The following is a 57,199-nucleotide window of genomic DNA, read 5'->3' as shown; positions in this document are numbered from 1 at the left end:
GGCCATCTCCGGCGAGGAGGCGCGGCGGATGGTCGAGACGGCGCAGCGCACCGGGAAGACCCTCACGATCGGCTACCAGAACCGGTTCCGCCAGGACACCCAGTTCCTCCGTGGCGCGGTGGACGCGGGCGAGCTCGGCGAGATCTACGTGGCCAAGGCGCACGCCGTGCGGCGCCGCGGCGTCCCCACCTGGGGCGTGTTCACCGACAAGGAGAAGCAGGGCGGCGGCCCGCTGATCGACATCGGCACCCACGCGCTCGACCTCGCGCTGTGGTACCTGGGCAACTACGAGGTGGAGTCGGTGACGGGCTCCGTGTACAGCAAGCTGCGGGACAAGCCCGAGGGCAACCCCGGCGGCGGCTGGGACCCGGCGACCTTCAGCGTCGAGGACTCCGCGTTCGGCTACGTGAAGATGCGCAACGGGGCGACGGTGTTCCTCGAGGCGGCCTGGGCACTGAACGTGAAGAACCCGCGGGAGGCGGCGGTCACACTGATCGGCACCGAGGGTGGCGCCGAGATCGACCGGGCGGACGGCGGCGGCTACGACGTCAGCCTGAACAAGGTGCTGGCCAACCGGATGATCGTCGAGACCCCGGACGCGAGCGCGCCCGGCTCCGGTGATTTCACCACCCTCGGCACGATCGAGACCCGCCAGTTCCTCGAGGCCGTCCGCGACGGCCACGCCCCGCTGGTCCTGCCCGAGCAGGCCTGCGTGGTGACCGAGGTGCTGGAGGCGATCTACGCCTCCGCCGCTTCCGGCGAGACGATCCGCTTCTGAGGTTCTGCCCCTCCGGACGCAGAGTCGCCCGTCGTCGCTCTCCGCGACGGCGGGCGATTCTGCGCGGGCCGGCGCCCGCCCCATCGGGTCGGCCGCCGCGACGGAGGCTTGCCGCCCGGGGGATGATGGACCCATGAGCACGCAACGTGTCGCGCAGGGACGCCGCTGGAGCGTGATGTTGGCTGCCGGAGTCCTCGCCGTGGCGGGGGCCGCCGGCCTGTCCGTCCGGGCGGCCAGCGCCGATCCGGTCCTGCCGCCGCTCACGCCCGCAGAACTGCTGACCAGGGTTGCGCAGGCGCAGCCCGCCGGCCTGTCCGCGACCTTCGAGCAGCGCAGCGACCTCGGTCTGCCGAGCCTGACGAGCTCGGGCCAGGACTCCGACGACCTCTCCTCCGCGCTCGCCCTGTTGACCGGCGACCACACCTTCCGGGTCTGGACCGCGGGCGCCGACAAGTCCCGGGTGGCACTGGTGGACGGGTCGGCCGAGACGGCGGCGATCCGCAACGGAAATGACGTCTGGCTGTGGTCCTCGGAGAAGCAGCAGGCCCGCCACGGCACCGTGACGGCCGAGGCGAAGTCGTCCGCGACGCCGGTCTCGCCCGCAGAGGCCGTTCAGAAGCTGCTGGCTGCGGTCGAACCCGACACGAACATCGCGGTCTCCGGCACCGGGACGGTCGCCGGCCGCGCGGTCTACCAGCTCGTCCTCACCCCGAAGGACGACGCCAGCCTCGTCGGGCAGGTGCGGGTGTCGGTCGACGCCACCGATTTCGTCCCGCTGGGCGCGCAGGTGATCGCCGACGACGGGTCCCAGGCGCTCAGCGTCGCAGCCACCTCGGTCGACTTCTCCGTCCCGGACGCCTCGGTCTTCACCTTCACGCCGCCGCCGGGTGCGGAGGTCAAGGAGATCACCGAGCCGGAACCGTCCACCCGTCCGACCACCCCGGACAAGGCTGACAAGCCGAAGACCGTCGGCTCGGGCTGGACGACGGTCGCCGTCGCGAAGGTCGACGACACCTCGCTCGACCAGACCACCACCGCGTTGCTGAACTCCCTGCCCGAGGTCTCGGGCAGCTGGGGACGCGGCCGGCTGCTCAGCACCACGCTCGTCAACGCGGTGATCACCGACGACGGCCGGGTCGCGGTCGGGTCGGTCACCCCGGAGAGGCTCTACGCGGCGCTGGCCAAGTGAGCGCCGACTCCGCGGCCATCTCCTCGGCGGGGCTGAGCAAGCGGTTCGGCCGCCAGCAGGTCGTCGACGGGCTGGACCTGGAGGTGCCGCTGGGCGCCTGCTACGGCTTCATCGGGCCGAACGGGTCGGGCAAGACGACCACGATCCGGATGCTGCTCGGACTGATCGGTCCGGACGCCGGCAGCTGTGCGCTGCTGGGTGAGGAGATGCCGGGGGCGTCCGCCGCCGTCCTGCCGCGGGTGGGCGCGCTGGTCGAGGGACCCGCGTTCCACCCCTACCTCTCCGGACGGGCGAACCTCGAGCGCCTGGACGCGGCCGACGCGACGAGCGACCCGGCCACGGCGAGGGCGCGGATCGGCACGGCGCTGGACCGGGTCGGTCTCTCCGCAGCGGCAGGCAAGCGGTACCGGGCCTACTCGCTGGGCATGCGACAGCGGCTCGGCATCGCCGCGGCCCTGCTGCAGCCCCGCGAACTGCTGGTGCTCGACGAGCCGACCAACGGCCTCGACCCGCAGGGGACGCGCGAGGTGCGGCACCTCGTCGCCGAGCTCGCCGCGGACGGTACGAGCGTCTTCGTGTCCAGCCACCTGCTGGCCGAGGTCGAGCAGCTGTGCGACCACGTCGGCGTGATGCAGGCCGGACGGCTCGTCGCCCAGGGGCCGCTGGCCGACCTGGAGGGCCTGCGCGCCCGGCGGTTCCGGCTGGAGACTCCTGACACCGCCGCCGCGCTCGAGACGCTGGCCGGGCTCGGCGTGGCCGACGCGGCGCGGACGGCGGACGGGGTGGTCGGCAGCCTGGCCGGTCTGGAGCCAGACCGGATCGTGCGGGTGCTGGTCGGGGCCGGAGTGGCCGTGCGCGGGTTCTCCGCCGTGCGCCCCACGCTGGAGGAGGCGTTCGTCGAACTCACCGGGGAGGGCTTCGATGTCAGCGGCTGAGCCCGCGGTCCGCCGCCGCGGCGCGACGTGGCGGCTGTTCGCGTCCGAGGTGCACCTGGTGTTCGGGCGCCGGCGCAACCAGGTGGGCATGGCTGTGCTCGTGGGCCTGGTCGTGATGCTGGGCGTGGCGCTGAAGGTGTCCCAGGTGCGCCATCCCGGCGCGCGCGGCGGCGACCTGCTCACGATGGTGGCCGGCAACGGGGTCTTCCTCGGCTTCGCCGGGCTGACGATCGAGATCGCGCTGTTCCTGCCGCTGGCCGTCTCCGTCCTGGCCGGGGACGCGGTGGCGGGCGAGGCGAACCTCGGCACCCTGCGCTACCTGCTCGTGGCGCCGGTGGGTCGGGCGCGGCTGCTGGGGGTGAAGGCGTGCGCGCTCGGTGTGGGCGCGCTCACGGGCGCCCTGCTGGTGGCGCTGGCCGGGGTGCTGGTGGGGACGGCGCTGTTCGGCGCGGGGCCGCTGACCACGCTGTCGGGCAGCCAGCTGGACATCGGCCGCGGCCTGCTGCGGCTCCTGCTGGCTGCGGCGTACGTCGCCGCGGGGCTGGCTGCCCTCGGCATGATCGGGCTGTTCATCTCCACCCTGACCGAGCAGCCGATGGCTGCCACCGTGGCCACGGCGATGGTGAGCACGCTGCTGTGGGTGCTGGACGCCGTCCCGCAGCTGGACTGGCTGCACCCGTGGCTGCTGGTCGACCGGTGGTCGGCCTTCGTCGACCTGCTCCGCGACCCGGTCTTCTCCGACCGGATGCTGGCCGGGCTGTGGTTGGACGCCGGCTACGCCGCGGTGTTCCTCCTGCTGGCCTGGCTCCGGTTCCGCGGCAAGGACATCACCAGCTGAGCGCTCGCGTCGGGACAGGCGTGTGGCCCGCGCCCTGACGGGCGCGGGCCACACGGTCGAGCGGGAGGTGCTACTTGCACACCGAGGCAGCGGCCTCGCCGGCAGCGGTGTCAGCCGCGTACGCCGTGCAGACGTTGTCCTTGGTGACGATGACCGGGGTCAGCAGGTAGGCGGGGACGACCTTGACGCCGTTGTTGTAGCTCTCGGTGTCGTTGACCTCGACCGGCTGGCCGGCCTGGATCTTGCCGATGTACTCGACGACCTTGGTGACGAAGTCCTTGGTGTCCTTGTTGATCGTGGAGTACTGCACGCCCTGGAAGACCAGCTTGACCGACTCGACCTCGGAGTCCTGGCCGGTGATGACCGGGTTGTCCTTGCCGGCCGACTTGACCGAGGTCAGCGCCGCGCGGGCCAGCGTGTCGTTCGGGGACAGGACGCCGTCGAGGGTCGCGGACTGGTAGTTGGCCGAGAGGATCGCGTCCATACGGTTCTGGGCGTTCTTGGCGGTCCAGCCCTGGGTGGCGGTCTGCTGCTGCGTGACCTGGCCCGACGGGACCTTCAGCGTGCCGTCGTCGATCTTCGGCTGCAGGACGCTCATCGCGCCCTCGAAGAACGGCTTGGAGTTCGCGTCGTCCGGCGAACCGGAGATCAGCTCGATGTTCCACGGGGACGGCTTGCCGGTCTTGGCGAGGCCCTCGAGGAGCGCGGTGCCCTGCAGGACGCCGACCTTGTAGTTGTCGTAGGCCATGTACAGGTCCACGTTCTCGGTGTTCATCAGGAGCCGGTCGTAGGCGATGACGACGATGCCGGCATCGTGGGCGGCCTTGAGCTGGCTGCCGAGCTGGGAACCGTCGATGGCGCCGATGACCAGGACCTTGACGCCCTGCTCGATCATGGCCGAGATCTGGTTCTGCTGCTCGTTCACGCCGCCGTTGGCGAACTGGACGATGGGGTCGTAGCCCGCGGCCTTGAGCTGGTCGGTGAACAGGCTCTCGGCGAGCACCCAGTTCTCGGAGGTCTTCTGCGGGAGGGCCACGCCGATCTTGGAACCGGCGGGGAAGCCGGTGCCGAGCTGGATGGTGTTGCCGGCGGCCGACGAGGACGCCGCGGGGGTGGTGGCGGCCGCGGAGCTGGCCGCCGTGGTGGCCCGGTCGCTCGAGGCACAGCCTGCGAGCATGGCGACCGAGGCACCCAGTGCGAGGATCGCGGTTGCGAATCTCTTCATGTGTCTACCTTCTTTGGTGGATGGTTGGATGGGTTTCGAACGATTCGGAGAGCTGCCCTGGCTGGCTCAGCTGTTGAGTCCTGTGGTCTGGGCGAGGGCGATGAACAGCCCGACCACGCCGACGAAGAGGCCGACGACCAACGCGGCGACCACACCGTTGCGGGCCTGCCGGGCGCTGTTCGGACGGTCCTTGCGCCACAGAGCCCACAGGACGAGGCCGACGGGGAAGACCAGGAAGCTCAGCACGGCCCACAGCGGGTTGCCCGCGTCTCTGCTCGGCAGGGCGCCGGTGAGCTCGGCCTCGACGGCCTTCGGGTTGAGCCCGCGCATGAGTGCGCCGATGATGGACGGCTTGCCCTGCGCCTTGCTGTAGAGGTCGAACGCGACCGCGATCAGCAGGACGAGGCCCTTGATGATCTGGGTCATGTCCGAGCCGACACCCAGCAGGTACAGGCCGTTGTTGAGCACGGCCATGACCAGGCCACCGATCAGGGACCCGGTCACCGTGCCGATGCCGCCGGAGACCGCCGCGCCACCGATGAACACGGCGGCGATCGCGTCCAGCTCCCAGCCGACACCGTCGGACGGCCCGGTGGACGTCGACCGGCCGAGGAACATGATCGCGGCCACGGCGGCGAGGAACGACATGTTCGTCATCGTGAGGAAGTAGATCTTCTTCACGCTGATGCCGGTCAGGGCCGCGGCGGCCTTGTTGCCGCCGACCGCGTACACGCCGCGTCCCAGCGTCGTGCGGGTGGCGATGAAGTTGTAGATCAGGACCAGGCTGACCAGGATCACGCCGGTCACAGGGAAGGAGGTGCCCGGACGCCCCGAGCCGAACAGCCAGGTGAGGTACCCCAGCGCCACCGCCATGACGGCCAGGCGGACGATCGCCGCCCACAGCGGCACCGGGGTGCCGCCGGCCTTGGTCACGCGGGCGCGCCGGCGGAACTCCATCACCACGATCAGGACGATCGCGAGCATGCCCAGCAGCAGGGTGGAGTTGTTCATGTAGGTGTTGGGGCCCCACTCGGGCAGGTAGCCGCCACCGATGTACTCGATCTCGTCCGGCGCCGGCTGGGCGGACGCCTTGCCGATGTACTGGTCGAGGCCGCGGAACAGCATCTGGCCGGCCAGGGTCGTGATGAAGCCCGGCACGCCGACGAAGGCCAGCCACGCGCCCTGCCACGCACCGATCAGGATGCCGATCAGCAGGCCGAACAGGATGCCGGCCCACCACGGGAAGCCCCAGTAGTTGATCGACAGCGCCGTGCAGATACCGACCACCGCTGCGACCGAGCCGGGAGCGAGGTCGATCTGGCCGGTGATGATCACGAACAGCATGCCGATCGCGAGGATCAGCACGTAGGAGTTGCCGTTGAGGATGTTCTGGGCGTTCGACGGGGTGAGCATCTTGCCGCCGGAGACGATCTGGAAGAACAGCGCCAGGACGATCAGGGCGCCCAGCATGCCGTACTGCCGCAGGTTGCCACCGAAGATCTGCATCAGGCCGCTGCCGCTCGCGGACCGGACGGGCTGCCCCGTCGGAGCGGCCGGAACCGGGTCCGTCTTCGTCGTGTTCGTTGAGGTCATGTCTCTTCCTGGATCGGACTGCGGGTCAGGGGGGGGCGGCTCAGGCCGCCGCGGTATCGGTCATCGAGCGCATCAGCGACTCCTGGGTCGCCTCGGCCGCGAGCTGTTCGCCGGTGATCCGGCCCTCGAAGACGGTGTAGATGCGGTCACACACGCCGAGCAGCTCGGGCAGCTCGGAGGAGATCATGATCACGCCCTTGCCCTCGTCGGCGAGGCGGTTGATCAGCCCGTAGATCTCGTACTTCGCGCCCACGTCGATGCCGCGGGTGGGCTCGTCGAGGATCGCCAGGGTCGGCTGGGTGAACATCCACTTGGCCAGAACGACCTTCTGCTGGTTCCCGCCCGAGAGCGTGGCGACCCCGACGTTGATCGACGCGGCCTTGATGTTCATCGCCCTGCGGTACTCCTCTGCGGCGGCGATCTCGGCCTCGATGTCGATCACCGACCTCGTGCTGATCCGCTTGATGCCGGCGGACACGATCGTGTCCTTCACGCTGTCGAGCAGGTTCAGGCCGAGCACCTTGCGGTCCTCGGGGACGTAGGAGATGCCGTGCAGGATGGCCGACTGCACCGAAGGGATCTGCACCTCCTCGCCGTTGATCAGGATCTGGCCGCCCTGGTAGTTGCCGTAGGTGCGGCCGAAGATCGAGCGTGCGAGCTCCGTCCGCCCCGCCCCCATCAGGCCGGCGAAGCCGACGATCTCGCCGCGGCGGACGAAGAAGTTGGAGTGGTTGCAGACGAGCCGGCCGGGGATCTGCGGGTGCTCCACGGTCCAGTCGCGGACCTCGAAGAACGTCTCCCCGACCGTCGAGGTGTGGGCCGGGAACCGGGACTCCAGCGCGCGTCCGACCATGCCGCGGATGATCCGGTCCTCGTCCACGTCGCCCGCGCCGACGTCGAGCGACTCGATCGTGTGGCCGTCGCGGATGATCGTGATCGAGTCGGCGATGGCCGCGATCTCGTTCAGTTTGTGGGAGATCATGATCGAGGTCAGGCCCTGGTCGCGCAGCTGGCGGAGGATGTTCAGGAGGTTCTCCGAGTCCTCCTCGTTCAGGGCGGACGTGGGCTCGTCCAGGATCAGCAGCTTCACGTCCTTGCTCAGCGCCTTGGCGATCTCGACGAGCTGCTGCTGGCCCACCCCGAGGTTCTTGATCGCGGTGTCGGGGTTGACGGCCAGGCCGACCCGGCGCAGGAGCCGCACGGCACGCTCGCGCGCCTCGACCCAGTCGATGACGCCGCGGTGGGCGACCTCGTTGCCGAGGAAGATGTTCTCCGTCACCGACAGCTCGGGGATGAGCGCGAGCTCCTGGTGGATGATCACGATGCCGACGTGCTCCGAGGACTTGATGCCGTTGAAGTGCATGTCCTCGCCGTTGAAGACGATCCGTCCCTCGTAGGTGCCGGCGGGGTGGACGCCGGAGAGTACCTTCATCAGGGTCGACTTGCCCGCGCCGTTCTCGCCGCAGATCGCATGGATTCTCGCCGCGCCGCACGGTCATCGTCACGTCGTCGAGCGCGCGGACGCCCGGGAAGTCCTTCGTGATCCCCACCATCTGGAGGATCGCCTCGTGCTGCCCGCCGGGGGTGCCGTCCCCGGGAAGTTCCGTTCCGCCGACCGCGCTCATGGATGGGCACCCTCCCCCGCCGGTGCGACGGCACCGGATCGACAACTCTGTGCGAACGAGGAGGTTCGACCAGCCAACGGCGGACCGCCCCCTGCTCTTGCAGCCTATGAAGGCGAGTTTTCCACTGTCAACGGTCGTTTCCGCGTCGTTATCGAATCGTTTTCATTCTCTCATTGGTCGTATTATCGGCCCACGACGATTGGAAACCACCGATTACCGGGCCTATGCTCGGGGCATGTCGACGCCGACCGGACGCCCCACCCTGCGGGATCGCACCCGCGACGAGGTGTTCGCGTTGATCTGCGGCTCGCAGAATGTCACCCGTTCCGCGCTGGTGGAACTGACCGGACTGCCCAGCAGCACGATCGGGCACGCGGTCGCCCGCCTGCTGGCCGAGGGACGAATCACCGAGTCGGCGCCGCCGGCGAAGGGGCCCGGGTCCGGCAGCGGCCGTCCGGGAGCCATCCTCAGCCCGGTCGCCTCGACCACCAGGATCGGGGCGATCGACTTCGGCCACCGGCACTTCCGGGTCGCGCTCGGCGACGACAGGGGCAACGTCCTCGACGAGGCCACCGTTCCGCTGAACGTGGACGGCTCGCCGACCCGGGGGCTGGACGGCGCCGCACGGCGGTTGCGGGAGCTGTGCGACCGCCACGGCGTGGCGGAGCTCGCGCGGGTGGTGGCGGGCGTCCCCGGCCCGGTCGAGGAGAGCACCGGCAGGGTGTGCACGAACACGATCCTGTCGAACTGGGCGGGCATGAACCCGGCCCGGGAGCTCGAACGCCGGCTCGGCGTCCCCGCCGTGGCGGGCAACGACGCGAGCCTGGGCGCGTTCGGTGAACTCCACCAGGGCGCGGGCTACGGGCACCGCGACTTCCTCTACATCAAGGCGTCTCACGGGATCGGGGCGGGACTGGTGGTGAACGGGCAGTTGTACCAGGGCGGCACCGGCTTCGCCGGCGAGATCGGGCACATCACGATCGCGGGAAGACCCGAGCTGTGCCGGTGCGGCAACCGCGGCTGCCTGGAGGCGGTGGTGTCGGTGCCGTCGGTGAAGGAGCAACTCAGCCACACCCACCCGCACCTGGACGCGGAGACCGTCGACCTCGCCCTGCTCGACGACCCGATCTCGGCGCGCCTGCTGAACGAGACCGGGCGGACGCTGGGCGCCGTTCTGGCCGGCCTCTGCGACCTGATCAACCCCACCGTCCTGATCATCGGGGGCGAGCTCGGCTCGTCCGGGCGCTCGCTCATCGACGGCGTCCGCGCGTCGGTGAACCGGTTCGCGCAGCCGTCCACGTCCAGCGCCGTGCAGGTCGTCCCGGCCGCGCTGGGCCGCAGGGCCGAACTCGTCGGCGCGCTCCAGCTCGCCGGCGCCCTCGCCCGCGCCTGACCCCGCGGAATCGCGCCCCAGTTCCGCCAAAGGGTTCCGAATCGGCCCGATCTGGGCATCCATCGCGCATTTCCGCTGCCCGGGCTCGCGTTCGGCCCGCTCCGAGGACAGGCCGGGCAGGAGGCGATACCCCCACGTGGAGCCGCCTTGGGGAATCGAACCCCAGACCTACGCTTTACGAGAGCGTCGCTCTACCGACTGAGCTAAGGCGGCCTGACCGGCGAACCGGCCGAGGAACAACTATAGGGGGTCGAGCCCGCCAACACGGAAACGGGCCCCGGCGTCAGCCCGCGCCGAAGCCCCCGTTGGAGTGCAGGAGCTGACCGTTGATCCAGCCGCCGGCGTCGGAGAACAGGAAGCGGACGAGGTGGGCCGTGTCGGTCTGCGTGCCGAGGCGGCCGGCCGGGGTCTGCGCCAGGCACGTCTGGCGGATCTCGTCGTCCATCCAGCCGGTGTCGACCGGGCCCGGGTCGATCACGTTCGCGCGGATGCCCCGGTGCCCCAGTTCGACGCCCGCCGCGATCACCACCCGGTCGAGGGCGCCCTTGCTCGCGCCGTAGGGGAGGTTGTGCACGACGTGGTCGCTGGTCAGGGCGACGATCCGTCCGGTGACAGCCGTCGACGGCGCGTCCGGCAGCGCCTCCGCGAACGCCTTCACCAGCAGCCAGGTCGCTCGCGCGTTGACGGCGAAGTGCCGGTCCCAGCTCACCACCGAGGTGTCGAGGATCGAGCTGTCCACGCTCTCGCAGTGGGAGAGCACCAGCCCGCCGAGGTCGCCGAGCTCCACCGCGGCCGCGACCAGTCTCGCGGGGGCCTCGACGTCGGCCAGGTCGGCCGGCACCACCTCCACGGTGCGGCCCAGTGCCCGGCACTCGGACGCCACGTCCGACGGGTCGTCGGCGCCCCTCTGGAGGCCCAGCCGCTCGTCGTAGGGCGCCCACTGGTTGAGCACCAGGTCCCAGCCGTCGGACGCGAGCCCGATCGCGAGCTCCGCCCCGATCCCGCGGCGTCGACCCACGCCGGTCACGATCGCCGTGCCGCGCCGTTGCGTCATCTCGTTCCCTTCAGCTGCACCGGACGCCGTCCTCGGGCACCACGTCGTCCACCAGATAGTTCACCACCAGCGTGTCGATGCACGCCGACTTGCCGCCGAAACTGCCGTGGCCCTCCCCCTGATGGGTCACCAGGACGCCCGAGTCGAGCTGCTTCGCCATGGCGACGGCCTGCTGGTAGGGCGTGGCGTTGTCCCCGGTACCCCCGATCACCACGATCGGACGCGCCCCCACCCCGCGGATGTCGAGCTGCCGGGACGGCCGCACCGGCCACAGCGCGCACCCGTACGCCGGGCCGAAGTACTTGCCGAAGATGGGGGCCTTCTGCTGGTCCTCCTGCCACTGCCTGTCCGCGTCCAGGACGCCCTTGTCGTCGTCGCTGTCCAGGCAGCTGATCGCGGGGAACGCGTAGAACAGGGTGCCGAAGGTGCCGTTGTTGTTGCGCGCGTTCTGCGAGTCGGCGGCGAGCAGGAGACCGCGGCCGTTGCCGTTCCGCGCGGCGACCACGATCGTGGCGAGAGTCGGCCACGCCGCCGTACCGCCGTAGAGCATCGCCGCGACCCCCGTCACGGCCAGGCTCTGGGTGAGGACGCGGTTCTTCACCGCCAGCGGCGCAGCGTCGAGGGCGTCGAACAGCCCGGTGATCGCGTCGAGCACCTCCTGCTTCGTCCCGCCCAGCCCACACGCCTGGCCCGCACACCAGCTCGCGAAGTTCCCCAGCGCGAGGTCGAACCCCATCGCCTGGATCACGGCGTCGTCGTCGGTGATGTCCACGGCCGCGTCGAGCACGAGCCGCCCGGTGTTCTGGGGGAACAGCTCGGCGTAGGTCGCACCGATCTGCGTCCCGTAGGAGTAGCCGAGGTAGGTCAGGGTCGCGTCGCCGAGCAACTGGCGGAGCAGGTCGAGGTCGCGCGCGGTCTCGATCGTGGAGATGTGCGTGAGCAGGACGCCGCTGTGCTCCTCGCAGGACTGCCCGAACGCGTAGGTCGCCTCGATCAGCTTCGTCCGCTCCTCCTCGGTGTCCGGCGAGCTGTCGAGGTTGAGGAAGGCGTCGGTCTCCGCACCGCCGTAGCAGCGCACCGGGGTCGACTCCCCCGTGCCACGGGGGTCCCAGCCGACGATGTCGTACTGCTCGAGGCCCGTGGTGTCGAAGCTGCTCACGAAGCCCTTGCCGGACGCACCTGGCCCGCCGGGGTTGATGAACAGTGTGCCCAGCCGCGGACTCTTCGTCGCGGGCTTGCGCGCCATCGCGAGGGTGAGCGCACGCGCCGAAGGGTCGGCGTAGTCGAGCGGGGCAAGCACGCTCGCGCACTCGAGCTTTCCGCACGCGCTCCACCTCACGTGTTGCGCGAGGTACGCGGTCAGGTCACCGCCGCCCAGCCCGGCCACCAGGCCGTTCGCCTGCACGTCGACCTCCTCGGTGGGCGGCCGGTCGATCGCGACACCGGCCACCGCGGAGATCCGGACCTGCTCCGCCGACGCGGCCTGCGGCGCAGCGTCGCAGCCGGCCAGCGCGACGACGACGGCGAGCAGCGGGACGCACACGCGGAGGGAGGGACGCACGGGTTCAGGGTAGACGGCGTGTCCTCGGACCGCCGGGGCGGCTCGGCGACCACGGGTCTGGACGCGCCGACACCGCCGATCCCGCCGCCTCAGTCGGCGCTGGTCGCCGTGAGCGGGCACACCCGTCCGAGCGGACAGGTGAACCGGCCGGTCTCCGTCTGGACGACGACCGCGTCGAGCGGGACGTTGTGGCCGACGACGACGCCGGTGCCCTCGTCGGTGGAGACCACGGCCCCCCTGCGCGGGGCGCGGTCACGGAAGTCGGCGTAGAGCCGCGACTCGTACGCCAGGCAGCACATCGTCCGGCCGCACGTGCCCTGCAGCTGCGACTGGCTGTGCAGCGGCGTCTGGTCCCTGGCGAGGCCGCCGGACAGCGTGGCGTGGCGCGGACCCATCGTCGCGCAGCAGACCTCACGGCCGCACGGCCCGAGGCCGCCGAGGAGGGCGGCCGCGTCCCTCGCGCCGACCTGGCGAAGGTCGATCCGCGACTGGAGGGTGCGGGCGAGGTCCGTGAGCAACTCGCGGAAGTCGACGCGTCCGGGGGCTTCGTAGTAAACGACGGCCTGCTGGTCGAACGCCTCGCTCTGGTCGACGAAGTCGACTCCGACGACCCGCATCGGGAGGCCACGGCGGCTGATCAGCCGCCGTGCGACCGCGGCGATCTCCGCCCGCCGCCGCCGGTTCGCGCCGTCCCGCTCCAGTTCCGTGGGGGTCGCGGCACCCAGGCACAGGGGCAGCGTCCCCGACCAGTCGACGTCGGCGGGTCCCCACACGCAACGCGCCACCTCCACGCCCTCGGGCGTGGACACCAGCACGGGCTGGCCGAAGGTGTAGTCGGCCGCCCCTGGGTCGAGGTAGTGCAGCCGACCCAGGGGTTCGAAGGCAACGGCCATCACCCGCGGCATGACCGCAGACTATGCCCCCGCGGCCGCCCGCTCCCGCTTGTTCTTCTCACGGCCCGCACGGAAACTGCGGTCGAGGCTCCAGCCGCCGCCGCCGACGAAGAGCAGCAGCAGGCCGACGGCCGCCAGCACGAGCTGGAACTCGCCCAGGAACCCCGGCTGCCCGGCGACGAACGGGCTCCACGGACCCCAGTAGACGAGCGCGAGCGCGCCGCCGGCGATCAGCGCCACACCGAGCCCGGCGAGGCGGGTGAGCAGGCCGAGCAACAACGCCAACGCGATCAGCAGGGACGCGACGCCGGTGATGATGGCCCACACCTGCGGACCCGGCGGAATGTCCGCGAGTACCGTCTTGGCGAACTCGGCCTGGGCGGACGGGATGTCGGTGAGGATGTTCACGCCGCGGATCGCGAAGATCGCCGCGATCACGATCCGGAGCAGGAACAGCCCCAGGGACCCCCAGAACTTGTCGTTGGTCCGCTTGTGGATGACCACCGGTTCGGGCGCGGCGACGGGCTGCGGCGCGGGAGCGGCGAAGGCGGCCACCCTGGCGTCCCTACGGGCCGCCCGTTCGGCGGCGAGCTTCTGCTCTTCCTCGGAGACCGGCTCCATCCGGGTCGGCTCGGGGCTGCTGGCCGACGTCGGGGTGGGCACCCGGAAGATCGCCTCCGCGGGCGGGCCGGACGGGCTCACCGGCTCGTCCGGCGCGGGCGAGGCCGGGGACGGCACGACCTCGGTCGGCTCGGTGTCGGTGTCGACGGCGGCGCCGCTCCGGAACGGCAACTGCCTCGTGTCCTCCTCCACCGCCACCGGGGAGGGCTGCACGGCGGGCTCGGGCTCGGGCTCCACGGCCTGGGACAGCTCAGGCCCCGAATCGGCCACCACGGGCTCAGGGTCTGACTCGACCGCGGACTCCGCGGTCTCCGACGGTTCGGCCTCCGGTTCCGGCTGGGCTTCGACCTCCGCTGCAGGCTCCGTGGGCGGCTCCGGATCCGGTACCGGTCCGGGATCGGCGGGGACGGGAGGGTCCTCGTCCGCGGGAGCCCACTCCTGGTGGCTCGCCTCCTCGACCGGAGCCTCCTCGACCGGAGCGGACGCCGCGTCCTGCGGCGGCTCGTCGACGGCCGGGGCGTCGGGCTGGTCGGGGTGCTCGGCGAAGACCGCGTGCGCAGGTTCGTCGACCGGCTCCGCTGCTGCCTCGGGGGCTCCCCCGCTCTCGGCCGGGGCGTCGGGCTCGCCCGCGTCCACCTCGGCTGCGGCGTCAGCCGGCCGGTCCTCGACGGGCTCTTCCGCGGGAGCGGAGGAGACCGGGTACCAGTTGCCGGTGTCGGGCTGGTTGCCCTGCGCGGGCGGCGCGTCCTCGCGCACGGTCTCGGGTTCGCGTGGCTCGGTCACGGGGAAGTCCTTTCCTGACAGCGCACTCCTGCGTCCATGCTGGCATCGAGGACCCCCTTACCCGCTCAGCGACACGGTCCACGGGCCGGTGCGCGCGCAGTCAGGCGGGACGGCCCAGGCTCAGCATCAGCGCCTCCATCGCCAGCAGCGGCGCCACATTCGTCTCCAGGGCGGTGCGGCACGCCAGGATCGCGTCCAGCCGGGCGACCGTCGCGTCCGGCGTCGTGCCACCGGCGATGGCGGTGATCGAGTCGCCCAGTTCGGCGTTGATCAACTCCGCACCGGCGGCGGTCTGGACGACCAGCACGTCTCGGTAGAACGACGTCAGTTCGGTCAGGACGCGGTCGAGCGCGTCCCGCTGCAGCCGCTTCGCCCGCGCCTTCTGCTGGTCCTCCAGGTCGCGGAGGGCCGCCTGGGCGTTGCGGGGGCGCGCGCCCTTGGTGGTGAACCCGAGCGCCTCGGAGAGCTCCGCCCTCTCGCGGGCATCCAGGTCCGCCGTCACCTGTGCGGCCTCGGCGGACGCCGCGTCGACCAGCGTGGACGCGGCGTCGAGGCACGCGCCGAGCGACGTCAGCCGACCCGGGAGGTCGAGCACCTGCTGGCGGCGCTGCCGCGCGTCCTCGTTGCGGGCCAGGGCGCGGGCACGTCCGATGTGGCCCTGGGCGACGCGGGCGGCGAACCGCGCCAGCGCTGGTTCGACCCCGTCCCTGCGCTGGAGGAGTTCGGCGATCGCAGACGTGCGGGGAGTGCTCAGCTCGACCTGCCGGCAGCGCGAGCGGATCGTGGCGACCACGTCGTCGGACGTCGGGGCGCACAGCACCCACACCGTCCTCGGCGCCGGCTCCTCGATGCTCTTCAGCAGGGCGTCGGCGCCGCGTTCGGTGATGCGGTCCGCGTCCTCCACGACCAGCACCTGGTGGCGGGACAGCGTCGGCGACATCGCCGCCCGCCGCACGAGGTCGCGGACCTCGTCGACCCCGATGCTGAGTTGCTCGGTGCGCACCAGGGTGACGTCGGGGTGGGCGCCACTGAGCGCCGTCGTGCACGTGTTGCACTCGCCGCAGCCGCCCAACGGGCACTGCAGTGCGGCGGCGAAGGCGCGGGCGGCGTTGGAGCGTCCGGACCCCGGCGGGCCGGTGAACAGCCAGGCGTGCGTCATGGCGTGCCGGTTACCGTCCGCCGCCGAGCCGCGCACCGCTCGCTGCAAGGTCTCGACGACGCGCTCCTGGCCGATCAGGTCGGCCCAGACGCCGGTCGTCGCGGTGCTCGTGGTCACTCTGCGAGTGTCCCATCCGGGTCGGACAGCAGCGGCTCCACCCGCTGGCGGATCAGGTCGGCCAGGTGCCGGACGCCCGTGCGCGCGGGCAGTACGAGGTAGTGCTCGGGGTCGCGTCCGGCGAGTTCGAGGAAGAAGTCCCTGGCGCGCACGTGGAGGTCCTCGCCGGCGCCCTCGAGCCGGTCCTTCTGCTCGATGGAGGCCAGGCCCCGGTCCGGGTCGAGATCGAGCAGGATCGTCAGGTCGGGAAGCAGGTCACCGGTCGCCCAGCGGGCGATCTGCTCGATCCGGTCGACCTCGAGCGTGCGTCCGGCGCCCTGGTAGGCCAGCAGCGAATCGACGTACCGGTCGCTGATCACGACGGCGCCGCGGCGTAGCGCGGGTAGGACGACCTCGTGGACGTGTTGTGCCTTGTCAGCGGCGTACATCAGGGTCTCGGCGCGAGGCGCCACGTCGCCCCAGGCAGGGTTGAGGACGAGGTCGCGCAGCTTCGCACCGACCGGCGTCCCGCCCGGTTCGAGGGTGAGCACGGCCTCCCGGCCCTGCGTCGTCACCCAGTCGGCGAGCCTGCGCGCCTGGGTGGACTTGCCCACGCCGTCGCCGCCCTCGAAGACGATGAAGACACCCTCCGCCACTGCTGCTCCTTCCGGCTGCGCCCACGGTAGCGGACGGGCCCACCCGGCCGCGCCGCCGCGATCCGACGTGGGTGGGGAGCTCGCCACCCGCGTCCCCGAGATCCCCGCCTTCGCGGGGATGACAGGAAACACCCACCCCGTCATCCCGGGCTCGACCCGGGATCTCCGGATCGCCAGGACGGCGTGTCGGTCCTGGGGCGTCCGCCGAGGGCCACCGTTCCTGCTCGAGGGCCATCGTTCGCGTCGAAGGCTCCTGTCCGGACGCTGGCCTTCGACGGGAAGGGTGGCCCTCGGTGATGAGGGGTGGCGGGTCGGGACGGAACCGTAACGCGGGTCCTGAGGAGCCGGCGAGGACCGAGCCGGCGTCACGACACCCACCCCCCGTCATCCCGGGCTTGACCCGGGATCTCCGCGTCAGCGTGCCGGACGCTACTTCTTCGCGGTCCTCCGGGTCGTCGTGCGGCGGGTGGTCGTGCGCTTGGGGGCGGGGCCCTTGGCGCGCTTCTCTGCGAGGAGTTCGGCGGCGCGTTCGAGCGTGATCTCCTCGACCGAGTCGGTGCGGCGCAGTGTCGCGTTGGTCTCGCCGTCGGTGACATAGGCGCCGAAGCGACCGTCCTTCACCACGACGGGCTTGCCGGACGCGGGGTCGGCGCCGAGTTCCTTGAGCGGGCCGGCCGCGGCCCGCGCCGCACCCCGACCGCGGGTCTTCGGCTGGGCGTAGATCGCCTCGGCCTCCTCCAGCGTGATGTCGAAGATCTGGTCCTCGCTGGCCAGCGAGCGCGAGTCCGTCCCCTTCTTCAGGTACGGGCCGTAGCGACCGTTCTGGGCCGTGATCTCCTCGCCGTCCGTGCCGGCCCCCACCACGCGCGGCAGGCTGAGCAGCTTCAGCGCGTCCTCGAGCGTCACCGTCTCGGTCGTCATGGACGCGAACAGCGACCCCGTCCGCGGCTTCGCCGACTTCGGTGCGTCCTCCGGAAGTACTTCAGTGACGTACGGGCCGTAGCGTCCGTCCTTCGCCACGATGGTCAGGCCGGTGGCCGGGTCGGTGCCCACCTCCCGCTCCGCAGCCTGCGGCTTGTCGAGCAGCTCGTGGGCGAGTTCCAGGGTCAACGCGTCGGGCGGCAGCTCGGCGTCGACGTTCGCGCGGCGCCCGTCCCCGTCCTCGATGTAGGTGCCGTAGCGGCCGACCCGGACGTCGATGCCGTCGCCGAGTGCGAAGGTCGACAGCGCCCTGGCGTCGATGTCGCCGAGTTCGGTGACCAGCTTCTGCAGGCCCTCGTGCGGCGATCCCTGCGGCCCGAAGTAGAAGTCCTTCAACACGGCGACACGGGCGGCGTTGCCGTTGGCGATCTCGTCGAGGGTGTCCTCCATGTCGGCGGTGAACTTGTAGTCCACCAGCCTCGGGAAGTGCTCCTCCAGCAGCCTGGTCACGGCGAACGCCAGCCAGGTCGGCACGAGCGCCGAGCCCTTCTTGAACACGTAGTCGCGGGAGGTGATCGTGCGGATGATCGCCGCGTAGGTCGACGGCCGGCCGATCTCCAGCTCCTCCAGCTTCGCCACCAGCGACGGCTCGGTGTAGCGGGACGGCGGACGGGTCTCGTGCGCGGCTGCGGTCACCTTCTCCGCGTCCAGCCGCTGCCCGGAGGCGAGCTGCGGCAGCCGGGCCTGCGCATCGTCGCTGGACTCGTCGTCGTCCACGCTCTCGACGTAGGCCTTCAGGAAGCCCAGGAAGGTGATCGTGCGGCCGGACGCGCTGAACGCTGCCCGTCCCGACTCGACGACCTCGCCGGTCGCAGCGTCCGTGACGGCGACCCGCTCGGGGAGGGTCGCCCCGATCCGGACGCTGACGGTCTCGCCCTCGGCGTCTTTCATCTGGGAGGCGATCGTGCGCTTCCAGACCAGCTCGTAGAGCCGCTGGTGGTCACCGTGGAGGCCGGTCTGCTGCGGGGTGCGGAAGCTCTCGCCCGCCGGACGGATGGCCTCGTGCGCCTCCTGCGCGTTCTTCACCTTCGAGGTGTAGACGCGCGGCTGCGCAGGCAGGTACTGGCCGCCGTACAGGTGCTTGACCTGGTCGCGGGCCGCCGTGATCGCCGTGCTCGACAGCGTCACCGAATCGGTACGCATGTAGGTGATGAAGCCGCGCTCGTAGAGGTCCTGCGCGACGCTCATCGTGCGCTGCGCGGAGAAGCCGAGCTTGCGGCCGGCCTCCTGTTGCAGCGTGGTGGTGCGGAACGGCGGGTAGGGACGCCGGGTGTAGCCCTTGGCCTCGACGCCGGCGACCGCGTAGGACGCCTTCTCCAGCTGCGCGGCCAGCCCCTCGGCGGAGTCCAGGCTGAGCTGGAGCAGGTCCTTGCCGACGAGCGTTCCGACCGAGTCGAAGTCGCGTCCGGATGCGATCCGCTTGCTGTCGAAGCTGGTCAGGCGGGCGGTGAACGTGCGGGGTTCTGCGGCCTCGCCGGCGTCCAGCACGGCCTCGATGTCGGCGTAGGCGGCGGCCCGGAAGGCGATCCGCTCGCGCTCGCGGTCGACGACGAGCCGGGTGGCGACCGACTGGACGCGGCCAGCCGACAGCCGCGGCATGACCTTCTTCCACAGCACCGGCGAGACCTCGTAGCCGTACAGGCGATCGAGGATGCGCCGGGTCTCCTGCGCGTCCACCAGGTCGGTGTCGAGCTCGCGGGTGTTGTCCACCGCGGCGTGGATGGCCTCGGGCGTGATCTCGTGGAAGACCATCCGCTTGACGGGGATCTTCGGCTTCAGCTCGTCGAGCAGGTGCCAGGCGATGGCCTCGCCCTCGCGGTCCTCATCGGTGGCCAGCAGGAGTTCGTCCGCGTCCTTCAGCTTGGCCTTGAGTTCGCGGATCGTGCCCTTCTTGTCGGCGGCGACCACGTACAGCGGCTCGAAGTCGGCGTCGACGTTCACCCCGTTGCGGGCCCACTTCTCACCCTTGTACTTCGCCGGCACCTCGGCAGCGCTGGTCGGCAGGTCTCGGACGTGGCCGCGGCTGGACTCGACCATGTACCCCGAGCCGAGGAACTTGGCCAGGCTCACGGCCTTGGTCGGCGACTCGACGATGACGAGTCGGCGCTTGCTCGGTCCTGCCACGGGGCTTCTTCCTGGTTGGAGGCGATCTTTTCAAAGAGGCGATCGGTCGCTCACTTTAGACGACGAGCGCTGACAACGCGCCAGCGTTGTCAGCGCGAGGAGTCTCGACGAGCAGCGAGGAACGAGCAGCGAGGAGCAGACGACCGCCACCAACTTCACCCAGCCAGGTCAGTCAACCGGTGACCCGAGAGCGTCTCCCCACCACGCCCACAGGACCCTCGCGGGAAGCGATCCGCGGGAGCGCTGGGCGACCGGCAAGCCGTCGCGGCACGATAGGAACCGTCCCCATCGTGCCGTCGTCCGCTCCGTTCGGCACCACGCCCACAGCACCCCCGCGGGACGCGCCCAATAAGCAGCGGTGGCGGGAAACCGGGGACGGTTCGCGTTTCGCGCCAGCGACCCGGACGCGACGTCGTGGCGCGTAAGTAGAACCGTCCCCGGTTTCCCGCCACCCCCACCCGCCACAGTGCCCCGCACCCTGAGAGGTGGCACGGGGCACTGTTGCCGGGCGGGACGCGCTTCCCACCCGCGCCTGCGTCAGGCAGGACACGGGCCACGTCCCATGGCGGACCCGGCGGCTCTACACCGCCGAGCTGTCGGAGCCGTGGAGCACGGCCCCGAGGTTCCGACAGGTCGGGCGGACGGACTCAGTTGACGGGGCTGCTGCCCAGGGTGACGGTGGCCGACTTGTGGGAGCCGTTGGGGGCCGTCCACTCGATGGTCACCTTCTGGCCGGGCTCCAGGGCCCGGATCACGGTGGCGAGGTTCGTGCTGGACCTGATCGTCGTGTCGCCCACCTTGGTGAGCCGGCTGCCGGCGGTGACGCCCGCCTTGTCGGCCGGGCTGTCGGCGACGACGTCGGTGATGGTCTTGCCGGTGCCGCCCTGGCTGGAGTCGGACACCTTGATGCCGAGGTAGCCCGCGGGCCCGACCCGGACGGTGCCGGCGTCCTGGCCGGTCTCGATCTGCTGGACCACGGCGAGCGCGGTCGCGATCGGGACGGCGTAGCTGGTCCCCTCCTTCGTCGACCCGGCGGTGGTCATGCCGACCACCTCGTTGTCCGAGTCGAACATGGGGCCACCGGAGTCGCCGGGGACGGCGCCCGCGCTGGTCTCGATCATGCCGGACAGGTCCTCGGTGCTGCCCCAGGGGGAGTCGGAGGAGACGGTCAGGCTCTGGTCGGTGCCGGTCACCTTGCCCGCGGCCTTGACGAGTTCTCCGCCGCCCTCGGCGTTGCCGACCGCGGCGATGGCCGTCCCGACGGACGGGACATCGGTGTCGGTGGTGACGGTGGTGAGGTCGGACGCGTCCTTCAGCTGGAGCAACGCCACGTCCCTGGTCTGGTCGAAGCCGAGCACGGTCGCGGAGTAGGTGTCACCGGAGTCGGCGATGGTCACCGACAGCTTCTCGGAGCCCGCGACCACGTGGTAGTTAGTCAGCACCTTGCCGTCCGCGCTGAGGACCATGCCGGTGCCGGCGGCGAGGCCGGAGGTGGTCTCGGCCTCGATCAGCACGACGCCGGCGGACTGCGCGGCGGTCACGCTGTTGCTGGTGGTGGTGCCGCCGCTCTGGCTGCTGCTGCCGCTGCCGCCCTGCTGCCAGGGGTCGGTCTGCCCGCTGCCCTGCCCGTTGCCCGACTGGGGCTCGGTGGTGATCGTGGGGCTGGACGTGGCGCCGCCGAGCTGGTTCGCAGCCCAGACAAAGCCGCTGCCGCCGAGGACGAGGGCGACCAGGAGTGCCACGACGGCGAGCGGCCACCGCTTCTTCGTCGTGGTCTGGGTGGTCTGGGGCTGGTAGTAGTACTGGTTCGGCGGGTAGTAGCCCTGCTGCGGCGAGTAGCCCTGCGGATACGTGTAGCCCTGCTGGCTCCACGCCTGCGGGTTGTACCCCTGCTGGCCGGTGGCCTGCGGGTTGTACCCCTGCTGCTGGCCGTACCCCTGCTGCTGCCCGTACGCCTGCTGCCCGTACCCCTGCCCATAGTTGCCGTACTGCCCATAGCCGTACTGGCCGTAGGCCTGCTGACCGTAGCCACCCTGCTGGCTGTAGCCCTGCTGCTGGCCGTAGCCGTAGGTCGACGGGTAGCCCGCCTGGCCGCCGGTCGCGTCCGTGGCTGGCGTGGTGGGGATCTGCGCGGTGGGCTGGGTGGGGATCTGCGCGGTCGGCTCCGTGCCGGTGGACCACCCTCCGTCCGCCGGGCGGGACCACGCCGAGGCCGGCAGTTGCTGCGTGGGCTCCGGCGTGCCTGCGGCCGGGAGCACCTGGGTGGGCTCGGACGGGCCGGGCGCCGCGAAGGCCTGGGTGGGTTCGTTCGCCGAACGGTCGTCCCGCGTCCCCAGTGGCTGGGTGTTGTCTTCTGCATTCGTCATGCCCGGCTCCTTGTCTGCTGCAGACCAGTTAAGGCAGGCAGTCCATGAGGAGGCTGTTCGGTTCCTGTGAGAACCTGTGAACCTCGCCCTGTCGTCGTACTGGCCGGGCCGCCGCCCCCGTCCTGCGTCACACGCGGGACGTGGTTGGTGGGCCAGACATCAAGTACCCGTCCGCCACCAGAGTACGGAGCGGCGAAAAGACGTCGGCGAGCAACGCCTCCGGGTCGACGTCGAGCAGGGACGCCACGGCGCCGACCAGCACACCGAGCGGAAGCTCCCCGTCACAGGCGCCGACGATCGCCGCCACGGCCGTGCCCGCCTCGACCGCACGTCCCAGCCCGTACTGCTGCCGCAGGACCAGGTGCTGGGGGTCGGCGGCGCCGGGCTCGCCGATCGTCTCCTGGACGAGCCCCGGCGGGGTGTGCCAGCGCGTGGCCAGGAACCGGTCGTCGGGGAACCGGGACGGCTCGATCGCGTCGAAGAAGTCTCCCATCGCCGCGCCGACCGGCTGGTGGACGGCATGGGGCCAGCTCTCGAACCGCCGCTCGGGACGCTCGCGTCCGGACCGGGACAACGCGAGCCAGCCCAGCCCAACCGACCGGATGTCGTGCGCGGCGAAGTAGTCCAGCCATTCGGCGTAGCGGGTGAGGTACGCGTCGGCGCCGGCGAGGCCCGCGTCCGCGAGCCACAGCTCGATGTACTCGTACGGGTCGAGCCGTTCCCGCTCCAGGACGAGGGCGTCACAGTCGGCGGGGATCCAGTCGGCCAGCCGGTCATCCCAGGGACGTTCGGTGACCGCCCAGTTGCCGAGCACGACCAGCCGGCCACCCTCGGTGAGGTGCGCGGACGCCCCGCTGACCACCTCCTGCATGAGCCCGTCCCCGGCGAAGCCGCCCTCGCGGTAGACGAGGCGCTCGTCCGTCGGAGGGCTAATCACGTAGGGCGGGTTGGTCACGATCAGGTCGAACCGCTCGCCCGCCACGGGCTCATACAGCGAGCCGAGCCGGAGGTCGGCCGCCACGCCGGAGAGCCCGAGGCTGATCCTGGCGAGGTCGAGGGCCCGGGGGTTGAGGTCGGTGGCGACCACCTCGTCTGCGTCGAGGTGGAGGGCCTGGATGCCGCATCCGGTGCCGAGGTCGAGGACGCGGCCGTGGTGGCCGGGCGACACCAGCTGGGTCAGCGTGGTGGACGCGGGCGAGGCTCCGAGCACGAAATCGGTGCGGGGCGCCCCGGGATGCCCGTCGAGGGGGGTCTGGTCGGAGCAGATCCAGCCGTGTCGGACGTCCGAGCCGTGCGGCTTGAACTCGACCGTCGCGCGCAATTCTTCTGTGCCTGTGACGAGGGCGGCGGCGCGGAGCGCGGGCAGGCTCTTCAGGGTTTGGAGCCGGGCCGCCGGGACGGGACGCTGCAGCAGCCAGAGCCGGATCAGGTCGGCCTGCGGGTCGTCGGCGTCCCCGAGCGCGCGGGTCGCGGCCATGGTCGAGTTGCGGCCGAGACCGGCCAGGGCCGCGTCCCCGAGGCGGGCGGAGACGCCGTCGAGGGTGTAGTCGGCGGCGAGCAGGTCGTCACGGAGGGCAGCGATGGCGGAGTCGTCGAGCACGCGTCCAGCCTGTCACGCCGCAGCGTGGGCGTCGGTCGCGTCCCGGCGGCTGCCAGACTGGGGGCCATGCCGTTCGACGCCGTGGACGCCCAGCACAGGGTGGGGCGGTTCGTGGTGCGCCGGGCGCGTCCGGACGACGCTGAGCAGTACAGCAGGGTGGACGCCGAGCTGGTCACGACGACGTACGCGGACGTTATGCCGCCCGAGTTCGGGGAGCGGCAGCGGGCGGACGTCCCGGCGTCGGCGGTCGCTGCGCGAGAGGCGTTCGGACGGGACCTGGCCGACGAACGGTCCGGCCGCGAGCCGGCGCGCCGCACGTGGGTCGCGCTGGAGGGCGAGCGGATGGTCGGCATCGCGGTGAGCAGCGGAACTCCCCAGTCGTGGGAGGAGGCGATCGGCGCGTCGCCGGTAACGGGGATCAGCCGCCAGCTCGACCACCTGTATCTGGACGCGTCCACCTGGGGCAGTGGCCTGGCCGACGCCATGCTGGACCTCGCGCTGCCCGATCGATCGGTGGCGTACCTGTGGATCGTCGGAGGCAACGACCGCGCCTGGCGCTTCTACGCCCGCCACGGCTTCGTGGGCGACGGCCGCGACTACGAGTGCGGCCCCCTCTGGTACCACCGCACCCTCCACCGCATGGTGCGTCGGGACCTCGCGGCACCCTGAGCTCGCGAGTCGTGGACGCCCCCCGCTGTGGTTGGACACCCGACCCTCGTCCTCCCGACGAAAGCCGGGATCTCCCCGACGCAGCCGACACCACCCACACGGAGATCCCGGGTCAAGCCCGGGATGACAACAGCCGCAGACACAGCTCCCGTCCACCCTGAAGTGGACCGTCGTGCGGCGTAGTCACGACAATCCGTCCACCTTGAAGTGGACGGCCGAGTCTGTCATCCCGGCGAAAGCCCGGATCTCCCCGACGCAGCCGACACCACCCACACGGAGATCCCGGGTCAAGCCCGGGATGACAACAGCCGCCTGCTCAGCCCCGTCCACCTTGAAGTGGACCGTCGTGCGGTGTCGTCACGACAATCCGTCCACTTTGCCGTGGACGCGACCGCCGCCCACCTCGTAGTGGACGGTTCTGCGGCGTAGTCACGACAATCCGTCCACCTTGAAGTGGACGGCCGAGTCTGTCATCCCGGCGAAAGCCGGGATCTCCCCGACGCAGCCGACACCACCCACACGGAGATCCCGGGTCAAGCCCGGGATGACAACAGCCGCGGACACAGCTCCCGTCCACCCTGAAGTGGACCGTCGTGCGGTGTCGTCACGACAATCCGTCCACTTTGTCGTGGACGCGACCGCCGCCCACCTCGTAGTGGACGGTTCTGCGGCGCAGTCACGACAAACGGTCCACCCTGAAGTGGACGGCCGAGTCTGTCATCCTGGCGAAAGGCCGGGATCTCCCCGACGCAGCCGACACCACCCACACGGAGATCCCGGGTCAAGCCCGGGATGACAACAGCCGCGGACACAGCTCCCGTCCACCCTGAAGTGGACCGTCGTGCGGCGTAGTCACGACAATCCGTCCACCTTGGCTGGGCGGCGGGTGTCGGTGGGGGGTGGCAGGCTGGGGGCGTGGCGGTTCCGGAGTGGTTGGCGAGCGACGAGCGGGTCCGCCACCACTTCCACCGACCGGCGGCGGCGGGGGTGACCGCAGAGTTTCCGGAATGGGTGAGCGGGACGGTGCGGGACGCGTTCGGTCGGCTCGGGGTACAACGACTGTGGGCACACCAGGCGATCGCCGCCGACACCGCCTTCCAGGGACGCCACGTCGCGCTCGCGACCGGCACGGCGTCGGGGAAGACCGTCGGCTACCTGCTGCCCGTGTTGGCCGCGACCGTCGACAACCGCATCGGCTTCGCCGTGCCCGAAAGGGTGCCGCTCGACCTGGGTCGGGGCCACAGCGCGCTCTACCTCGCCCCGACGAAGGCCCTCGCCCACGACCAGCTGCGCGTCCTCACGTCGCTCGACGTCACCGCCAAGGTGAGCGCGCTCGACGGCGACTCCGACCTCGTCGAGCGGCGGTTCGCCCGTGACTTCGCGCAGGTCGTGCTGACCAACCCCGACATGCTGCACCGGTCCGTGCTCCCCCGCCACCCACAGTGGGTTCGCCTGCTGTCCACGCTGCGGTACGTCGTGGTCGACGAGGCGCACCGCTATCGCGGAGTGTTCGGCGCCCACGTCGCCGCCGTCCTCCGGCGGCTCCGACGACTGGCCCACCACTACGGCGCCGATCCTGTCTTCATCAGCGCGTCCGCAACGGTCTGCGGTGCGGGGGAACTTCTCGAACGGCTGGCCGGCGTCGACGCGGTGGTGGAGGTCGCCACCGACACCTCGACCCGACCCGCGCTCGACTACCTGCTCTGGCGTCCGGAGGGCGACCCGCACCACGAGGCGGCCGACCTCCTGGCCCGCCTCGTCGACGACGGTCGCCAGACCCTGGCGTTCACCACATCACGGGTCCAGGCGGAGCTGGTCGCCCTGCGCGCGCAACGAAGGGTCGAGTCCCCCGCCGCTGTGGCGTCCTACCGCGGCGGCTACCTCGCCGAGGACCGGCGCGAGCTGGAGGCGGGCCTGCAGAGCGGCCAACTGACCGGTGTGGCCTGCACGAACGCCCTCGAACTGGGCGTGGACATCTCCGGGGTCGACGCGGTGATCAGCTGTGGCTTCCCCGGCACGGTCGCGGCGCTGTGGCAGCAGGTCGGACGCGCGGGACGGGCCGGACGCGACGCCCTCGGCATCCTGATCGCCAGGCCGGATCCGCTCGACGCGTACCTGTGCGAGCACCCGGAGCTGATCTTCGACCGGCCGGTCGAACGCACCGTGCTCCACCCCGAGAACCCGCACGTCCTCGCCCCGCACGTCGCTGCCGCCGCACAGGAGTTGCCCGTGACCGCCGCGGACACCCGCTGGTTCGGCGCCACACTGCCGGGGCTGCTCGACGGACTCACCGCCGCCGGCCACCTCCGGCGGCGGGCGTCGGGCTGGTACTGGACGCGCGCTGACCGCGCGGCCGACCAGATCGACCTGCGCTCCGTCGGCGGACGTTCCGTGGAAGTCGTCGAGGAGGCGACCGGACGGGTGATCGGTCAGGTCGACCCGGCCGCCGCCGACCGCACCGTCCACGAGGGCGCTGTCTACCTCCACCAGGGGGGCCAATGGCGCGTGGTCGGCTATGACCCTGATTCGCACGCCGCGCTCGCCGTACCGGATCGGCCCGGCTACTTCACCCAGCCCCAGAGCACCGCGGAGGTCCGGGTGGTCGAAGAGCTGCGAGGCCGACCGCTCGGCCCCGCCCGGCTCAGCTTCGGGGCCGTCGAACTCACCAGCCAGGTGACCGGCTTCCTGCGCAGGGACGAGGCCAGCGGCAAGGTCTGGGACAGTGCACCGCTGGACCTGCCCCGCCGGGTGCTGCGCACCCGTTCGGTCTGGTTCACGGTCCCCGACGACCTGCTCGCCGCCATCCCGCCCCGTGACCTCGCGGGGGCCGCGCACGCCGCCGAGCACTGCGCGATCGGCCTGCTCCCCGCCTTCGCGCCGTGCGACCGGTGGGACATCGGCGGGCTCTCGACCACCCTCCACCCCGACACCGGTGAACTCACCATCTTCGTGCACGACGGCCACCCCGGCGGCTCCGGGTTCGCCGAGCGCGGCTACGAGCTCGCCGAGGCATGGCTGCGGGGCACCCTCGATCGACTGCGCACCTGTGAGTGTGTGGCCGGCTGCCCGGCCTGTGTCGTGTCGCCGAAGTGCGGTAACGGCAACCAGCCACTGGCCAAGGCCGCCGCCGCAACCCTGCTGGCCCTCGTGCTCGAGTCCTGAGGCTCCCGGCCCGGCGGCCGCCGAGGGCTCCCTGCCCGGCGATTCGCCGACGCTCTCCGGCATCGGCCACCGCGGGGCTGCCGCGATCGCCTACCCGCTCGCCAGCCCCGTCCTTCCGGCCGTCGCGGAGGCCGTCACCGCACTGGGGAGCACGGGCGAGGGTGCGGCCACCCGCCGGCTCACCGTCACCGAGACCGCGAACTCGAGGATGTCCCCTCGCACGCTGCACGACTGCAACACCACGCCGTTCTGCGCGGCCAGGACGCCGGCCGTCACGCACGCATCCTGCCCTTGCGCGAACGCGGCCGCCGCGGACAACGCGACCAGGTCCGCCGAACCGCGGGCATGGTGGAGGGCGGCGACGTACCCGGCCACGACGACCAGCACAGCGCCAACCAGCATCGTCACCAGCAGGACGCCGGCGACGAGCACCGTCCCCACGCCCCGCTCCGACACCTGCCGCAGGCCGGTCCGCCGACGCAGCGGACGCGACCCGTCCGGCTCCGGGATCGGCACCGTGCGAGCCGGACGCCCGCCGGTCATGACGGCTCCTCCACGACGGCGGCGCTCGCCTCCAGCGGCACGGCGGGCAACCAGCCGGCCCAGGGCCGGGCCGTCACCTGGACGCGTACCACGACCTGCTGCCCGACCCTGCTCACCAGCACGCGCGCGCCCTCCGGCCGATCCTCGATCGCCCTCGCCGCGGACGAGTGGTCGGCCCTGGCCTCCTGGCGCGCGACCTCGGCAGCCGTGTCCTGGCATCGCACCAGCAGGCCCACCAGCGCGAGCGCCCACGCGACCAGCACGCAGGTGAGTGCTGCCCCGAGGCTGGCGAACGCCAACTCCGCGGTCACCATCCCCCGCTGGGCCGGCGGCGGCCGGCCGGGGATCTCCCGGCCGGCCCGAACCACGGGGCGTCGGTTCACACCCCACCCCCCATCGCCTGCATCACGAGCTTGAACAGCAGCTGGACGAGCTTCCAGATCAGGCCCTGGAACTCCCCGTTGTTGATGATCGCCAGGATGATCCCGACGAAGCTGACGGTCGCCACCGTGCCGACCGCGTACTCGGCCGTCGTCATGCCCCGGGAGTCCCTGCGCCCGCTGCGACGTACGCCGTCCGCCCCTGCCACCAGTTGCCCTGCCATGCCTGTCTCCTTCCCTCGGCGCCCGAGTGGACGCACCTCTCACCCTCGGCAGCGGAGCCCCGGAGCGCTCATCGACTTCTTCGGCCTGTGGACAACGCTCCGGAGCGCCCTCGGCTGTGGAAAACCCGGCTCACGGGAGCAGGGGGAGCATGACGCCACCGATGATCGGGACGACCCCGAGCAGGAGGAACGCGGGAAGGAAGCAGACCATCAGGGGCAGGACACTCTGCACGCCCACCTTCCGGGCCCGCACCTGAGCCGCCGCTGCCGCCTCCTGTCGGGCGTCGACACCCAGCGCACGCAGGGTGCGGGCGAGACCGACACCCGACGTCACGGATCGCCCCACCTCCCGCCCGAGCGCCGCCAGCGACGGCTCCACCGCGCCGAGCTCGGTCCAGGCCACCGCCTCGTCCGCCCCCAGCCGCACCTTCGCCACCACCTCGCCCAGCCGCTCGCCGAGGGGACCACCCATCGCCTCCGCGACCGCTCCGGCCGCCGTGCGCAACGGCAGCCCGGACTCCAGGCACACCGCCAGCAGGTCGCAGGCCTGAGGCAGGTCGTCGGCGATCCGTTCCCTGCGCCGCGTCGCCGCCGGGTCGAGAAGTCGTCCCAGCACGAGATAGCTGGCCACCCCGACCGCGGCCGCCGGGCCGACGGCCCACCAGCCGAGCCCGGCCACGAGGATCAGCGCAGCGCCGCCCGTCGCCAGGGAGGCGAGCACACGCTCGCGCGACGGCCCGTCCCGCGCGGACCGGGGACGTTCCCGGCCCGGGTCGCGCAGCCGCGCGCCGGGCGTGGGCCGCCATGCCAGGATCGCCGTCGCAAGGAGGGCGGCCGCGACCATCGTCCAGGGCACGTCAGCTGTCCTTGTCGTCGACAACGCGTCTCTGGTCTGTGGCCGATACCCGCTCCTCCGTCGGCGTGGCGGCCCGGGGCGCGGCGATGCGTTCGGTCCACAGCACACCGGCGCAGCCCAGACCGGATCCGAGCACCAGACAGACCTGACCGACCACCGAGCCGGTGAGGAAATCGAAGGGGTCGCCCCCGAACGAGTAGCCGAGCAGGACGCCCACCGCAGGCAGCACTGCGAGGAGGCGACCGGTGGCCAGGGATGCGGAGAGCTCGGTGGCGACGACGTTCCTGACCGCACGACGCGCGGAGAGCCGTTCCGCGAGCGAGTCGAGCGTCGCAGTCAGCGACGCGCCCGTCCGCTCGGCCACCTCCCAGGCGACCGCCAGCTCCCCGAGGCCACCGCGGCCGGCCTCCCTGGCCCGTGCGCGCAACACCGGGCTGACGGAGCCGCCGATTCGCTGGACGGCTGCCGCCTCGGCGAGCACGGGTGCGTCCCTGGCCGCCAGGTGGAGGGCCGCCGCGGGGACGTGGCCCACCCGCAGCAGCCCGGCGAGCAGCTGGCACGCGTCGCTCACCCCGGCGGCCCGCGTCTCCGCGCGCGCACGCCGCCGGTGGGAGCGCCAGACTGTCACGGCGGTGAGGACGGGCAACGCCGCCGCGACGGCGATCGCCGCGCCCGGGACGCCCCGCAGCAGGAGGCCGAGGACGCCCGCCGCCCCCACGGCGGCGACCGGCAGCAGCCCACCCAGCCGGGCGACGCCCCCGGGCCTCGCGCCGCCCGTCCCGTCCCGCAGGCGAGCGGTGGGCGGCGGCCCCCAGAGCAACCACCCGGCCAAGGCCGCTGCCAGAGCGGCGAGGAGGGTCACGGCGCGTCCGTTCCGCCGACCAGGCGGCACAGCTGCTCGTACCCGTCACCGGGAACGCTCGCCGCACCCGGACGGAACCGGATGGCCGGCACCACGACACAGCGCCCGGTCGCCGCGTCCGGGCGGACCAGCCTGACCTCCTCGACCCAGCGACGACCGTCGGACAGCCTGCGCACGTGGACGAGCACCTGCAGCGCGGCGGCCAGCTGCGCGTGCAGGGCGTCCCTGCCCATCCCGCCCAGCGCCCCGAGCGCCTCGAGCCGCGCCGGCACGTCGGCGGCGGAGTTGGCGTGGACGGTGCCGCAGCCGCCCTCGTGCCCGGTGTTCAGTGCGCTCAACAGGTCCGCGAGCTCCGCTCCGCGCACCTCGCCCACGACCAGCCGGTCCGGGCGCATTCGCAGCGCCTGCCTGACCAGGTCGGTGAGGGTGACCGCTCCGATGCCCTCGGCGTTCGGCGGCCGGCCTTCGAGCCGCACGCAGTGTGGGTGCTCGGGCTGGAGCTCGCGCGAGTCCTCCGCGATCACGATCCGCTCCGCGGCGGGGACCAGGCCGAGCAGCGCCCCGAGCAGGGTGGTCTTGCCGGCGCCGGTGCCTCCGGAGACCAGGAACGCCCTCCGCGTCGACACCAGCCCCGCCAGCAGTGCGGCGCCCTGGTCGGTCAGGCTCCCGGACGCCACCCAGTCGGCGATGCTCAACCGGTTCCGGTTCGGCACTCGTAGCGAGAGGCACGTCCCCGAGTCCGCGACGCACGGCAGGACCGCGTGCACGCGCACACCGCTGGCCAGCCGCGCGTCCACGAACGGAGACCCGTCGTCGAGGCGACGACCCACCGACGCAGCCAGCCGGACGGCGAGCCGCCGGACCTCCGCCTCCCCCGAGAAGCGGACCTCCGCGCGCTCCAGCCCCTGGCCGCGGTCGAGGTACACCTCGTCAGGAGCGTTCACCAGCACGTCGGTCACGCCGGGGAGCCGCAGCAGCGGGTCGAGGATCCCCGCGCCCACACTGTCGCGCCGCAGTGCAGAGACGGTCTGCCGGACGGCCGACTCGCTGACGAGCATCCCCAACGACCGCAGCGCGGCCCCCACCTCGACCGGGCCGGGCTCCTGGCCAGCGCTGCCCAGGTGGGCGCGCACCGCCTCCAGATCGACGTCAGCCATGCGTCTCCTCCTCGCCGACGAGGTCCCGAACCAGCGCCACCACGGCCCGCCGATAGCGTCGTCGCGCCCCCCGGGCGGGAGGCTCGCCCCGCTCGGCCGCGGCAGGGAGGCCGGACTCGTCGGGGAGTCGGGCGACCACAGGGCGGCCGACCGCCTCCGCGACCAGGTCGGACGCCAGCGCACCCCTGCCGCCGCGCAGCACGAGCTCCGCCCTCTCGAGCCCGAGCACGGCGACCGTCTGTCGGGCTGCGGCCGCCCCCCGCACCCCGACGCCCACCACCAGAAGCTGACGTCCCGCCAGCCGGACGGCTTCACGCGTGCTCGCGGCGAGCGACCGTCCCGGGTCGATCACGACCAGCGAGTGCCACGCGCACAACGACCCGACGATCGCGGCGAGCGGCTCCCGCGCGAGATCGACGGCCTGCCCGCGCGCCATCGAGACCACAGAGACGCCGTCGACCACCGGCAGGTAGCCCCTCAGGTCACCCAGCCGGCCCTCCGCGCTGCTGAGCCGGGGCCAGCGCCAGCCGCCGGCGCGCTCCGCGCCGAGCAGCAGGTCGATCCCGCCCCCGGTCGGATCGGCGTCCACCAGCGCCGCGCCACCGGACCCGTCCGGCGACGCGCGCTCCCCCGCCACCTGGGCGATGGCGGCGGCCAGGGTGGAAGCCCCCACCCCACCCGAGCCGCCGACCACCGCCACCACCGGCGCCCTCGCCCTGGCCGCACCGTCGGCGAGCACGGACCCCAGCCACGCCGCTCCCTCGGGCAGCGGGATCACCTGGGCCTCCAGCGGCGCGGACCAGACCGAGAGTTCCGCGGGATCCGCACCCACCAGGAACACCCCTCGCCGGTGTGGCAGTGCCCGCGCGACGACACGCTCGGCCTGGTCGTCGGCCACGAGCACGGTTCCTGCGGATCGCCACGGCAGGACGAGCCGGTCGGGGTCGGTCAGCACCTCGGCGTCGAGCGCCTGCGCGGCGACGGCTGACAGGATCGCGTCCTGCGTGTCACCCGGCCCCGCGACGACCAGCACGTCCCTGCCCCGATCCACCCCATCCACGCCCGTCATCCTCGGCAGCGGCGCGCAGGACCGCTCACCCGACTTCCGCACCTGTGGACAACTCCGCGGGCGGCCCGAGTTGTCCACAGCCTGCGCGCCGGGCGGAGGTTCGACGGCGCCATCCCGACCGGCCTCGCCTACGATGCGGGAATGACCAACGGGAGCCCCGGGTCCTTCCCCTCGGCGGCGCTCGACTGGCTGGCGCCGGTCGAGCCCGGTGTCGTGCTCGCGATCGGAAGGCCGTCCGCGGTCACGGCGAATCGGCTGGCCGACCTGGGCAGCCGGGTCCTGCTGAGCGACAAGTCCGGCTCGGCCGTCCGCGCCACCAGGCGTCGCTACCCGTCGCTGCAGGCCGTCGCCGCCGCCCCGGACGCGCTCCCGTTCGTGCCCTGCTCCTTCGACCAGGTGCTGGTCGCCCAGGGGCTGCACCTGCTGCCGAGCGGCCTCGTCCTGGACGAGTTCGCCCGCGTCCTCGCCCCCGGTGGGCGGCTCGCCGTCCTCCACACCGCCAGGGACGACTCCGTCCCCTGGGTGCGTCGGCTGGCGACGATCCTGCGCGAGTACGACCCGGACGCCATGACCGGCGGCGCCGAGCTGTACTCGGTCGCCTCCATCGCTGCCTCACCGCACTTCCCCGTCGTCGAACACCGGTCGTTCCGGCTCTGGGTGCCGATCACCAGGGACGGGTTGCTGGAGATGGTCAGTGCTGCCCCGCGGCTCTCCGTCCTCGAGCAGGCGGACTCGGACCGCCTCCTCGACGAGGTCGGGCACCTGTACGACACCTCCGCCCGCGCCCCCGAACCCCTGCTGCTGCCGTACTCGGTGATGTGCTGGCGCGCCGCCGTCGACCACAGCGAGCTCAGCGCGGCGATCCGCGGCGCGGACGAGGGGTTCGGAATCAACTTCCCGTGGTGAGGTCGCGGGCAGTCGGGGTACCGGTGCAGCCGTTAGGCTGACAACCACAGCGCGCCGAAGGAGCTCGAATGGCCGACAAGTCCGACCTCGCCGAGGTGATCAAGAACATCCAGGCCGACGTCACCACCATCGTCAAGGGTGAGATCGAACTGGCCAAGGCGGAACTGGTGCCTCAGGCGAAGGCCGCCGGCGTCGGCGCCGGGCTGTTCGGGGCCGCGGCCTACGTGGCGCTCAGTGGTGCGGCGCTGCTGTTCAGCGGCCTGGCGTTCTGGCTCTCGGTCGGGTTCCAGGCGTGGTTCCACCTCGACCTCCTGCCTGCTCTCGCCTGGGGGTTCGCGGTGATGGCCGTGCTGTTCTTCGTCGCCGCCGGCGTCCTCGCCCTGATCGGGAAGAGCCGGCTCACGTTCTCGCCGCCGGAGGCGACCGTGGCGAACGCGGAGGCGTCCGTCGCCGCGGTGAAGTCCGCCGTCGCCAAGGGCAAGGCGGACGTGGACGCCCTCTCGCTCACCGGCCGACGTCCCGAGCCCGAGCTCGAGGCCGCCAGCCCGTGGTCGCGTCCGGGGAGCTCGTCCTAGCGCGGTCGCCGCCGCGACTCAGGCGAGCCGGTAGATCCGGGACTCCCAGCCCGCCAGCTCGTCACCGGTGCTGTCGTGGGTTCCCAGCAGGACCTCGGCACCCGAGCGATCGGGCAGGTCGGACGGGAGCGCGACCGGCTCCGACGACCAGTTCGCCACCACCAGCAGCACCTCATCCCCCAGCGTCCGGGTGTAGCAGAACAGGCGCTCGTCCTCGGGCAGCAGCAGCGCGAAGCGACCCTGCCGCACCACCTCGAGGTCGTGGCGCAGCGCGATCAGTCGCCGGTAGTGGTGGAACACCGAGTCGGGGTCGGCGATCGCCGCGACCGCGTTGATCTCCGCGTGGTTGGGCGTCACCGCCAGCCAGGGCGTACCGGTGGTGAAGCCGGCGTTGGGCGAGGCGTCCCACTGCATGGGGGTGCGGGCGTTGTCACGGCTCTTGAACGCGATCGCGGCCAGCAACTGCGCCGGATCGCCACCTCCCGCGACCGCCTCGGCGAAGAAGCGGGTCGACTCCAGGTCGTTGTACTGCTCGATCGAGGTGAAGCCCGCGTTCGTCATGCCGAGCTCCTGGCCCTGGTAGACGTACGGCGTCCCCTTCAGCAGGTGCAGCGTCGTGGCCAACGTCTTCGCCGAGGCCACCCGGAACGGCTCGGAGTCGTCCCCGAACCGCGACACCGAGCGGGGCTGGTCATGGTTCTCGAAGTAGAGCGAGTTCCAGCCGACGTCGGCCATCTCGTCCTGCCACTCGGCAAGGTTCGCCTTCAGCGCCGGCAGGTGCAGCGGGACCACGTCCCACTTCATGCCGGTCGGGCCGTTGTCGATACTGACGTGCTCGAAGGTGAACACCATGCCGAGCTCTCCGGCGGCCGGGTCGGTGTGGGAGCGCGCGGTCGCCGCGTCCACCATGATCATCTCCCCGACGCTGAACAGCTCCTTCTCCGACAGCCCGACCTCGCGGTTCATCTCCCGCAGGAACTCGTGCAGGCGCGGTCCCTCGACCACGATGGACGGGTCGTAGCACAGCCCGCCGGGGCCGTTGGCGGGCCCGTCGGCGAGCGGGTAGGTCTTCGAGATCAGGTTGATCACGTCCATCCGGAACCCGTCGACGCCGCGATCGACCCACCAGCGCATCATGTCGTACACCGCGTGCCGGACCGCAGGGTTCTCCCAGTTGAGGTCGGGCTGCTTGGGGCTGAACAGGTGCAGGTAGTACTGGCCGGACGCGGGGTCGAACTGCCAGCCCGGTCCGGAGAAGAACGACCCGGCGTTGGTCGGCTCGGCCCCGGGGCTGCCCGGCTCGTGGCCGTCGCGGGCCGGACGCCAGATGTACCAGTCGCGCATCGGCGAGGACAGGTCGCGGGAGTCGGCGAACCACGCGTGCTCGTCGGAGGTGTGGTTGACGACCAGGTCCATCACCAGCTTGATGCCGCGGGTGTGCAGGCCCTCGATCAGGGCGTCGATGTCCGCCAGGGTGCCGAACAGCGGGTCGATGTCGGTGTAGTCGGAGATGTCGTAGCCGTTGTCGTCCATCGGCGAGCGGTACACCGGGGACAGCCAGACCACGTCGACACCGAGCGCGCTGAGGTGGTCGAGGTGGGCGGCGATGCCCCGCAGGTCGCCGACCCCGTCCCCGTCGCTGTCCGCGAAGGACCTCGGGTAGATCTGGTACACGACCGCGCTTTGCCACCAGGGAGCCATGTCCCCATCCTCGCCTACGGGCGCTCCCGCAGGAAACGTCCGGGGATCTCGGTGACGCGGGACGCGTCCCAGGGCTGCGTCCAGCCGAGCAGGTCGAACAGCCCGTCGAGCAGGAACGCGGTGAAGCCCCACACGTACAGCTCGCCGAGCGCGAACGCGGGCCCGCTGAAGCCGCCGGGCAGCATCCACGTCGACCGGTGGGCCGGGTCGAGCAGGCTCGCGACGGACACCTGGTGCACTGCCGCGACCTCGGCGGTGTCGACGGGCACGAGCGGACGCGGGTCACCCCACCAGCCGACGACGGAGGTCACGTCGAAGCCGCTGCGCGGGATGTGGGCGTCCGGGAGGGCGCCGAGGACCTCGACCGTGCCGGGCGGGACGCCGACCTCCTCGTCCGCCTCCCGCAGGGCGGCCGCGACCGCGTCGGCGTCGGTGGGCTCCATCGAGCCGCCGGGGAACGCGACCTGCCCGGCGTGGGTGCGCAGGTCGGGACGCTTCTCGATCAGCGGGATGTCGTAGCCATCGGCGCCCTTGCTGAGCAGGATCAGGACGGCCGCCCTGCGCTGGCCGGTCGGCACGCGGGCGCCGCGGATGAACCCGAGCGCGTCGGGACGGGTGAACCGCTCGCGGGCCGCGAGCAGCTCCTCCGGGACGGGGGTGCTCACTCGCCCAGCCCCTTGGCGACCCACTCCTGCACGTTCTCCAGCGAGATGAACTGACCGGGGTGGCGGGCGACGATCCTGCCGTCCGCATCGATCAACAGCGAGTACGGGATGCCGGTGATGCCCAGCGGGGCCTTCAGCGTGTTGTCGAGGTCGGACAGCTGGGGGTAGGTCGCACCCATCAGTTGGGCGAAGTCGATCGCCAGCGCGGGCTGCGGGTCGGAGTAGTTGATGCCCAGCACCGCCACGTCCCTCTGGGACGCGGCGAACGCGGAGATGTGCGGTCCCTCGTCGCGGCAGGGCTCGCACCACTGCGCCCACAGGGTGATCAGCATCGGCCCGCGCAGCCCGCCCAGCCGGACCGTCGAGTCCCCGCCGAGGCAGTCCAGGGTGACGTCGGGCAGGCCGCCCTTCACCGCGGGCAACGACGAGCTCGGTGGGCAGTCCTCGATGCCGGCGGCCCGCCGCGCCGAGACCAGGTCCGTGGGCGTCGCCGTGGCCGTGGCGGACGGGGTCGCCGCTGCCCCCACGCCCGGCAGCAGGCCCGCGCACCCGGCGGCCACCAGCAGGGCGATCGCCATCCCGAACGCCCACAGTGAGTAGTGCCAGCGCTTCATCCGCGGGGCTCCCGGACGAGCTTCGCCGCCACGGCGGGGTCGGTCGGACCCTCGCCGTAGGCGGGGCACAGCGGGGCCAGCGGGCAGGCGCCGCACGCGGGTCGACGGGCGTGGCAGCGACGCCGGCCGTGCCAGATCACCCGATGGTTGAGCGAGATCCAGTCCGACGTCGGGAACAGCGCGCCCACGTCGGCCTCGACCTGGGGCGGCTTGTCGGACTGCGTCCAGCCGAACCGTCGGGAGAGCCGGATCAGGTGGGTGTCGGTGGTGATGCCGGGGACACCGAAGGCGTCGGTGAGGACCACGTTCGCCGTCTTGCGGCCGACGCCGGGCAGCGTGACGAGTTCCTCCAGCGTCCCGGGCACCTCGCCGCCGTAGCGCTCGACGAGGGCGGCGCCGAGCTTGAGCAGCGCCTCGGTCTTGGCCCGGAAGAAGCCGGTGGGGGTGATCAGCTCCTCCAACTCCGCGCGGTCCGCCGCGGCCAGCGCCGCCGCGTCCGGGTACCGCGCGAACAGGAGCGGCGTGACCGTGTTGACCCGGCGATCGGTCGACTGGGCGGACAGGACGGTGGCGACGAGCAGCTGCAGGGCGTTGGCGTGGTCCAGCTCGCAGTGGGCGTCCGGGTACAGCTCCCCCAGCTCGTGGTGGATGGCCCGCGCGCGGCGCACCAGCGCGGTCCTGGACTCGGCCACGACCACCCTCAGAACGAGGCGGCGTTCGCCTCGACGACCAGCTCGACCTCGACCGGGGAGTCGAGCGGGAGGACGGCCACGCCGACCGCGCTGCGGGCGTGGCTGCCGCGAGGGCCGAACACCTGCTGGAGCAGCTCGGACGCACCGTTGGCGACGGCCGGCTGACCGGTGAAGGACGGGGCACTGGCCACGTAGACGACCAGCTTCACCACCCGCCGGATGCCGTCCACACCGCCGGCGACGGACGCGGCCGCAGCGACGGCATTCAGTGCTGCGGTGCGGGCCAGCCCTGCCGCCTGATCGGCAGTGACCTCCGCTCCGACCTTCCCGACGGCGGCCAGCGTCCCGTCGACGAACGGCAGCTGCCCTGCGGTGAACACCTGTCCGGCGGAGGTGACGGCCGGGAGGTAGGCGGCAACGGGAGCGGGAACCGCGGGCAGGTCGATCCCGAGGCCAGCGAGGCGGGCGGACGCCAGCACCTCGTCGAGCTCCTCGTTCATCACTCCACCGGGCGCTTCAGGTAGGCCACCAGGCTCTCCGCGTTCGGGCCCGGAACGATCTGGACCAGCTCCCACCCGTCCTGGCCCCAGTTGTCGAGGATCTGCTTGGTGGCGTGCACCAGCAGGGGGACGGTCACGTACTCCCACTTCGTCATGCGCCCAGTATCGAGGATGCCGCCGACAATGCCGATCCCGGGTCCACGCCGGTCACTCGCAGCGGCGTCCCTTCGGGCACAGGATGGACGTCCACGAGGTGATGTCGGTGCGCTGGCGAAGCAGCTGTCGGCGCTCGCGCTCGGTCATGCCGCCCCACACGCCCCACTCGATCCGGTTGTCGAGGGCCTCGGCCAGGCACTCGTTGCGGACCGGGCAGGAGTAGCAGACGGACCGGGCCCGCTTCTGGTCGGCACCCTCGGGGAAGAGCTCGTCCTGCAGTCCACGGCACTTGGCCTGAAGGGTCCAGTCGTCGACTCCGAGCGTCATTGCTCTGATCCTTTCGGGGGGTGACCCGCGCTGCGGTGTAAGCAATTGCTAGGTGTATGGCCGATGGTCTGTCAAGCACCGGAAGACTGTGAAGTGCAGATTCAGCGACTGTGGAACTGCTGGCACGTCACATTCCGGTGGTTGGGGAGCGTCACGTACCCTAGAAACCATGCGTATGGGGAGACGGCTGTACTCGTTGCTCATGTTCGCGGTGGTATCGGTGCTCGGCGGCCTGCTCACCGCGGGCCTGGTCGTCCCCATCGCAGGCATTGCGACCACCGCGGGCACGTCGGCGGTGACCAGCCTCGACAGCCTGCCGACCGCGCTCAAGGAGACCCCGCAGTGGGAGCGGTCGCGGCTGCTGAACGCGGACGGGACCGTCCTGGCCTACTTCTACGACGAGAACCGCATCTACGAGCCGCTGAGCAAGATCTCGCTGGTCATGCAGCAGGCGCAGGTGGCCATCGAGGACCATCGCTTCTACGAACACGGCGCGATGGACCTCCAGGGCACGCTGCGCGCGCTGGTCTCGACCAGCCAGGGCAACACCCAGGGCGGCTCCAGCCTCACCCAGCAGTACGTCCGCCTCGTCCTGGTCGAGCAGGCCGAGGAGAACAACGACGCCGCGGCGAAGGCCGCAGCAACCGAGAACACCGTGGCCCGCAAGGTGCGCGAACTGCGCTACGCGATCGCGGTGGAGAAGCAGTTCACGAAGGACGAGATCCTCGAGCGCTACCTGAACATCGCCTACTACGGCGACGGCGCGTACGGCGTGGAGGCCGCGGCCCGGCACTACTTCGGGGTGAGCGCGGCCGACCTGGACCTGCCGCAGGCGGCGATGCTGGCCGGCCTCGTCCGCAACCCGGTCGCGTCGAACCCCCGCACGCACACGCAGGTCGGCGTCCAGCGCCGCAACGACGTGCTCGACCGCATGGCCGAGCTGAACGTCATCACCGCCGACCAGGCGGCCGAGGCGAAGGCCACCAAGTTCGACGTCAAGAAGGTGACGTTCTCGCGGAAGGGCTGCGCGAACTCGAAGCTGCCGTTCATCTGTGACTACGCCCTCGAGGTGCTCAAGCAGCAGGCCACGTCCCTCGGTACCACCGAGGAGGAGCGGCTGGAGCGCGTGTACCGCGGCGGCCTGACCATCACCACCGAAATCGACCCGAAGGCGCAGAAGGCCGCGCAGAAGGTGGTCAGCAGGAACGTCGACCCGAGGGACCCGGCGATCGGAGTGGTCGTGATGATGGACCCGAAGACGGGGTTGATCAAGGCGATGGCCCAGAGCAGGCCGGAGATGGGCAAGAAGAAGGGCCAGACCTACTACAACTACGCGGTGGGCACCGGGTTCAACGGCGCGGACGGCTTCCAGGGCGGTTCGACGTTCAAGATGTTCGTCGCAGCGGCGGCGCTGGAGAACGGTTTCGGCGTCCAGACCAGCTTCCACGTCCGGGCCAGCAAGAACTACCAGGGCGAGACGTTCCAGTCGTGTTCGGGCTCGTTCAAGGTGTTGAAGCGCTGGGTGGTGGACGGCCCGGAGGTCGGCAACTACAACATGTACAACGGCACCGCGCAGTCGGTGAACAACTACTACGTGCCGCTGGAGCAGAAGGTCGGCCTGTGCAAGGTGACCAAGCTGGCCAAGCGGGTGGGCCTGCAGCTGGCCAGCGGTGAGGACATCGTCGAGAAGTTCAACGCGATCCCGTCCTTCACGCTCGGTTCGGCCGAGATCACGCCGCTGTCGATGATCACCGCGTACGGAACGATGGCCAACCGGGGCACGAAGTGCAACCCGGTGATCCTGAAGTCGATCACCAATGCCGACGGCGGGAAGTACGACGTGCCGAGCGCCGGCTGCAAGCAGGTGGTCGACCCGGAGATCGCCGACGCGGTGAACAAGGTGTTCCAGGGCCCGTTCACGAGCGGGACGCTGCGGTACGCGCAGATCCCCGGCTACACCCTGGCGGGCAAGACGGGAACGGTGCCGCTGAACAAGGCGGAGTGGTCGGTCGGCTACACGCCCAACCTGGTCGCCGCCGCCGTGATCAGCTACGACAACAGCCCCAAGTACAAGAAGTACTGGAACAGCAAGTACAGCTACCTCCGCAACGTCCGGCTGCCGCACTCGGGGACGTACCTGACCGGCTACGGCGCCGACGCCGGCAGCAAGATGCTCAAACCGGCGATGCAGCAGGCGCTGGCGGACATCGACGAGCACGACGAGTTCGCCACGGCGCAAGCGTCCGTGTTGAACGGCGACACGGAGTCCGTGCCGAGCTGCTCGGGCATGGGGTGGTCGAGCTGTCGGGCCGCCCTGTCCTCGGCGGGGTTCAGCAGCTACGTGACCTACCAGTACTCGGACACCGTCGCCAAGGGTGGCCTGATCGGCCTGACCCGGTCGGGCTCGGTGCCCAAGGGCAGCGAGATCGGCGTGATCGTGTCGAAGGGTCCGAAGCCGGAGCCCAAGCCGACGTCGAGCCCGACCCCGTCCACGGAGCCGACGAGGAAACCGCGCCGGTGATCGGCAAGCTCGCCGGCCGGCTCGCGCTGGCCGGCGCTGCCTGCGTGGTCTACGGGACGTTCGAGGCGCGGGCGTTCCGCGTCCGCAGGGTGACGGTGCCGGTGTTGCCGGAGGGGGCGCCGCGGCTGCGGGTACTGCACGTCTCCGACATCCACCTCGCCGCGCGGCAGGGAGCGAAGCTCGACTTCGTCCGGGCGCTGGCGGGGCTGGAGCCGGACCTGGTGGTGAACACCGGCGACAACATCTCGCACGCGGACGCGCTGGAGCCCCTGCTCGGGGCGTTCGGCCGGCTGCTGGACGTGCCGGGGGTGTTCGCGTTCGGCTCGAACGACTACACCGCGTCGACGTTCCACAACCCGCTGGCGTACCTCGCGTCCTCGACGAGCCGTGACGGCGTTCACGAGGACCGGGAGGTGCTCCCCACGGAGGCGTTGCGGGAGGGGCTGGCGTCCGGCGGGTGGAAGGACGTGACGGGTCACAAGGTGACGCTGGACGTGCACGGGCTGCGCCTGGAGTTCCGGGGCACCGACGACGCCCACCTGCACCGCGACGACTACTCGCTGGTGGCCGGACCGCCGGCCCCGGACGCGGACCTGGCGCTCGGGGTCACGCACGCGCCCTACGCGCGGGTGCTGGACGCGATGACGGTGGACGGGCTGCCGCTGCTGTTCGCCGGCCACACGCACGGCGGCCAGGTGTGCCTTCCGGGCTGGGGCGCGCTGACCACGAACTGCGACCTGCCGACCGCCCAGGCGAAGGGGCTGAGCCGCTACCACGCAGGCGACTACACCTCCTGGCTGCACGTCTCTGCCGGTGTCGGGACCTCCCCGTACGCGCCGTACCGGTTCGCGTGCCCGCCCGAGGTGACCGTCCTCACCCTCACGGCGGGCTCGAATGGCTGAGGTCGGCCAGTTCGGCTAGACTGCCACTCGGCCCTGACCCAGTCAGGGCTGTTCGGGGTGTGGCGCAGCTTGGTAGCGCGCATCGTTCGGGACGATGAGGTCGCAGGTTCAAATCCTGTCACCCCGACTCTGCGGTTAGCCGCTCCGACTAGGGATTATGTCCCCCGTCGGAGCGGCTTTCGGCGTCTTGCATCCTGGGCATCCGATCTCGGACGCCAACATTCGCCCGGCCGTACGACCTCACCGGGTCACCACGTTGGCGCTGAGTGGTCGACCGCCGGTTGCCTGCTTCGTACATGTGTTCGAATGACTGTCAGTGGCGAGTGTTTGACTAGGTACATGGACACGACGGGGTTGCTGCCAGCCGGTGAGGCGATCGACCAGATCACCGCGCTGCTGGACCGCATCGACACCGCCCGCGCCGGGGTGGACGCGGCGACCCGGTTGCGGTGGGTGCGGTCCGCGCGGGTCGCCCATCAGAGGCTCGGCGCGCTGGCGTCCGTGCTGACCGGCGAGGCGGATCGGGCGAAGGCGTCGGAGCGGACGTCGGGCACTCCCCTCTCCTCGTGGCTCGGCACCGGTGAAGTGCTGTCCAGGCGGGAGGCCGCCGGCGCGGTGAAGGCCGGGCGCGAGCTCGTCGAGCACCCCGATCTGGCCGAGGCGGCCACCGGTGGCCACGTCAACGGCGCGCAGACCCGTTCGATCGGGCGGGTGCTGGGCGCGTTGGCGCCCCAGCTGGACCCGTCGCAGCAGGTCCGCGCCGAACAGGTCCTGGTCGGTCTGGCGGCGACCATGGACGCCGACCAACTGCGCAACGCCGCGGGGCGGGTCCTGGAGGAGGTCGCTCCGGTCGAGGCGAACGCCCTGGCCGAGACGCTGTTGCAGCGCGAGCACGAGGCAGCGGTACGCGGACGGTTCTTCCGGCACCACTTCGACGGCGGGTCGATGCTGTTCGAGGGATCGGTCCCGAAGGCCGACGGCGCCCAACTGCTGGCCCTGGTGCAGGCCCACGCCGACCGTCTGCGGCGCACCGCCATCGAAACCCGTGACCCCCTCACGAACATCACCACCGGTGAGCAGCGGCGTGCGGACGCCTTCGTCGCCATGGTTCGATCCGCCGGCGAGGGCGGCGCCGACAACAGGGCGCCCGCGGCCCGGGTGATTGTGAAACTTGACTACGACAAGCTCATCTGTGGCGCGGCGGGCGCCGGCGTGCTGGACGACGGATCCCCGCTCTCGGCCGGTGAGCTTCGCCGGCTGTGCTGCGGTGCCGGCGTGCTGCCGGTTGTGGTGGACGGAAAGTCCGCCCCGCTGGACGTCGGGTACGAGCAACGCCTGGTCACCCGTGCACAGCGCGCCGCCCTGCACGTGCGCGACGGAGGGTGCGCGTTCCCCGGCTGCGACCTCGCGGCCGGCAGTTGCGAGGCACACCACATCGTCCCGTGGTGGGAGGGTGGACGAACCGACCTCTCGAATCTGGTCCTGCTGTGCCGACACCACCACGGCGTCATCGAGCCCGCACGCTACGGGCTCCGCGACCAGTGGAGCGTCGAGATCGCAGAGGACGGCCTCCCCGAGTTCCTCCCGCCTGCCCGATACGGACCCCCCCGACGGCCCATGAGGAACCGGAGGAGCACCCCACTGGACGACACCGGCTGATGGGTGGGAGCCGTGGGGGACGCCACCGCCGCCCCTCACAGGGCACCCAAGGCACCGGGGTGAACGTCACCGCCCCTGACGAGGACATCCATGAGACCGTGGTGAACAGCACCGCCGCCCGTGGTGGTGCTGCGCGCCGCGATCCTGAAGGCTCGGACACCGAGCGGCACGTCTGGAGGCGATCAAGGCGGCGCGGGAAGTGGGCATGTCGTGCTCAGCCATCGGACTCCTCGTCGGAACCTCCGGCGAGCCAGTCCGGCAGCGCTACGGGAACAAGGTGGCGTGACGAAGCAAGCCCCTCCTGCCGAGATCGAAGGCGAGAACCTCCGTGGCTCGCCTCGCTGTGGAGCATCCCGGCCAAATCCATGGCGAGGACGTCCTGGAGCCGCGGGAGATCTCGCAGATGCGGCCAGCGGCCGGCCATCGGCATCCAGCCGGCGGTCCGCTGGACGCTGACGCGGGGCGGAGCGTGGCCATGCCGTTCCCGCGCTCTCCGCCGATGAGCGCATCGAAAGGTGTTGACACGACCAGACTCCGTGTCCCATCCTGTAAGGCTGGCCGAACGGGCCGGACGAGATCGAAAGGCACGACCGTGTTGAGGATGCAGGGATTCGAGGTGCGCGAGCAGTCGCTCGCCGCGCTGCCCTGGCATGCCTATGCGTGCGCGTCCTCCGTCGAGGATCGCAACGGCAAGCCGAGCACCCGGATCGAGGCCGGGCCGCCCCTGGGGTGACCACGCACGCGCGTGGACCCAGAACCACAGGAGCCGCCCACCGGGAAGACCGGGCCGGGCGGCTCGTCGTGTCAGGACACCACACAGCACAACCATGCGGATCTAGCTCAACCGGAAGAGCAGCCGTCTCCAAAGCGGCAGGTTGGGGGTTCGAAGCCCTCGATCCGTGCGAAGTACCGCTCAACCCTGCGCGGGGCACCCGGTGGAAACGGGGCTCACTGTCACAAGGCCCGCGCAGGGGCGGTACGGACAACTCAACAGCGGCACCCTCGCGGTGCGGTGCGGGAAGCCAGCGGACGCCACGTCCGGCCCGACACCGTCCATGCGCCCAGGACCCACCCTGGCACAAGCGGTCGACGACCACGGAACTCGACCCGCGCGGGAACAACAGACAAATCGCCTGACGAGCCGGTGAGACTCCGGCGAAACCGCGCGTCCCCCATCGGGGCGCGGTCGCGGTCGCGATGCGCGCAGGCCCCAGGGTGGGGCAGCGGTCCGTAACACCGTCGCTTCGGCAGCAGGGTTCGATCCCCTGGCGCGCAACTGGCACACCCCGACGTCCGCGAGCCGGACGGAAATCGGTCATCACAAGTTCGACTCTTGTCAGGCGCACCCGGGCGCCTGCGCCCGTCGGTTGGGCACTCCGGTTCCACCACCACGCTCGGGACCTCCTGGACCGGCGTCGAGCCGGAGCGGATCGATCATCTGTGGAACGCAGTGTTGCGGGTTCGAGTCCCGTCGTCGCCTTTGGTGACGTAGCTCAAGTGGCAGAGCATGCGACATCGGTCAGCGCCCCCACGCTCGACGCCACTCTCGTCCGCGAACCGGAAGGGATCGGTTACCGGCTGTAAACCGGGCGTCTCACGCCGTCCTCGCCGGTCCCACCACCACGTTCGCGGACCCCCACTCTCGACACCCCACCCTGCTCATCGATCACGAAAGGAGACGAGCATGAACGACCTCTACGCGACGGTCAGCACCCGTCGCACGCCGCAGTCGGCACCCGCCGACCGTCGGCAGGAGCGCAACAACGGCGGTGGCTACGCCTTCACCGTGACCGAGATCGAGCGGGTCAAGAGGTTCCTCATCCTCGGCTCCGACGCCGGCTCCTACTACCAGGGCGCCGGTGAGCTGACCGCCCAGAACGCGCAGGCGGTCATCGACCTGGCCGCCACGGACGGACGGGCGCTGGTCGACCTGATCGTGGACGTGTCCGTCGGCGGAAAGGCCCCGAGGCAGGACCCGGCGCTGTTCGCGCTGGCGATCGCTGCGGCGGCGCCGGACGTCGACGTGCGGACGTACGCGCTGCAGGTGCTGCCGGACGTGGCTCGCACGGGCACGCACCTGCTCACCTTCGCCCGCTACATCGAGCAGTTCCGCGGCTGGGGACGCGGCCTGACCCGCGCGGTCGGCGCCTGGTACACCGACCAGCCGGTCGACCAGGTCGCCCACCAGACCGTCAAGTACCGGCAGCGGAACGGCTGGTCGCACCGCGACCTGCTGCGCCTGGCACACCCGGCGACCGTCGAGCCGGCCCGCAGGGCCCTGTTCGACTGGATCGCCGGACGCGAGGCCGTCGGCGTGCCGCGGATCGTCGAGGGTCACCTCAGGGCCCAGGCGGCCGGCGCCGACGTCCCGGCACTCGTCCGCGAGTACCGCCTCACCTGGGACATGCTCCCCGACGAGGCGCTCACGCGAGCGGCGACCTGGGACGCGCTGCTGGACGTCGGCATCCCGCAGACGGCGCTGCTGCGGCAGCTGCCCCGGCTCACCCGCCTCGGCGTGGTGGGTCCGCTCGGGACGGGACGCACCGCGGAGGTCGCGGCGCAGCTCACCGACCCGGCACGGCTGCGGAAGGCCCGCGTCCACCCGGTGAACCTGCTCGTGGCGCTGCGCACCTACGCGGCGGGACGCGGCAGGGGGTCGGCCTGGGAGCCGGTGTCGGCAATCATCGACGCACTCGATGCGGCCTTCTACCAGGCGTTCGAGTTCGTCGAGCCGGCGGGCAGGCGCACCCTCGTCGGCCTGGACGTGTCCGGGTCGATGGGATCGCCCGTCGACCGCACCTCGGGGATCACCGCCCGCGAGGTGGGTGCGGCGATGTCGCTGGTGATCAAGGCCACCGAGCCGGAGGCCGAGGTCTACGGCTTCACCGGCGGGAACACCCTCCGGGGACGGCTGCGGGGGCTCTGGGGAGCGACGACGTTCACCGACCTGGGCCTCTCGCCCCGACAGCGGCTCGACGACGTCACCCGGTTGGTCTCCCACCTGCCGTTCGGCCCGACCGACTGCGCCCTGCCGATGACCGAGGCCCTGGCCAGGGGGCTCGAGGTCGACACGTTCGTCGTCATCACCGACAACGAGACGTGGTACGGCGCCGTCCACCCGCACCAGGCGCTGCGGACGTACCGCGAGCAGACCGGGATCCCGGCGAGGCTCGTGGTGCTCGCCACGACGCCCACGCGGTTCACCATCGCCGATCCAACGGATGCGGGCATGCTCGACATCGCCGGATTCTCCAGCGACGTCCCGCAACTCGTGGCCGGGTTCTCCCGCGGGTTCTGAGCATCCAGGACCCGCACCCGCGGGCGGCGCTGACCGACGTCGGCGCCGCCCGCGGCCGGTGCGTCGCGCTGCCGTTCGGTGGCGGCCGTCCGGGTCGTGGTCCCGTCCTGTTGCTCCCGTCCGGGGGTGTCGCTGCGGGGTGGCCTGCGAATCTGCACCGTAGATCCGCCCTCGCCCACCCGACCCGGGCTCAGGCGGCGCCTGGTGGGCGATTCCGCAGGGCGGCGGCCGCTACGCTTCACGCCATGACGAACGCGGCGCAGCCGGATCCCGTACCCGGCCGGTGGCGGCTCTCCCCCGCGGCCGTGGTGGACGTCTTCGTCTACGTGGTCGTGCTGAACATCGCCGCGGAGTACCTCCCCATGGTGATCACCGAGACGTTCACCCTCTCGCTGCTCACCGCGGTCCTGCTGAAGGTCGTGCTCGAGGTCGTCGTGTTCTTCAAGAACCGGGTGAAGGCCCGGTTCAAGGCGGCCACCACTCCGGTCGGCAAGGTGGGCGCGGGGCTCCTGCTGTGGGCGATCCTGGTCGGCAGCAAGTTCGTCGTCCTCGAGCTCGTCGCCCTGCTCTTCGCCGACCAGGTGAAGCTCGGCGGCTTCTTCGCCGTCACCGGGCTGATCCTGATCCTGCTCGTCGCCCGCGCCGGCGTCCGGCGGCTGCTCGCCCAGCCCGACCCCGCCCTGTGACGAAGGGGCCCGGCCTCCCGGCCGAGCCCCTCCTTCACCGCGGCCGTGCTTTGGCGAACCCGGCCGACGTGTCGTTCACCGTCCAGTCTTGCTCTTCAGTCCAAGCGCCCGACGGATCGTGGTGTTCAGGTCGGTCTGGTCGGTGAGCCCGACGATGTTCGCCGCGCCCGGACCGTAGCCCGCGATCCGCAGCTGGGTGCCGGTGTGCTGCATGGACGAACCCTTCGCCGCGGTCGCGTAGTTGATGGTCATCGGGGCGTCGTCCGCGGTGAGCAGGTTCACCGTGATACCCGGCGTCACCGAGCCGGCCTCGACGATCTGGCTGGTGTGGGCGTGGTCGGCGGTGACGAAGACGGACGTGTTCCCGTCCCGCTTCGCAAACGCCAGTGCCGCCTGCACGGCCTCGTCGAGGTCGACGGTCTCGCCGATCTGGCCGCACGCGTTCGCGGCGTGGTCCTGCTTGTCGATGCTGGCGCCCTCGACCTGGAGGAAGAAGCCCTTGCTGCGGTCGGAGCTGAGCAGCTGGATCGCCTTGGTGGTCATGTCGGCCAGCGTCGGCTGGGTGTCCGGACGGTCGGGGTTGGCCGTGCACTTCGCCGGGTCCTTCTTGCCGCCGTCGGCCGTCGCCTCGGGACCCACCCAGCGGACGGCCATGTTGCCGGTCGCGAACAGGCCCAGCAGCGGCTTGCTCTGGTTGGCCTGCTTCACCGAGGCCAGTCCGGCCTTGTCGGAGACGAGCTGGTAGCCGCGCTCGACGGCCTGCTGCTTCAGCGTCTTGCCCGCGTACGCGCCGGCTGTCGCCGTCTCGTCGAAGGTCGCGGAGCCGCCGCCGAGGGTGACGTCCGCCCTCGTGGTGAGCAGCTGCTCGGTGATCGAGCCCGCGCCGCCGTTCTCGATGGCGTTGGTCGGACAGGTCTTCAGCGTCGCGGCCGGACCGTAGCACGCGCGGGCCGTCACGTGGGCCTCCTGCACGGCAGGGGTGGCGTCCTGGATCTCCGCGGTGGTGACGTTGCCGGTGCGCAGACCGGCCGCCTTGGCCAGCTCGACGAGGTTGGCCTGCGGGTTGCCCTTGATGTCGACGCCTATCGCGCCGTCGTAGCTCTTCGTGCCGGTCGCCCACGCGGTCCCTGTCGCCGCGGAGTCGGGGTCGTAGTCCGGCTTGCCGTCCTTCGTGAGCGAGTAGGTCGTGTACTGCCCGGTCAGCGGCAGCGCGTCGATGCCGGCGAAGCGTCCGGCCGCGCCCTTGGCGTAGTTGCGGGCGATCGTGATCTCGGAGTCGCCCATGCCGTCGCCGATCAGCAGGATGACGTTGCGGGCGCGTCCGCCCTCGACGGCCCTGCGGACCGCGTTGGTCCGGTCGCCGTCGTTGCGGTTGGCCGCACCCGGCAGGCTGAGGTCGAGGGACGGGACGGCGGTCGCGACAGTGGCGGCGGAGACGGTGATGGCCACGGTGGCCAGGCCGGCGCGGAGCAGCCGGCGGGAGCGGGAGTGCATGGGGTGCCCTTCTGTGGTGGAGGGCGCCAGCCCAGCAGCCGAAGGCGAACAGCCGGCGACACCGCGGTGGCGGCCGAATGACCACAGCCCGGACAGCAGCACCGATCCGGCGCGGAAGCCCGGTTTCGCGCCGGTCTACTCGGGGAGGCCGTCGCGGTCGGCCCACTCCAGGAGCGTGTCGAGGCGGTGGGCGACGTCGTCGATGGACGCGTGCGGGTCGCCCTGCGCGGCGAAGCGGGCGGGGACGGTGGCCAGCGTCAGGTCGCGCGGCTCGATCGCGTCCAGCTCGGACCACGTGAACGGGGTCGACACCGTGCCGTCGGGGACGCCGCGGACCGACCACGCGCTCGCGATCGTGTGGTCGCGGGCGTTCTGGTTGAAGTCGACGAACACGTGCCGGGGATCGCGGTCCTTGCGCCACCAGGTGGTCGTCACGTCCTCGGGCGCCCGCCGCTCGACCTCACGGGCGAACGCCAGCGCCGCCCTGCGCACCTCGCCGAACCCCCACTCCGGCGCGATCCGGACGTAGATGTGCAGCCCGCTGCCGCCCGACGTCTTCGGGTAGCCGACGATCCCGAGCTCGTCGAGGACGCCCTTGGCCACCCCCGCCACCTTCCGCACCCGCTCGAACCCCGCGTCCGGCATCGGGTCGAGGTCGATCCGCCACTCGTCGGGCTTCTCCACGTCCGCCCGCCGCGAGTTCCACGGGTGGAACTCCACCGTGGCCATCTGGACGGCCCACGCCACCGCCCCCAGCTCCGTGACGCACAGCTCGTCGGCCGTCCGCCCGTAGCGCGGGAAGTACACCTGGACGGTCTCCACCCACGGCGGCGCCCCCGCCGGCAGCCGCTTCTGGTGCACCTTCTCCCCGGCCAGCCCGGACGGGAACCGGTGCAGCATGCACGGACGCTCCCGCAGCGCGCGGACGATCCCGTCCCCCACGGCCAGGTAGTAGTTCGCGAGGTCGAGCTTGGTCCAGCCGTGCGCGGGGAAGTAGACGCGGTCGGGGCTGGTCAGCCGCACGACGCGCGGCCCGACCTCCAGTTCGACCGGTTCGGCCTTCACCATGGCGAGAACCTACCCATCCGCGGCCGTCACCGCCACGGTCCGGGCGGACGCGGATCGTCAGGCGAGAGCCTGCCGACCCCAGAAACCCTCGGCGGCGAAGAGCCGTCCGACAAGGGGCTCGAGCAGGCCCGCCTCGGCCAGCGTGTCCAGGATCGTGTACCGGGACCGGATCAGCTGGCTGCGCGCGTAGGTGGCCCGGAACTCCGCCCAGCCCAGCCCGATGTCGGCCGGGTGCGCGGGGGCCCCGGCCGCCCGCAGCATCACCTGAAGCTCGGCCGCGGGCACCAGGTGCTCGCGCAGGCGTTGCGAGAGAGTCGGCCACGCCGCAGCGAAGGCCTCCAGCCGCCGCCCGACACCGCGCGCGTCGGTGTACTTCGCCATCGTCTGCTGCACGGCGGCCTCGCGCAGGCCCGGCCGGGTGTGGTGGGAGAGGACGCGCCGCTCCATGGCCTCGGCGGACGGCCACGCGGCGACGGCCGCGTCCACGTCGAGCGAGGCGAGGTCGTCCGCCAGCAGCGCCTCGTACAGCGCGGTGACGGCCACCGTCCCGACCGCCACCTTGAAGCCGTGGGACAGCCGCCGCGGCACCACGTCGACGCCGAGCCCTTCCATCTCCCACAGGTGCGAGAACAGGTGCTCCGAACCCGACGCGGGCCGCGAGCCGTGGTGCGCCTGCATGGCCAGCCCGGACATCAGCAGGCCCTCGGCCAGCCCGCCGACCGCGTCCACGTCGCCGGCGGCGAGGGCTGCCGGGCGCGACAGCGCCGCGCGGAGCGGCCCCTGGACGAGCTCCCACACGCCCGCGTCGACCGCCTCGGCGCCGACGGCGTCCGCGACCAGCCAGTCGGCGCCCGCCGTGAGCTTGCCCAGCAGGTCGCCGTAGCCGGAGGCGGTCATCGCCGCCGGTGCGGCCGCCATCACGTCGAGGTCGGCCACCGCGAGCGCGGGCGCGGCGCCGTCGAGGGTCTGCTTGTAGCCGTCGACGGCGAGCGAGGCGCCGAACGCGGTGTAGCCGTCCATGGACGCGGCCGTCCCGACCACCGCGTAGGGGCGGCCGAGCTCGCCGCACGCCCGCTTGGCGAGGTCGTTGAGGGTGCCCGCCCCGACCGCCACCACGACGGCGTCGAGGTCGCGGACGGCGTCGCGCAGCAGCGCCGCGTTCTCGTACCGCGCGTACAACTCGGGCTCGCCCGGGAACACCCAGGGCTCGAGGACGCGGACGCCCGCGGCCGCCAGCGCGTCGTGGACGGCACGACCGGCGGCGGCCATCGTCCGCTCGTCGCCGACGACGACGGCCGCCCGGTCGCCGAAGACCTCCCGGAACGCGTCGGCCACCCGGCCGACCACGCCGCGTCCGATCAGCACCTGCCGGGTGTCGGTCGCGTCCGCCAGTGCCCTGGCGATGAGTTCGCTCATGGTCGTCTCTTCCGCTCCCGACTCATTCGGGGTCGGACGCGGTCCAGCCGAGCTCGTCCCACACCGACGGCGGCAGGAGGCGGTCGATCCGGTCGAGGACGAGCTGCGGCGCCAGGTGCGGCGGCAGCGCGGCGACGTCGTCCGCGGTCGCCTCCCCGGTGAGCACCACGGCGGAGACCATGTCGACATCGAGTGCCATCCTGATGTCGGTCTGGAGCCGGTCGCCCACCATGACGGAGCGCTCGATCGACGCGCCGGGCAGGGTGTCCATGACGGTCCGCAGCATGATCGGGTCGGGTTTGCCGAGGCTGCGCCGGCAGGTGGTGCCCGTGCAGGCCTCGATGGCCGCGGTGATCGCCGCGCAGTCCGGCTCGCCGCGTCCGCCGGGGAACGGGCAGAACCGGTCGGGGTTCGTCTGGATCAGGAACGCCCGCTGGTGGAACCAGATCGCGTCGAAGGCGATCTGGAGCTTGCGGTAGTCGAACGTCCGGTCGTAGGAGGCGATCACGATGTCGATCTCCGCCGGGTCCTCGCTCATCCGGATCCCCGCCGCGGCTAGGGCCCGCTTCAGCGGCTCCTCCGAGATCGGGAACACGACCGCGTCCGGGTGGTGTGCCACCAGCCAGGCGGTCGTGGTGACCACGGTGTTGGCGATGTCCTCCACGGGGGTGGGCAGGCCGAGCCGCGCGAGCTTGTCCGCGTACTGCTCGGGGTCCCTGGTGGGGTTGTTCGACAGGTAGCGGAGGGGAATCCCGCGCCGCCGCAGTTCGCCGATCAGCCGCGCCACCCCCGGCAGCAGGTGGTCACCGAGGAAGATCGTGCCGTCCATGTCGAACACGTAGGCGTCGTACAGGTCGCTCGGGTAACGCACGACGGCGGCAGGGGGCATCGGTCGGTTCTCCTCAGTCGCAGCGGACGGGATCGGCGGCCGGTCGCGGGTCGTAGGCGTCCAGCGCGGCGACCTTGGGCGCGGAGGACGAGGCCGGGTCGAAGGTGTACCCGAGCCACTCCGTCGTCAGCCGGCGGGCGAGTTCGAGGCCGATCACGCGCTGGCCGAAAGTGAGCACCTGGGCGTTGTTGGACAGCACCAGGCGTTCGACCGAGAAGCTGTCGTGCGCGACGGACGCCCGGATCCCGGGCACCTTGTTGGCGGCGATCGCGACGCCCATGCCCGTGCCACAGACGAACAGGCCGCGATCGGCCCTCCCCTCGGCGATCAGCCGGGCGCCGGCGACCGCGACGTGCGGGTAGTCGACGTCGTCGCCGGCCCCGACGCCGACGTCGATCACCTCGTCGACCCGGTCGTCCGCGGCCAGGTCGGCCTTGAGCTTCTCCTTGTACTCGTAGCCGGCGCTGTCGGCGGCCACCACGATCCGCAGGCCCATCGCTGATTCCTCCCGGGGGCGGCGCTGCTGTCGCCCGTCCTTCCCTGACCCGATCTTACATAGTTTGTGATAGATACACCAGTATTTGTGTGAGCTAGGTCGTCGCGCGGGTGACGGAAGGACCCACCGCGCGAAGGTGTTCGACCTCCGCGGCCGGCGTTCGGGAGTCGACCACGACGTGTGCGAAGTCGGTCAGCGCGGCGAACCGGTGCAGGGCCCTGCGCGCGAACTTCGTGTGGTCGAGCAGCAGGATCGGCTGCTCGGCGGAGGCGATCATCGCCCGCTTCACCTGGGCCACGTCCTCGTAGGGGTGGAAGCACTGGTCGTCGCTGATCCCGGACGCGCTGAGCAGGCAGTAGTCGGCCCGTACGCCGGCGACCATGTCCAGGGTCGTCTTGCCGAGCAGCGACTCGGCCCACGGCTGGTACTCGCCGCCGGTCACGAGCAACCGGGTGGTCGGCGTCCGGGACAGCTCGCGGGCGACCAGCAGCGAGTTCGTGACCACGGTGAGCGGGACGCCCGCCAGCGCGCGCAGCGTCCACAGCGCCGACGTCGAGTCGTCGACGAGGACGGAGCTGCCCGGGCGGACCAGGGCCGCGGCCGCTGCGGCGATCTCCTCCTTCTCCGCCGCGTGCTGCTCCATCCGCAGGGCCGCGCTCACCTCGCTCAGCCGGGACGCGGTCGCCGCCACCACCCCCCGCTGCTGTCGGGTGAGCAGGCCCTCCTCCTCGAGCGCGTCGATGTCGCGGTAGGCCGTCATCGCCGACACCCCGGTCTCGGCGACGATCTCCTCCACGCTGAGGGTGCCGCGTTGGGCCACCAGTTCCGCGAGCCGTCGCCGGCGCTGCCGCACCGCGTCCGCCGACGCCCTGCCCCCGCTCCTCGCCATCTGTGCCTCCGGTCGGTGTCTCAGCGCAGTTCTGCCAGCCGGCCGTAGGACGCCGCCGCGCCCAGGGACTGGACCGAGATCGCCGCGGCCCTCGTGCCGAGGTCGACCCCGTCGGCCAGCGGCCCGCCGCGGCCCAGCACGGTGGCAAGGCCGCCCACGAAGGCGTCGCCCGCGCCAGTGGTGTCGACCACATGCTCGACGTGCTCTGCCGCCCGCGCGATCCGCTCGCCCTCGTCCGTCACCGCCACGCTGCCGCGCGCGCCGAGGGTGAGCACGGCGCTCCTGGCGCCGAGCGCGAGGAGGCCGTCGAGCAGCCGGTCCGGGTCGTCGGCCGCGTCCGCCCCGAGCAGGAGCGCGGCCTCGGTCTCGTTCACCACGAGCGGGTCGCAGGCCCGCAGGACCTCGCTGTCGAGCGTCGACGCGGGGGCGGCGTTGAGCAGGAACCGGACGCCGCGGCGCCCGCACTCGGCCGCCATGAACGCGACGGTCTCCACCGGGACCTCGAGCTGCATCACGACCAACCCCACGTCCCGCCAGGCGTCCTCGCGCTCGCGCAGGAGCGCCGGCGTGACCGTGCTGTTCGCGCCCTCGCACACGATGATCGAGTTCTCCCCGTCCGGTGTGACCAGGATCACGGCCACGCTGGTCGGGGCGTCCACCCTGCCCAGGCCGGTGACGTCGACGCCCGCGTCGGCCAGCGCGTCGTGCAACAGGTCGCCGTTGCCGTCGCGGCCCACGCAGCCGAGGAAGGCGACGTCCGCCCCCAGCCGGGCGGCGGCCTGGGCCTGGTTGGAACCCTTGCCGCCTGGGATCACGACCAGCTCCGAGCCCGGCAGGGTCTCCCCCGCCAGCGGACGCCGGGCCGTGCGGACCACCAGGTCGGCGTTCGCCGAACCGACCACCAGGACTCGCGACATCGTGCCTCCTCGCGGGTCATTCTGGCATCCGGGGACGGGATCGTGGCGTCCGCCTTCACCGGGGTACACCCGCGGGGGAAGACTGGGACCGAGCACGAGCGAAGGAGGAGCGATGACCGACCGCCTCAGGGAACTGTCGGACGCCGGCGTCTCGATCTGGCTGGACGACCTGTCGAGGGACCGGCTGGACAGCGGGAACCTGGCGGGCCTGATCGCGAACGACTCGGTGGTCGGCGTGACCACCAACCCGACGATCTTCGCCGCGGCCCTCGCCCACGGCGACGCGTACGCCGGGCAGGTCGCCGCACTGGGTGACGTGCCGGTCGCCACCGCGATCAAGCACCTGTGCGCGACCGACGTCCGCAACGCCTGCGACCTGTTCGCGCCGGTGTACGCCGACTCGCAGGGCTTCGACGGCCGGGTGTCAATCGAGGTCGAGCCCGGGCTCGCCCACGACACGGACGCGACCGTCGCGCAGGCCGCCGAACTGCACGCCCTCGTCGGGCGCGACAACGTCCTGATCAAGATCCCCGCGACGCCGGAGGGGCTGCCCGCGATCGAGGCGACGATCGCGGCCGGGATCTCGGTCAACGTGACGCTGATCTTCTCCGTCGAGCGCTACCGGGCCGTGATGGACGCCTACCTCGCCGGGCTCGAGCGGGCCGCCGCCGACGACCGCGACCTCTCGCTGATCCACTCCGTCGCGTCCTTCTTCATCTCGCGGGTGGACACCGAGGTCGACCGGCGGCTGGAGGCGGCGGGCCACGCCGAGCTGGCCGGGAGGGCCGCGATCGCGAACGCGGAGGTCGCGCTCGGCGCGTACGCGGAGGTGTTCGGCTCGGAACGTTTCGCTGCGTTGGCCGCGCGCGGCGCGAACGTGCAGCGTCCGCTGTGGGCGTCGACGGGGACCAAGAACCCGGCCTACCCGGACACCCTCTACGTGGCCGACCTCGTCGCCCGCGGCGTGGTGAACACGATGCCGGAGAAGACCCTGCAGGCGTTCGCGGACCACGGCGAGGTCGGGGCGTCCATCGAGGGCCGCGTGGCGGAGGGGCAGGCGGTGCTGGACGCGGTCACCGCGGCGGGCGTCGACCTCGACGACGTCCACGCGGTGCTGGAGGACGAGGGCGTCGAGAAGTTCGTCGCGTCGTGGGATGAGCTCGTCGCCAGCGTGGCGGCCGCGCAGGCGAAGGTGCGCTGACCACCCACGGCGTCCGGCAGTGCCGATGCCAACGCCACGGGGACACTTTGCGATGATGGGGGCAGTCCAGCCGAGGAGAGCTCGTGATCGTCGCCACGCCCGTCACCGCCGAGGGCCAGTCCGCTGCCGCGTGGGGGCGCGCCCGCTGGATCGGGATCGCCGACGTCCGTGACGGCACGGTCTCCGCGTGGGAGATCCACGAGGTGGGCTGGGACGCCTCCCACGACGAGGGGACGCACGGCTCGCACCACGCCCGGATCGTCCGCTTCCTCAGGGAGCAGCGCATCGAAGCGGTCGTGGTCGACCACATGGGGCCGGGCATGGTCCAGGTGATGAACACGATGGGGATCCCGGTGCTGCCCGCGGCGCCGGGCGACGCGCAGGCGTCCGTCCTCGTCGCGCTGGACGCCGCAGGCTCCTGACCCGAGCGCGCAAGGGTTCGGGTCTCGAACGGTCCTGGGAGGAATCGCCCCGAGGACGCGCTCTCGGGTCCCCACACAGTCAATCCCGGCGATCGCGCGGGCAATTCCTCTCAGCCGACCCGGCCTGCGGAATTGCGCGCGGGATGACCCCGAAGACACCAGATCGACCGCTCGCGCCCATCCAGCGCGCAGATCCGCAGTCGCTCAGCGCTGCGGCGGACGCAGCACGACCTCGGCGACGGACGCGTCCGGCGGCAGGTCGATCGCCGCGACGACCTGCGCGGCCACCGTCCGTGGGTCCATGTACCGCGAGGGGTCGTAGGCGCCGCCCTCCTGGTCCCGGACGTGGTGCTGGAGCGGGGTCGCCGTGCGGCTGGGGAACACCGAGGTGACCCGGACGCCGTTCGCCGCCTCCTCGGCGCGCAGCGCGTCCGCGATCGCGCGCAGTCCGGCCTTCGCCGCGGCGTACGCGCCCCAGCGGGGGTTCACGGTGAGCGCTGCCGTCGAGTTCACGAAGACGACGGTGCCGCGCCCGGCCCTCAGCGCAGGGAGCGCCCACCGCGTCAGCGCGACCGGCCCGACCAGGTTGACCGCGAGCGTGTCCAGGAACGAGCCGGCCGTGAGGTCGGCCACCGGATCCAGTTCGGTGTTGCCCGCGACGTTCACCACAGAGTCCAGCCGTTCCGGAGCCCCGTCGAGCGCGGCCAGGAGGTCCTCGAGGTTGGGGTCGGCCAAGTCGGCCACGAGCGTCTGCGCGACGGGGAACGCCGTCGCGAGGTCAGCCGCCCTGGCGGACGTGCGCGCCACGAGGAC

The 57,199-nt window shown here is 71.7% G+C and carries 51 protein-coding genes and 4 tRNA genes (2 of these 55 only partly in view); 20 read left to right on the top strand and 35 right to left on the bottom strand.

The features are described 5' to 3' along the window. From QM779_RS16420 to QM779_RS16405, 4 genes are all read left to right on the top strand, one after another. Window positions 1–778 carry the 3' portion of a Gfo/Idh/MocA family protein gene (locus QM779_RS16420; protein WP_428537425.1) on the top strand. Its footprint begins 302 nt before the window's first position, so only the last 778 of its 1,080 coding nucleotides appear in the window; the start codon falls outside the window, past its left edge; the stop codon is at window positions 776–778. A gap of 133 nt (window positions 779–911) precedes the next feature. Further along, window positions 912–1,967, top strand: a complete 1,056-nt coding sequence (locus tag QM779_RS16415) for a LolA family protein (protein WP_428537422.1) — start codon at window positions 912–914, stop codon at window positions 1,965–1,967. Further along, window positions 1,964–2,902: an ATP-binding cassette domain-containing protein gene (locus tag QM779_RS16410; RefSeq protein ID WP_428537419.1), complete on the top strand. Its 939-nt coding sequence runs from the start codon at window positions 1,964–1,966 to the stop codon at window positions 2,900–2,902. The genes QM779_RS16415 and QM779_RS16410 overlap by 4 nt, the downstream gene beginning before the upstream one ends. Then, the gene (locus QM779_RS16405) at window positions 2,889–3,740 is read left to right on the top strand and encodes an ABC transporter permease (protein ID WP_428537416.1); all 852 of its coding nucleotides are present in this window, start codon (window positions 2,889–2,891) and stop codon (window positions 3,738–3,740) included. Before QM779_RS16410 ends, QM779_RS16405 begins: the two co-directional genes overlap by 14 nt. 70 nt (window positions 3,741–3,810) lie before the next feature. On the opposite strand, the gene QM779_RS16400 is transcribed toward QM779_RS16405, so the two are convergent. The 3 genes from QM779_RS16400 to QM779_RS16390 all read right to left on the bottom strand — a co-directional run bounded on the left by QM779_RS16400 (window position 3,811) and on the right by QM779_RS16390 (window position 7,990). Then, the gene (locus QM779_RS16400; protein WP_428537413.1) at window positions 3,811–4,965 is read right to left on the bottom strand and encodes a substrate-binding domain-containing protein; all 1,155 of its coding nucleotides are present in this window, start codon (window positions 4,963–4,965) and stop codon (window positions 3,811–3,813) included. 66 nt (window positions 4,966–5,031) lie between these two features. Further along, entirely contained in the window at window positions 5,032–6,558 is a 1,527-nt protein-coding gene (locus tag QM779_RS16395) for an ABC transporter permease subunit (RefSeq protein WP_428537410.1), read from the bottom strand. 40 nt (window positions 6,559–6,598) lie between these two features. Then, window positions 6,599–7,990, bottom strand: coding sequence for an ATP-binding cassette domain-containing protein (locus QM779_RS16390; protein WP_428537407.1), 1,392 nt, complete (start codon window positions 7,988–7,990; stop codon window positions 6,599–6,601). 428 nt (window positions 7,991–8,418) lie between these two features. On the opposite strand from QM779_RS16390, the gene QM779_RS16385 reads away from it, so the two are divergent. Further along, on the top strand, window positions 8,419–9,576 hold the full coding sequence (locus QM779_RS16385) for an ROK family protein (protein WP_428537404.1): 1,158 nt from the start codon (window positions 8,419–8,421) through the stop codon (window positions 9,574–9,576). A 137-nt stretch (window positions 9,577–9,713) separates the two neighbouring features. Here QM779_RS16385 and QM779_RS16380 read toward each other — a convergent pair. The 10 genes from QM779_RS16380 to QM779_RS16335 all read right to left on the bottom strand — a co-directional run bounded on the left by QM779_RS16380 (window position 9,714) and on the right by QM779_RS16335 (window position 23,470). Continuing rightward, window positions 9,714–9,789: transfer RNA gene (locus QM779_RS16380), tRNA-Thr, on the bottom strand. A 70-nt stretch (window positions 9,790–9,859) separates the two neighbouring features. Further along, window positions 9,860–10,630 (bottom strand): SDR family oxidoreductase, encoded by a 771-nt coding sequence (locus QM779_RS16375; RefSeq protein WP_428537401.1) that lies wholly within the window; start codon window positions 10,628–10,630, stop codon window positions 9,860–9,862. Between the two features lie 10 nt (window positions 10,631–10,640). Next, window positions 10,641–12,191 carry an alpha/beta hydrolase gene (locus QM779_RS16370; RefSeq protein WP_428537398.1) on the bottom strand — a complete coding sequence of 517 codons (1,551 nt, stop codon included), beginning with the start codon at window positions 12,189–12,191 and terminating at the stop codon, window positions 10,641–10,643. An 89-nt stretch (window positions 12,192–12,280) separates the two neighbouring features. Next, on the bottom strand, window positions 12,281–13,096 hold the full coding sequence (locus QM779_RS16365) for a PSP1 domain-containing protein (protein ID WP_428537395.1): 816 nt from the start codon (window positions 13,094–13,096) through the stop codon (window positions 12,281–12,283). 9 nt (window positions 13,097–13,105) lie between these two features. Then, the gene (locus QM779_RS16360) at window positions 13,106–14,488 is read right to left on the bottom strand and encodes a DoxX family membrane protein (RefSeq protein ID WP_428537392.1); all 1,383 of its coding nucleotides are present in this window, start codon (window positions 14,486–14,488) and stop codon (window positions 13,106–13,108) included. A gap of 100 nt (window positions 14,489–14,588) precedes the next feature. Continuing rightward, complete coding sequence (locus QM779_RS16355; protein WP_428537389.1) at window positions 14,589–15,764, bottom strand: DNA polymerase III subunit delta'; 1,176 nt, start codon at window positions 15,762–15,764, stop codon at window positions 14,589–14,591. Beyond that, on the bottom strand, window positions 15,761–16,399 hold the full coding sequence (gene tmk, locus QM779_RS16350; protein WP_428537386.1) for a dTMP kinase: 639 nt from the start codon (window positions 16,397–16,399) through the stop codon (window positions 15,761–15,763). Before tmk ends, QM779_RS16355 begins: the two co-directional genes overlap by 4 nt. Window positions 16,400–16,828: 429 nt before the next feature. Next, a complete protein-coding gene (gene topA, locus QM779_RS16345) occupies window positions 16,829–19,504 on the bottom strand; it encodes a type I DNA topoisomerase (protein ID WP_428537383.1) in 2,676 nt (891 codons plus the stop codon). Window positions 19,505–20,151: 647 nt separating this feature from the next. Beyond that, window positions 20,152–21,870, bottom strand: a complete 1,719-nt coding sequence (locus QM779_RS16340) for a S1C family serine protease (RefSeq protein WP_428537380.1) — start codon at window positions 21,868–21,870, stop codon at window positions 20,152–20,154. 127 nt (window positions 21,871–21,997) lie between these two features. Continuing rightward, complete coding sequence (locus QM779_RS16335; protein WP_428537377.1) at window positions 21,998–23,470, bottom strand: DUF7059 domain-containing protein; 1,473 nt, start codon at window positions 23,468–23,470, stop codon at window positions 21,998–22,000. Window positions 23,471–23,536: 66 nt separating this feature from the next. On the opposite strand from QM779_RS16335, the gene QM779_RS16330 reads away from it, so the two are divergent. Both QM779_RS16330 and QM779_RS16325 read left to right on the top strand, forming a co-directional pair. Further along, window positions 23,537–24,139, top strand: a complete 603-nt coding sequence (locus tag QM779_RS16330) for an N-acetyltransferase family protein (RefSeq protein WP_428537374.1) — start codon at window positions 23,537–23,539, stop codon at window positions 24,137–24,139. A gap of 915 nt (window positions 24,140–25,054) precedes the next feature. Then, window positions 25,055–27,301 (top strand): DEAD/DEAH box helicase, encoded by a 2,247-nt coding sequence (locus QM779_RS16325; protein WP_428537371.1) that lies wholly within the window; start codon window positions 25,055–25,057, stop codon window positions 27,299–27,301. Window positions 27,302–27,391: 90 nt separating this feature from the next. Here the strand turns inward: QM779_RS16325 and QM779_RS16320 are convergent, their stop codons facing one another. From QM779_RS16320 to ssd, 7 genes are all read right to left on the bottom strand, one after another. Then, on the bottom strand, window positions 27,392–27,844 hold the full coding sequence (locus QM779_RS16320; protein ID WP_428537368.1) for an Rv3654c family TadE-like protein: 453 nt from the start codon (window positions 27,842–27,844) through the stop codon (window positions 27,392–27,394). Next, window positions 27,841–28,155, bottom strand: a complete 315-nt coding sequence (locus tag QM779_RS16315; RefSeq protein WP_428537365.1) for a TadE family type IV pilus minor pilin — start codon at window positions 28,153–28,155, stop codon at window positions 27,841–27,843. Before QM779_RS16315 ends, QM779_RS16320 begins: the two co-directional genes overlap by 4 nt. Before the next feature lie 68 nt (window positions 28,156–28,223). Continuing rightward, window positions 28,224–28,448, bottom strand: a complete 225-nt coding sequence (locus QM779_RS16310; protein WP_428537362.1) for a DUF4244 domain-containing protein — start codon at window positions 28,446–28,448, stop codon at window positions 28,224–28,226. A 130-nt stretch (window positions 28,449–28,578) separates the two neighbouring features. Further along, on the bottom strand, window positions 28,579–29,304 hold the full coding sequence (locus tag QM779_RS16305; protein ID WP_428537359.1) for a type II secretion system F family protein: 726 nt from the start codon (window positions 29,302–29,304) through the stop codon (window positions 28,579–28,581). 1 nt (window position 29,305) lies between these two features. After that, window positions 29,306–30,166: a type II secretion system F family protein gene (locus QM779_RS16300; RefSeq protein WP_428537356.1), complete on the bottom strand. Its 861-nt coding sequence runs from the start codon at window positions 30,164–30,166 to the stop codon at window positions 29,306–29,308. Beyond that, window positions 30,163–31,323 carry a TadA family conjugal transfer-associated ATPase gene (locus tag QM779_RS16295; protein ID WP_428537353.1) on the bottom strand — a complete coding sequence of 387 codons (1,161 nt, stop codon included), beginning with the start codon at window positions 31,321–31,323 and terminating at the stop codon, window positions 30,163–30,165. Before QM779_RS16295 ends, QM779_RS16300 begins: the two co-directional genes overlap by 4 nt. Further along, window positions 31,316–32,383 carry a septum site-determining protein Ssd gene (ssd, locus tag QM779_RS16290; protein WP_428537350.1) on the bottom strand — a complete coding sequence of 356 codons (1,068 nt, stop codon included), beginning with the start codon at window positions 32,381–32,383 and terminating at the stop codon, window positions 31,316–31,318. The genes QM779_RS16295 and ssd overlap by 8 nt, the downstream gene beginning before the upstream one ends. Before the next feature lie 150 nt (window positions 32,384–32,533). Here ssd and QM779_RS16285 point away from each other — a divergent pair, with 150 nt between their 5' ends. Then, window positions 32,534–33,298: a class I SAM-dependent methyltransferase gene (locus tag QM779_RS16285; protein ID WP_428537347.1), complete on the top strand. Its 765-nt coding sequence runs from the start codon at window positions 32,534–32,536 to the stop codon at window positions 33,296–33,298. A 68-nt stretch (window positions 33,299–33,366) separates the two neighbouring features. Beyond that, window positions 33,367–33,873, top strand: coding sequence for a phage holin family protein (locus QM779_RS16280; RefSeq protein ID WP_428537344.1), 507 nt, complete (start codon window positions 33,367–33,369; stop codon window positions 33,871–33,873). 18 nt (window positions 33,874–33,891) lie between these two features. Here the strand turns inward: QM779_RS16280 and QM779_RS16275 are convergent, their stop codons facing one another. The 7 genes from QM779_RS16275 to QM779_RS16245 are packed head-to-tail and all read right to left on the bottom strand — an operon-like array spanning window position 33,892 to window position 38,528. After that, a complete protein-coding gene (locus QM779_RS16275) occupies window positions 33,892–35,574 on the bottom strand; it encodes an alpha-glucosidase (RefSeq protein WP_428537341.1) in 1,683 nt (560 codons plus the stop codon). 14 nt (window positions 35,575–35,588) lie between these two features. Continuing rightward, entirely contained in the window at window positions 35,589–36,239 is a 651-nt protein-coding gene (locus tag QM779_RS16270) for an NUDIX hydrolase (protein ID WP_428537338.1), read from the bottom strand. After that, window positions 36,236–36,853, bottom strand: a complete 618-nt coding sequence (locus QM779_RS16265; RefSeq protein ID WP_428537335.1) for a TlpA family protein disulfide reductase — start codon at window positions 36,851–36,853, stop codon at window positions 36,236–36,238. The genes QM779_RS16270 and QM779_RS16265 overlap by 4 nt, the downstream gene beginning before the upstream one ends. Further along, the gene (gene nth, locus QM779_RS16260; RefSeq protein ID WP_428537332.1) at window positions 36,850–37,545 is read right to left on the bottom strand and encodes an endonuclease III; all 696 of its coding nucleotides are present in this window, start codon (window positions 37,543–37,545) and stop codon (window positions 36,850–36,852) included. Before nth ends, QM779_RS16265 begins: the two co-directional genes overlap by 4 nt. 8 nt (window positions 37,546–37,553) lie before the next feature. After that, on the bottom strand, window positions 37,554–38,045 hold the full coding sequence (locus QM779_RS16255) for a RidA family protein (protein WP_428537329.1): 492 nt from the start codon (window positions 38,043–38,045) through the stop codon (window positions 37,554–37,556). Further along, window positions 38,045–38,200, bottom strand: coding sequence for a DUF4177 domain-containing protein (locus tag QM779_RS16250; protein ID WP_428537326.1), 156 nt, complete (start codon window positions 38,198–38,200; stop codon window positions 38,045–38,047). The genes QM779_RS16255 and QM779_RS16250 overlap by 1 nt, the downstream gene beginning before the upstream one ends. A gap of 52 nt (window positions 38,201–38,252) precedes the next feature. Further along, complete coding sequence (locus QM779_RS16245; RefSeq protein WP_428537323.1) at window positions 38,253–38,528, bottom strand: WhiB family transcriptional regulator; 276 nt, start codon at window positions 38,526–38,528, stop codon at window positions 38,253–38,255. Between the two features lie 169 nt (window positions 38,529–38,697). Between QM779_RS16245 and QM779_RS16240 the strand changes: the two genes are divergently transcribed. From QM779_RS16240 to QM779_RS16200, 9 genes are all read left to right on the top strand, one after another. Beyond that, window positions 38,698–41,049 carry a transglycosylase domain-containing protein gene (locus QM779_RS16240; protein WP_428537320.1) on the top strand — a complete coding sequence of 784 codons (2,352 nt, stop codon included), beginning with the start codon at window positions 38,698–38,700 and terminating at the stop codon, window positions 41,047–41,049. Continuing rightward, complete coding sequence (locus tag QM779_RS16235; protein ID WP_428537317.1) at window positions 41,046–41,951, top strand: metallophosphoesterase; 906 nt, start codon at window positions 41,046–41,048, stop codon at window positions 41,949–41,951. Before QM779_RS16240 ends, QM779_RS16235 begins: the two co-directional genes overlap by 4 nt. A 53-nt stretch (window positions 41,952–42,004) precedes the next feature. Further along, a tRNA-Pro gene (locus QM779_RS16230) sits at window positions 42,005–42,078 on the top strand. Window positions 42,079–42,290: 212 nt separating this feature from the next. After that, on the top strand, window positions 42,291–43,610 hold the full coding sequence (locus tag QM779_RS16225) for a DUF222 domain-containing protein (RefSeq protein ID WP_428537314.1): 1,320 nt from the start codon (window positions 42,291–42,293) through the stop codon (window positions 43,608–43,610). A 595-nt stretch (window positions 43,611–44,205) separates the two neighbouring features. Further along, the gene (locus tag QM779_RS16220) at window positions 44,206–44,343 is read left to right on the top strand and encodes a hypothetical protein (protein WP_428537311.1); all 138 of its coding nucleotides are present in this window, start codon (window positions 44,206–44,208) and stop codon (window positions 44,341–44,343) included. 96 nt (window positions 44,344–44,439) lie between these two features. Further along, a tRNA-Trp gene (locus QM779_RS16215) sits at window positions 44,440–44,512 on the top strand. 296 nt (window positions 44,513–44,808) lie between these two features. Next, window positions 44,809–44,886, top strand: a tRNA-Tyr gene (locus QM779_RS16210). Between the two features lie 408 nt (window positions 44,887–45,294). Then, window positions 45,295–46,908 (top strand): TROVE domain-containing protein, encoded by a 1,614-nt coding sequence (locus tag QM779_RS16205; protein WP_428537308.1) that lies wholly within the window; start codon window positions 45,295–45,297, stop codon window positions 46,906–46,908. A gap of 245 nt (window positions 46,909–47,153) precedes the next feature. Then, window positions 47,154–47,594: a hypothetical protein gene (locus QM779_RS16200; RefSeq protein ID WP_428537305.1), complete on the top strand. Its 441-nt coding sequence runs from the start codon at window positions 47,154–47,156 to the stop codon at window positions 47,592–47,594. Window positions 47,595–47,669: 75 nt separating this feature from the next. On the opposite strand, the gene phoA is transcribed toward QM779_RS16200, so the two are convergent. From phoA to QM779_RS16165, 7 genes are all read right to left on the bottom strand, one after another. After that, window positions 47,670–49,088, bottom strand: coding sequence for an alkaline phosphatase (gene phoA, locus QM779_RS16195; protein ID WP_428537302.1), 1,419 nt, complete (start codon window positions 49,086–49,088; stop codon window positions 47,670–47,672). A gap of 135 nt (window positions 49,089–49,223) precedes the next feature. Continuing rightward, window positions 49,224–50,156 (bottom strand): non-homologous end-joining DNA ligase, encoded by a 933-nt coding sequence (gene ligD / locus QM779_RS16190; protein ID WP_428537299.1) that lies wholly within the window; start codon window positions 50,154–50,156, stop codon window positions 49,224–49,226. A 57-nt stretch (window positions 50,157–50,213) separates the two neighbouring features. Beyond that, window positions 50,214–51,572, bottom strand: coding sequence for a sn-glycerol-1-phosphate dehydrogenase (locus QM779_RS16185; protein ID WP_428537296.1), 1,359 nt, complete (start codon window positions 51,570–51,572; stop codon window positions 50,214–50,216). A 22-nt stretch (window positions 51,573–51,594) separates the two neighbouring features. Next, window positions 51,595–52,461, bottom strand: coding sequence for an HAD-IIA family hydrolase (locus tag QM779_RS16180; RefSeq protein WP_428537293.1), 867 nt, complete (start codon window positions 52,459–52,461; stop codon window positions 51,595–51,597). Window positions 52,462–52,474: 13 nt separating this feature from the next. After that, window positions 52,475–52,957, bottom strand: a complete 483-nt coding sequence (locus QM779_RS16175; protein ID WP_428537290.1) for a ribose-5-phosphate isomerase — start codon at window positions 52,955–52,957, stop codon at window positions 52,475–52,477. A 94-nt stretch (window positions 52,958–53,051) separates the two neighbouring features. Beyond that, window positions 53,052–53,846 carry a DeoR/GlpR family DNA-binding transcription regulator gene (locus QM779_RS16170; protein WP_428537287.1) on the bottom strand — a complete coding sequence of 265 codons (795 nt, stop codon included), beginning with the start codon at window positions 53,844–53,846 and terminating at the stop codon, window positions 53,052–53,054. Between the two features lie 20 nt (window positions 53,847–53,866). After that, entirely contained in the window at window positions 53,867–54,763 is an 897-nt protein-coding gene (locus tag QM779_RS16165; protein WP_428537284.1) for a ribokinase, read from the bottom strand. Between the two features lie 112 nt (window positions 54,764–54,875). Between QM779_RS16165 and tal the strand changes: the two genes are divergently transcribed. Next, window positions 54,876–55,964: a transaldolase gene (gene tal, locus QM779_RS16160; RefSeq protein WP_428537281.1), complete on the top strand. Its 1,089-nt coding sequence runs from the start codon at window positions 54,876–54,878 to the stop codon at window positions 55,962–55,964. An 83-nt stretch (window positions 55,965–56,047) separates the two neighbouring features. Continuing rightward, complete coding sequence (locus QM779_RS16155; protein WP_428537278.1) at window positions 56,048–56,386, top strand: NifB/NifX family molybdenum-iron cluster-binding protein; 339 nt, start codon at window positions 56,048–56,050, stop codon at window positions 56,384–56,386. A gap of 204 nt (window positions 56,387–56,590) precedes the next feature. Here the strand turns inward: QM779_RS16155 and QM779_RS16150 are convergent, their stop codons facing one another. Further along, window positions 56,591–57,199 carry the 3' portion of an SDR family oxidoreductase gene (locus QM779_RS16150; RefSeq protein WP_428537275.1) on the bottom strand. It continues 84 nt past the right edge of the window, so only the last 609 of its 693 coding nucleotides appear in the window; the start codon falls outside the window, past its right edge; the stop codon is at window positions 56,591–56,593.

This window comes from Propionicimonas sp., assembly GCF_049840635.1.
Lineage (GTDB): Bacteria > Actinomycetota > Actinomycetes > Propionibacteriales > Propionibacteriaceae > Propionicimonas.
Note: the sequence above shows the minus strand (reverse complement) of the source record. Positions and strands in the feature narration are given on the sequence as shown.

Excerpts from the sequence above, each read along its gene's own strand:
- QM779_RS16415 (WP_428537422.1), top strand. The coding sequence starts at position 912 with ATGAGCACGCAACGTGTCGCGCAGGGACGCCGCTGGAGCGTGATGTTG.
- QM779_RS16405 (WP_428537416.1), top strand. The coding sequence starts at position 2,889 with ATGTCAGCGGCTGAGCCCGCGGTCCGCCGCCGCGGCGCGACGTGGCGG.
- QM779_RS16400 (WP_428537413.1), bottom strand. The coding sequence starts at position 4,965 with ATGAAGAGATTCGCAACCGCGATCCTCGCACTGGGTGCCTCGGTCGCC.
- QM779_RS16395 (WP_428537410.1), bottom strand. The coding sequence starts at position 6,558 with ATGACCTCAACGAACACGACGAAGACGGACCCGGTTCCGGCCGCTCCG.
- QM779_RS16390 (WP_428537407.1), bottom strand. The coding sequence starts at position 7,990 with ATGAAGGTACTCTCCGGCGTCCACCCCGCCGGCACCTACGAGGGACGG.
- QM779_RS16385 (WP_428537404.1), top strand. The coding sequence starts at position 8,419 with ATGTCGACGCCGACCGGACGCCCCACCCTGCGGGATCGCACCCGCGAC.
- QM779_RS16375 (WP_428537401.1), bottom strand. The coding sequence starts at position 10,630 with ATGACGCAACGGCGCGGCACGGCGATCGTGACCGGCGTGGGTCGACGC.
- QM779_RS16365 (WP_428537395.1), bottom strand. The coding sequence starts at position 13,096 with ATGCCGCGGGTGATGGCCGTTGCCTTCGAACCCCTGGGTCGGCTGCAC.
- QM779_RS16340 (WP_428537380.1), bottom strand. The coding sequence starts at position 21,870 with ATGACGAATGCAGAAGACAACACCCAGCCACTGGGGACGCGGGACGAC.
- QM779_RS16330 (WP_428537374.1), top strand. The coding sequence starts at position 23,537 with ATGCCGTTCGACGCCGTGGACGCCCAGCACAGGGTGGGGCGGTTCGTG.
- QM779_RS16320 (WP_428537368.1), bottom strand. The coding sequence starts at position 27,844 with ATGACCGGCGGGCGTCCGGCTCGCACGGTGCCGATCCCGGAGCCGGAC.
- QM779_RS16310 (WP_428537362.1), bottom strand. The coding sequence starts at position 28,448 with ATGGCAGGGCAACTGGTGGCAGGGGCGGACGGCGTACGTCGCAGCGGG.
- QM779_RS16295 (WP_428537353.1), bottom strand. The coding sequence starts at position 31,323 with ATGGCTGACGTCGATCTGGAGGCGGTGCGCGCCCACCTGGGCAGCGCT.
- QM779_RS16285 (WP_428537347.1), top strand. The coding sequence starts at position 32,534 with ATGACCAACGGGAGCCCCGGGTCCTTCCCCTCGGCGGCGCTCGACTGG.
- QM779_RS16280 (WP_428537344.1), top strand. The coding sequence starts at position 33,367 with ATGGCCGACAAGTCCGACCTCGCCGAGGTGATCAAGAACATCCAGGCC.
- QM779_RS16275 (WP_428537341.1), bottom strand. The coding sequence starts at position 35,574 with ATGGCTCCCTGGTGGCAAAGCGCGGTCGTGTACCAGATCTACCCGAGG.
- QM779_RS16265 (WP_428537335.1), bottom strand. The coding sequence starts at position 36,853 with ATGAAGCGCTGGCACTACTCACTGTGGGCGTTCGGGATGGCGATCGCC.
- QM779_RS16255 (WP_428537329.1), bottom strand. The coding sequence starts at position 38,045 with ATGAACGAGGAGCTCGACGAGGTGCTGGCGTCCGCCCGCCTCGCTGGC.
- QM779_RS16250 (WP_428537326.1), bottom strand. The coding sequence starts at position 38,200 with ATGACGAAGTGGGAGTACGTGACCGTCCCCCTGCTGGTGCACGCCACC.
- QM779_RS16245 (WP_428537323.1), bottom strand. The coding sequence starts at position 38,528 with ATGACGCTCGGAGTCGACGACTGGACCCTTCAGGCCAAGTGCCGTGGA.
- QM779_RS16240 (WP_428537320.1), top strand. The coding sequence starts at position 38,698 with ATGCGTATGGGGAGACGGCTGTACTCGTTGCTCATGTTCGCGGTGGTA.
- QM779_RS16225 (WP_428537314.1), top strand. The coding sequence starts at position 42,291 with ATGGACACGACGGGGTTGCTGCCAGCCGGTGAGGCGATCGACCAGATC.
- QM779_RS16205 (WP_428537308.1), top strand. The coding sequence starts at position 45,295 with ATGAACGACCTCTACGCGACGGTCAGCACCCGTCGCACGCCGCAGTCG.
- QM779_RS16200 (WP_428537305.1), top strand. The coding sequence starts at position 47,154 with ATGACGAACGCGGCGCAGCCGGATCCCGTACCCGGCCGGTGGCGGCTC.
- phoA (WP_428537302.1), bottom strand. The coding sequence starts at position 49,088 with ATGCACTCCCGCTCCCGCCGGCTGCTCCGCGCCGGCCTGGCCACCGTG.
- ligD (WP_428537299.1), bottom strand. The coding sequence starts at position 50,156 with ATGGTGAAGGCCGAACCGGTCGAACTGGAGGTCGGGCCGCGCGTCGTG.
- QM779_RS16185 (WP_428537296.1), bottom strand. The coding sequence starts at position 51,572 with ATGAGCGAACTCATCGCCAGGGCACTGGCGGACGCGACCGACACCCGG.
- QM779_RS16180 (WP_428537293.1), bottom strand. The coding sequence starts at position 52,461 with ATGCCCCCTGCCGCCGTCGTGCGTTACCCGAGCGACCTGTACGACGCC.
- QM779_RS16175 (WP_428537290.1), bottom strand. The coding sequence starts at position 52,957 with ATGGGCCTGCGGATCGTGGTGGCCGCCGACAGCGCCGGCTACGAGTAC.
- QM779_RS16170 (WP_428537287.1), bottom strand. The coding sequence starts at position 53,846 with ATGGCGAGGAGCGGGGGCAGGGCGTCGGCGGACGCGGTGCGGCAGCGC.
- QM779_RS16165 (WP_428537284.1), bottom strand. The coding sequence starts at position 54,763 with ATGTCGCGAGTCCTGGTGGTCGGTTCGGCGAACGCCGACCTGGTGGTC.
- tal (WP_428537281.1), top strand. The coding sequence starts at position 54,876 with ATGACCGACCGCCTCAGGGAACTGTCGGACGCCGGCGTCTCGATCTGG.